Annotated in this window: 66 protein-coding genes and 1 pseudogene (1 of these 67 cut by a window edge); 14 read left to right on the top strand and 53 right to left on the bottom strand. The window is 36.1% G+C overall.

Annotation, left to right across the window (positions count from 1 at the left end; all coding sequences use genetic code 11):
- The 9 genes and pseudogenes from BTHG_RS27135 to BTHG_RS25950 form a co-directional block, all read right to left on the bottom strand.
- Nucleotides 1-311 (bottom strand): annotated as a pseudogene (locus BTHG_RS27135) (EpsG family protein); the annotation flags it as partial.
- 36 nt (nt 312-347) lie between these two features.
- Nucleotides 348-1235 (bottom strand): glycosyltransferase family 2 protein, encoded by an 888-nt coding sequence (locus tag BTHG_RS17765; protein WP_010678082.1) that lies wholly within the window; start codon nt 1233-1235, stop codon nt 348-350.
- Nucleotides 1232-2347 carry a glycosyltransferase family 1 protein gene (locus BTHG_RS17770; RefSeq protein WP_010678083.1) on the bottom strand — a complete coding sequence of 372 codons (1116 nt, stop codon included), beginning with the start codon at nt 2345-2347 and terminating at the stop codon, nt 1232-1234. Before BTHG_RS17770 ends, BTHG_RS17765 begins: the two co-directional genes overlap by 4 nt.
- Complete coding sequence (locus BTHG_RS17775; protein ID WP_010678084.1) at nt 2332-3504, bottom strand: glycosyltransferase family 4 protein; 1173 nt, start codon at nt 3502-3504, stop codon at nt 2332-2334. The genes BTHG_RS17770 and BTHG_RS17775 overlap by 16 nt, the downstream gene beginning before the upstream one ends.
- Nucleotides 3501-4379 carry a UTP--glucose-1-phosphate uridylyltransferase GalU gene (gene galU / locus BTHG_RS17780; protein WP_010678085.1) on the bottom strand — a complete coding sequence of 293 codons (879 nt, stop codon included), beginning with the start codon at nt 4377-4379 and terminating at the stop codon, nt 3501-3503. Before galU ends, BTHG_RS17775 begins: the two co-directional genes overlap by 4 nt.
- A gap of 19 nt (nt 4380-4398) precedes the next feature.
- Nucleotides 4399-6228: a polysaccharide biosynthesis protein gene (locus BTHG_RS17785; protein WP_010678086.1), complete on the bottom strand. Its 1830-nt coding sequence runs from the start codon at nt 6226-6228 to the stop codon at nt 4399-4401.
- Nucleotides 6229-6653: 425 nt separating this feature from the next.
- Entirely contained in the window at nt 6654-7319 is a 666-nt protein-coding gene (locus BTHG_RS17795) for a CpsD/CapB family tyrosine-protein kinase (protein ID WP_010678087.1), read from the bottom strand.
- A 225-nt stretch (nt 7320-7544) separates the two neighbouring features.
- Nucleotides 7545-8048, bottom strand: coding sequence for a YveK family protein (locus tag BTHG_RS25305; protein WP_010678089.1), 504 nt, complete (start codon nt 8046-8048; stop codon nt 7545-7547).
- A 178-nt stretch (nt 8049-8226) separates the two neighbouring features.
- Nucleotides 8227-8577: a helix-turn-helix domain-containing protein gene (locus tag BTHG_RS25950; protein WP_010678090.1), complete on the bottom strand. Its 351-nt coding sequence runs from the start codon at nt 8575-8577 to the stop codon at nt 8227-8229.
- A gap of 727 nt (nt 8578-9304) precedes the next feature.
- Between BTHG_RS25950 and BTHG_RS17815 the strand changes: the two genes are divergently transcribed.
- Both BTHG_RS17815 and BTHG_RS26350 read left to right on the top strand, forming a co-directional pair.
- Entirely contained in the window at nt 9305-9694 is a 390-nt protein-coding gene (locus BTHG_RS17815) for a helix-turn-helix domain-containing protein (protein WP_010678092.1), read from the top strand.
- Entirely contained in the window at nt 9684-9830 is a 147-nt protein-coding gene (locus BTHG_RS26350) for an anti-repressor SinI family protein (RefSeq protein WP_010678093.1), read from the top strand. The genes BTHG_RS17815 and BTHG_RS26350 overlap by 11 nt, the downstream gene beginning before the upstream one ends.
- A gap of 15 nt (nt 9831-9845) precedes the next feature.
- Here the strand turns inward: BTHG_RS26350 and BTHG_RS25955 are convergent, their stop codons facing one another.
- On the bottom strand, nt 9846-10454 hold the full coding sequence (locus BTHG_RS25955; RefSeq protein ID WP_010678094.1) for a ligand-gated ion channel: 609 nt from the start codon (nt 10452-10454) through the stop codon (nt 9846-9848).
- A 104-nt stretch (nt 10455-10558) separates the two neighbouring features.
- Nucleotides 10559-11194, bottom strand: a complete 636-nt coding sequence (locus tag BTHG_RS17830) for a hypothetical protein (protein ID WP_010678095.1) — start codon at nt 11192-11194, stop codon at nt 10559-10561.
- 103 nt (nt 11195-11297) lie between these two features.
- Here BTHG_RS17830 and BTHG_RS17835 point away from each other — a divergent pair, with 103 nt between their 5' ends.
- The 3 genes from BTHG_RS17835 (at nt 11298) to BTHG_RS17850 (ending at nt 12737) form a co-directional block, all read left to right on the top strand.
- Entirely contained in the window at nt 11298-11639 is a 342-nt protein-coding gene (locus BTHG_RS17835) for a YqzG/YhdC family protein (protein WP_026021879.1), read from the top strand.
- 167 nt (nt 11640-11806) lie between these two features.
- Nucleotides 11807-12268 carry a hypothetical protein gene (locus BTHG_RS17840; protein ID WP_026021880.1) on the top strand — a complete coding sequence of 154 codons (462 nt, stop codon included), beginning with the start codon at nt 11807-11809 and terminating at the stop codon, nt 12266-12268.
- Between the two features lie 112 nt (nt 12269-12380).
- Entirely contained in the window at nt 12381-12737 is a 357-nt protein-coding gene (locus BTHG_RS17850) for a DUF2512 family protein (protein WP_010678097.1), read from the top strand.
- A 158-nt stretch (nt 12738-12895) separates the two neighbouring features.
- Here BTHG_RS17850 and moaA read toward each other — a convergent pair whose 3' ends face one another.
- The 12 genes from moaA to comGA form a co-directional block, all read right to left on the bottom strand.
- Nucleotides 12896-13918, bottom strand: coding sequence for a GTP 3',8-cyclase MoaA (moaA, locus tag BTHG_RS17855; protein ID WP_010678098.1), 1023 nt, complete (start codon nt 13916-13918; stop codon nt 12896-12898).
- A 390-nt stretch (nt 13919-14308) separates the two neighbouring features.
- A complete protein-coding gene (locus tag BTHG_RS17860; protein WP_010678099.1) occupies nt 14309-14500 on the bottom strand; it encodes a YqzE family protein in 192 nt (63 codons plus the stop codon).
- A 201-nt stretch (nt 14501-14701) separates the two neighbouring features.
- Entirely contained in the window at nt 14702-15220 is a 519-nt protein-coding gene (locus BTHG_RS17865) for a shikimate kinase (protein WP_010678100.1), read from the bottom strand.
- Between the two features lie 65 nt (nt 15221-15285).
- Nucleotides 15286-15579, bottom strand: a complete 294-nt coding sequence (comGG, locus tag BTHG_RS17870) for a competence type IV pilus minor pilin ComGG (RefSeq protein WP_010678101.1) — start codon at nt 15577-15579, stop codon at nt 15286-15288.
- An 85-nt stretch (nt 15580-15664) separates the two neighbouring features.
- A complete protein-coding gene (comGF, locus tag BTHG_RS17875) occupies nt 15665-16105 on the bottom strand; it encodes a competence type IV pilus minor pilin ComGF (RefSeq protein WP_010678102.1) in 441 nt (146 codons plus the stop codon).
- A complete protein-coding gene (comGE, locus tag BTHG_RS17880; protein WP_010678103.1) occupies nt 16095-16436 on the bottom strand; it encodes a competence type IV pilus minor pilin ComGE in 342 nt (113 codons plus the stop codon). The genes comGF and comGE overlap by 11 nt, the downstream gene beginning before the upstream one ends.
- A complete protein-coding gene (comGD, locus tag BTHG_RS25960; RefSeq protein ID WP_332306439.1) occupies nt 16420-16752 on the bottom strand; it encodes a competence type IV pilus minor pilin ComGD in 333 nt (110 codons plus the stop codon). The genes comGE and comGD overlap by 17 nt, the downstream gene beginning before the upstream one ends.
- Nucleotides 16728-16871 carry a prepilin-type N-terminal cleavage/methylation domain-containing protein gene (locus tag BTHG_RS27980; RefSeq protein ID WP_083849194.1) on the bottom strand — a complete coding sequence of 48 codons (144 nt, stop codon included), beginning with the start codon at nt 16869-16871 and terminating at the stop codon, nt 16728-16730. Before BTHG_RS27980 ends, comGD begins: the two co-directional genes overlap by 25 nt.
- A complete protein-coding gene (gene comGC / locus BTHG_RS17890) occupies nt 16849-17178 on the bottom strand; it encodes a competence type IV pilus major pilin ComGC (protein WP_042342245.1) in 330 nt (109 codons plus the stop codon). Before comGC ends, BTHG_RS27980 begins: the two co-directional genes overlap by 23 nt.
- An 8-nt stretch (nt 17179-17186) precedes the next feature.
- The gene (locus BTHG_RS25965) at nt 17187-17600 is read right to left on the bottom strand and encodes a type II secretion system F family protein (protein WP_083849195.1); all 414 of its coding nucleotides are present in this window, start codon (nt 17598-17600) and stop codon (nt 17187-17189) included.
- A gap of 5 nt (nt 17601-17605) precedes the next feature.
- A complete protein-coding gene (locus BTHG_RS25970) occupies nt 17606-18229 on the bottom strand; it encodes a type II secretion system F family protein (protein ID WP_052307806.1) in 624 nt (207 codons plus the stop codon).
- The gene (comGA, locus tag BTHG_RS17900; protein WP_010678108.1) at nt 18207-19283 is read right to left on the bottom strand and encodes a competence type IV pilus ATPase ComGA; all 1077 of its coding nucleotides are present in this window, start codon (nt 19281-19283) and stop codon (nt 18207-18209) included. The genes BTHG_RS25970 and comGA overlap by 23 nt, the downstream gene beginning before the upstream one ends.
- A gap of 499 nt (nt 19284-19782) precedes the next feature.
- Between comGA and BTHG_RS17905 the strand changes: the two genes are divergently transcribed.
- Both BTHG_RS17905 and BTHG_RS17910 read left to right on the top strand, forming a co-directional pair.
- A complete protein-coding gene (locus tag BTHG_RS17905; protein WP_010678109.1) occupies nt 19783-20475 on the top strand; it encodes a helix-turn-helix transcriptional regulator in 693 nt (230 codons plus the stop codon).
- Nucleotides 20476-20637: 162 nt separating this feature from the next.
- A complete protein-coding gene (locus BTHG_RS17910) occupies nt 20638-20880 on the top strand; it encodes a DUF2626 domain-containing protein (RefSeq protein WP_010678110.1) in 243 nt (80 codons plus the stop codon).
- Between the two features lie 138 nt (nt 20881-21018).
- Here BTHG_RS17910 and BTHG_RS17915 read toward each other — a convergent pair whose 3' ends face one another.
- Nucleotides 21019-22149 carry a class I SAM-dependent methyltransferase gene (locus BTHG_RS17915; RefSeq protein ID WP_010678111.1) on the bottom strand — a complete coding sequence of 377 codons (1131 nt, stop codon included), beginning with the start codon at nt 22147-22149 and terminating at the stop codon, nt 21019-21021.
- Nucleotides 22150-22373: 224 nt separating this feature from the next.
- The gene (locus BTHG_RS17920; RefSeq protein WP_010678112.1) at nt 22374-22997 is read right to left on the bottom strand and encodes an MBL fold metallo-hydrolase; all 624 of its coding nucleotides are present in this window, start codon (nt 22995-22997) and stop codon (nt 22374-22376) included.
- Nucleotides 22998-23338: 341 nt separating this feature from the next.
- Here BTHG_RS17920 and BTHG_RS26360 point away from each other — a divergent pair, with 341 nt between their 5' ends.
- The gene (locus BTHG_RS26360) at nt 23339-23512 is read left to right on the top strand and encodes a DUF2759 domain-containing protein (RefSeq protein ID WP_010678113.1); all 174 of its coding nucleotides are present in this window, start codon (nt 23339-23341) and stop codon (nt 23510-23512) included.
- Nucleotides 23513-23560: 48 nt separating this feature from the next.
- On the opposite strand, the gene BTHG_RS17930 is transcribed toward BTHG_RS26360, so the two are convergent.
- The 11 genes from BTHG_RS17930 to rpmG form a co-directional block, all read right to left on the bottom strand.
- Complete coding sequence (locus BTHG_RS17930) at nt 23561-24688, bottom strand: YqgU-like beta propeller domain-containing protein (RefSeq protein WP_148361263.1); 1128 nt, start codon at nt 24686-24688, stop codon at nt 23561-23563.
- Nucleotides 24689-24852: 164 nt separating this feature from the next.
- Nucleotides 24853-26046, bottom strand: a complete 1194-nt coding sequence (locus BTHG_RS17935) for a M14 family metallopeptidase (RefSeq protein ID WP_010678115.1) — start codon at nt 26044-26046, stop codon at nt 24853-24855.
- Between the two features lie 101 nt (nt 26047-26147).
- On the bottom strand, nt 26148-28043 hold the full coding sequence (locus BTHG_RS25335) for an LTA synthase family protein (RefSeq protein WP_042342303.1): 1896 nt from the start codon (nt 28041-28043) through the stop codon (nt 26148-26150).
- Between the two features lie 427 nt (nt 28044-28470).
- Nucleotides 28471-29430 (bottom strand): ROK family glucokinase, encoded by a 960-nt coding sequence (locus tag BTHG_RS17945; protein WP_010678117.1) that lies wholly within the window; start codon nt 29428-29430, stop codon nt 28471-28473.
- Nucleotides 29431-29451: 21 nt separating this feature from the next.
- A complete protein-coding gene (locus BTHG_RS17950) occupies nt 29452-29664 on the bottom strand; it encodes a YqgQ family protein (RefSeq protein WP_010678118.1) in 213 nt (70 codons plus the stop codon).
- Between the two features lie 130 nt (nt 29665-29794).
- Nucleotides 29795-31264 (bottom strand): spore germination protein, encoded by a 1470-nt coding sequence (locus BTHG_RS17955; RefSeq protein WP_010678119.1) that lies wholly within the window; start codon nt 31262-31264, stop codon nt 29795-29797.
- Nucleotides 31265-32100: 836 nt separating this feature from the next.
- The gene (locus BTHG_RS17960) at nt 32101-33648 is read right to left on the bottom strand and encodes a rhomboid family protein (protein ID WP_010678120.1); all 1548 of its coding nucleotides are present in this window, start codon (nt 33646-33648) and stop codon (nt 32101-32103) included.
- Nucleotides 33649-33765: 117 nt separating this feature from the next.
- On the bottom strand, nt 33766-33945 hold the full coding sequence (locus tag BTHG_RS25340) for a hypothetical protein (protein ID WP_042342248.1): 180 nt from the start codon (nt 33943-33945) through the stop codon (nt 33766-33768).
- 43 nt (nt 33946-33988) lie between these two features.
- The gene (locus BTHG_RS17970; RefSeq protein ID WP_010678121.1) at nt 33989-34783 is read right to left on the bottom strand and encodes a DUF92 domain-containing protein; all 795 of its coding nucleotides are present in this window, start codon (nt 34781-34783) and stop codon (nt 33989-33991) included.
- Complete coding sequence (locus tag BTHG_RS17975) at nt 34776-35345, bottom strand: 5-formyltetrahydrofolate cyclo-ligase (protein ID WP_010678122.1); 570 nt, start codon at nt 35343-35345, stop codon at nt 34776-34778. Before BTHG_RS17975 ends, BTHG_RS17970 begins: the two co-directional genes overlap by 8 nt.
- Before the next feature lie 68 nt (nt 35346-35413).
- A complete protein-coding gene (gene rpmG, locus BTHG_RS17980) occupies nt 35414-35563 on the bottom strand; it encodes a 50S ribosomal protein L33 (protein ID WP_010678123.1) in 150 nt (49 codons plus the stop codon).
- Nucleotides 35564-35755: 192 nt separating this feature from the next.
- Here rpmG and BTHG_RS17985 point away from each other — a divergent pair, with 192 nt between their 5' ends.
- Nucleotides 35756-36115, top strand: coding sequence for a hypothetical protein (locus BTHG_RS17985; RefSeq protein WP_010678124.1), 360 nt, complete (start codon nt 35756-35758; stop codon nt 36113-36115).
- Complete coding sequence (locus BTHG_RS27485) at nt 36115-36618, top strand: endolytic transglycosylase MltG (RefSeq protein ID WP_010678125.1); 504 nt, start codon at nt 36115-36117, stop codon at nt 36616-36618. The genes BTHG_RS17985 and BTHG_RS27485 overlap by 1 nt, the downstream gene beginning before the upstream one ends.
- A 36-nt stretch (nt 36619-36654) precedes the next feature.
- On the opposite strand, the gene phoU is transcribed toward BTHG_RS27485, so the two are convergent.
- The 10 genes from phoU to BTHG_RS18040 form a co-directional block, all read right to left on the bottom strand.
- A complete protein-coding gene (gene phoU / locus BTHG_RS17995) occupies nt 36655-37314 on the bottom strand; it encodes a phosphate signaling complex protein PhoU (protein WP_010678126.1) in 660 nt (219 codons plus the stop codon).
- 25 nt (nt 37315-37339) lie between these two features.
- Entirely contained in the window at nt 37340-38146 is an 807-nt protein-coding gene (gene pstB / locus BTHG_RS18000) for a phosphate ABC transporter ATP-binding protein PstB (RefSeq protein WP_010678127.1), read from the bottom strand.
- A gap of 22 nt (nt 38147-38168) precedes the next feature.
- Nucleotides 38169-39053, bottom strand: a complete 885-nt coding sequence (gene pstA / locus BTHG_RS18005; protein WP_010678128.1) for a phosphate ABC transporter permease PstA — start codon at nt 39051-39053, stop codon at nt 38169-38171.
- 1 nt (nt 39054) lies between these two features.
- Nucleotides 39055-39996 carry a phosphate ABC transporter permease subunit PstC gene (gene pstC / locus BTHG_RS18010; RefSeq protein WP_010678129.1) on the bottom strand — a complete coding sequence of 314 codons (942 nt, stop codon included), beginning with the start codon at nt 39994-39996 and terminating at the stop codon, nt 39055-39057.
- 112 nt (nt 39997-40108) lie between these two features.
- Complete coding sequence (locus tag BTHG_RS18015; protein WP_010678130.1) at nt 40109-41092, bottom strand: PstS family phosphate ABC transporter substrate-binding protein; 984 nt, start codon at nt 41090-41092, stop codon at nt 40109-40111.
- A gap of 234 nt (nt 41093-41326) precedes the next feature.
- Complete coding sequence (locus BTHG_RS18020) at nt 41327-43444, bottom strand: peptidoglycan D,D-transpeptidase FtsI family protein (RefSeq protein WP_010678131.1); 2118 nt, start codon at nt 43442-43444, stop codon at nt 41327-41329.
- A gap of 150 nt (nt 43445-43594) precedes the next feature.
- Nucleotides 43595-44881: an MFS transporter gene (locus BTHG_RS18025; RefSeq protein ID WP_010678132.1), complete on the bottom strand. Its 1287-nt coding sequence runs from the start codon at nt 44879-44881 to the stop codon at nt 43595-43597.
- 330 nt (nt 44882-45211) lie between these two features.
- On the bottom strand, nt 45212-45820 hold the full coding sequence (gene sodA / locus BTHG_RS18030; RefSeq protein WP_010678133.1) for a superoxide dismutase SodA: 609 nt from the start codon (nt 45818-45820) through the stop codon (nt 45212-45214).
- A gap of 196 nt (nt 45821-46016) precedes the next feature.
- Nucleotides 46017-46499 carry a DUF456 domain-containing protein gene (locus tag BTHG_RS18035; RefSeq protein WP_010678134.1) on the bottom strand — a complete coding sequence of 161 codons (483 nt, stop codon included), beginning with the start codon at nt 46497-46499 and terminating at the stop codon, nt 46017-46019.
- A 67-nt stretch (nt 46500-46566) separates the two neighbouring features.
- Nucleotides 46567-48201 carry a Na/Pi cotransporter family protein gene (locus tag BTHG_RS18040; protein WP_010678135.1) on the bottom strand — a complete coding sequence of 545 codons (1635 nt, stop codon included), beginning with the start codon at nt 48199-48201 and terminating at the stop codon, nt 46567-46569.
- 270 nt (nt 48202-48471) lie between these two features.
- Here BTHG_RS18040 and BTHG_RS18045 point away from each other — a divergent pair, with 270 nt between their 5' ends.
- Nucleotides 48472-48798 carry a hypothetical protein gene (locus BTHG_RS18045; protein WP_010678136.1) on the top strand — a complete coding sequence of 109 codons (327 nt, stop codon included), beginning with the start codon at nt 48472-48474 and terminating at the stop codon, nt 48796-48798.
- 135 nt (nt 48799-48933) lie between these two features.
- Nucleotides 48934-50037 carry a flavodoxin-dependent (E)-4-hydroxy-3-methylbut-2-enyl-diphosphate synthase gene (gene ispG / locus BTHG_RS18050; protein WP_087947080.1) on the top strand — a complete coding sequence of 368 codons (1104 nt, stop codon included), beginning with the start codon at nt 48934-48936 and terminating at the stop codon, nt 50035-50037.
- Nucleotides 50038-50289: 252 nt separating this feature from the next.
- On the opposite strand, the gene BTHG_RS27985 is transcribed toward ispG, so the two are convergent.
- From BTHG_RS27985 to BTHG_RS18075, 5 genes are all read right to left on the bottom strand, one after another.
- Entirely contained in the window at nt 50290-50676 is a 387-nt protein-coding gene (locus tag BTHG_RS27985) for a hypothetical protein (RefSeq protein ID WP_010678138.1), read from the bottom strand.
- A gap of 127 nt (nt 50677-50803) precedes the next feature.
- Nucleotides 50804-51217: a Fur family transcriptional regulator gene (locus BTHG_RS18060; protein ID WP_010678139.1), complete on the bottom strand. Its 414-nt coding sequence runs from the start codon at nt 51215-51217 to the stop codon at nt 50804-50806.
- On the bottom strand, nt 51214-52056 hold the full coding sequence (locus tag BTHG_RS18065; RefSeq protein ID WP_010678140.1) for a metal ABC transporter permease: 843 nt from the start codon (nt 52054-52056) through the stop codon (nt 51214-51216). Before BTHG_RS18065 ends, BTHG_RS18060 begins: the two co-directional genes overlap by 4 nt.
- Before the next feature lie 4 nt (nt 52057-52060).
- The gene (locus BTHG_RS18070; protein WP_010678141.1) at nt 52061-52834 is read right to left on the bottom strand and encodes a metal ABC transporter ATP-binding protein; all 774 of its coding nucleotides are present in this window, start codon (nt 52832-52834) and stop codon (nt 52061-52063) included.
- Between the two features lie 180 nt (nt 52835-53014).
- The gene (locus BTHG_RS18075) at nt 53015-53884 is read right to left on the bottom strand and encodes a YitT family protein (RefSeq protein WP_042342258.1); all 870 of its coding nucleotides are present in this window, start codon (nt 53882-53884) and stop codon (nt 53015-53017) included.
- 91 nt (nt 53885-53975) lie between these two features.
- Here BTHG_RS18075 and BTHG_RS18080 point away from each other — a divergent pair, with 91 nt between their 5' ends.
- Nucleotides 53976-54248 carry a DUF2624 domain-containing protein gene (locus BTHG_RS18080; protein WP_232284498.1) on the top strand — a complete coding sequence of 91 codons (273 nt, stop codon included), beginning with the start codon at nt 53976-53978 and terminating at the stop codon, nt 54246-54248.
- 33 nt (nt 54249-54281) lie between these two features.
- On the opposite strand, the gene BTHG_RS18085 is transcribed toward BTHG_RS18080, so the two are convergent.
- Both BTHG_RS18085 and BTHG_RS18090 read right to left on the bottom strand, forming a co-directional pair.
- Nucleotides 54282-55175: a deoxyribonuclease IV gene (locus BTHG_RS18085; protein WP_010678144.1), complete on the bottom strand. Its 894-nt coding sequence runs from the start codon at nt 55173-55175 to the stop codon at nt 54282-54284.
- Nucleotides 55176-55235: 60 nt separating this feature from the next.
- Nucleotides 55236-56543: a DEAD/DEAH box helicase gene (locus BTHG_RS18090; protein WP_010678145.1), complete on the bottom strand. Its 1308-nt coding sequence runs from the start codon at nt 56541-56543 to the stop codon at nt 55236-55238.
- A gap of 248 nt (nt 56544-56791) precedes the next feature.
- On the opposite strand from BTHG_RS18090, the gene vrrA reads away from it, so the two are divergent.
- Nucleotides 56792-57148 carry the 5' portion of a YqfQ protein gene (gene vrrA / locus BTHG_RS25975; RefSeq protein ID WP_010678146.1) on the top strand. It continues 318 nt past the right edge of the window, so the window shows 357 of its 675 coding nt (coding positions 1-357); its start codon is at nt 56792-56794; the stop codon falls past the right edge of the window.

Raw genomic sequence — 57148 nt, forward strand, 5'->3', positions numbered from 1 at the left:
ATCATTATTTGTGGATCATCTGAAATCTTTTGTAAAAACATCTGTAAAAAAGCAAAACCAATGTCCTTTTGTTTGAGTGTGTGTTCCAGATTAAACTCATTAATGGTGTATATATGTTTATAAAAAAATGTATCACCAATATTTGATCTAAGTCCTGAAATTCCAACTAATGATAATAAAACAAGTGATGTTAACATTATATTTGGCCGAACTAGAATTGGTATTTCACCTTGAAACCTTACAGTTGCAAAAAATCTAGCCATTAAAGCAAAAGTAAATACTAAAGCAAGATTAAACCATAGAAGAGTCATTGTTTCTTTCCTTTCATTTTTGGATGACTACTTCCCTTAGATAACTGATTTAGTCTTTTGTTGAACATAAAAAGAAAGTAATATTCCAAAAGGAATGGCTAAAGTCGTAAGAAATTTACTTGGGGTCTCCTTTAGAAACGAATAATTTTTTATTAATAAATTACTAGAGACATAATGAATTGCCTGCCTAAATTTAAAAGATTGACTAACAAATGGCAATTTCATAAGTTCTTTCCTATAAAAAGCCCATCCCCTTGGATTTTTTCGATACTGACTAAGCATATTCATTGACGAACCATCTGGTAGATACTCCACGCAACATAAAACCTCATTCATGAGTAGCATTTCATAATCCCTATCAAGCTTATAATATTTATAAGCTAATCCTACGTACCTCTCATCCTCAAATATAGGGTATGGATAATTTCTTGTTAACTCTGTTCGATAAACAAGTTTTTTATCCCCTGTTACTCCAAGTTTGTGGTATAAGTTGAATAATGACGATGTTTTTAAATCTGAAGGGAGCATCGAACCGATTAATTTTCCAGTTGAATCAGAATCTAAACCAATAATTCCGCTTACCTTATCACTTCCATGTTTGTTCCAAAAAGAAAGTATTGTTTCAACAGCATTCTCCGGCATAAAGTCATCAGAATCAATGCATACATTTAACTCAGTGTCTATCAATTCGTAAGCAGTGTTATGAGCGCCATGCATACCTTGATTTTCTTGCCAATGATACCTAATTTCAATTATGTTTTCTTGTTTCCATTGTTTTACGATTTCCTCAGTATTATCTGTAGAACCATCATCAATAATTAACCAAATAAACTCCTTAGTTGTCTGCTTTATCAATGATTCATAACATGTATGCAAGCAGTATGCACGATTATATGTTGGGGTAAATATTGTCAGTTTCTTCATACAGCTGCCCCCATTTTTACATATAATTCTTGAGTTTTTTTGGCTGAATCCTTTATATCATAGCCATTTTTTATTAAGTATTCCGTGCTATTAATACGTGGTTTTACCTTTATTTTTAATTCATCTAATTTATCAATCCACATTGCTTTTTTTGTTATGGGCAAATATTCAATTAGACCTATTCCTAAATCAACTTCTGTTGTGATATTATCGGATATTACACACTTTAGCCCTGCACCCTGCGCTTCAATTAAAGTCACAGGTAAGCCTTCATATAAAGATGGAAATACTAACAAATCAAATGCTTGTAGAAGTCGATTGATGTCAGGCCTGTTCCCGAGAAAAATTACTTTGTTATTTAATTTTAGTTCTGACACTTTCCTTTCAATATCACCTTTTAATGGGCCATCTCCTACTAATACTAGTTTTGAATTCTGATGAATAGTATTGAACGTCGAAAAAAGATCCACTAGAAAAGTATGATTTTTTGGCTTTGAAAATCTGCCAACGTGCCCTAAAAGAAAACAATCTGAACTAATGTTCAGTTCTTTTCGGACTTTTTCCCTAGTTTTTAATGAAAATACAAACTTCTCACTTTCGATTCCATTGTTGATAATCGTAATTGCTTCTTTCTTTTTACTAAATAGCCACTTTCCTGCAGCATAAGAACATGCTAGAAAGTTAGTTGCGTAGCGAAATATTCCACTTCCAATCAAGGATTTATAGATGATTGAAGGTAAATTCCCCTCACTTTTTGTACTGTGACTATGCGCAATCCTAACCGGTATTCCAGCCTTACTTGCAGAACGAAGGACAAGTCCACTCATTTTATCCATATGAGAATGAACGATTTTGTAAGAGTAGTGTTCTTTGAAGAAGTGATTCAATGCTTTAACATATCCAAAATGTCCAACATCGGTTATATATGGAATTCGGTGTATTCTTCCACCTAGTTCAAGTATTTCTTTATCGAAGACCCCTTCCTTACAAGTCAGAAAGTCGAATTGAACCTTTGAGCGGTCAATATTGCGATATAAGTTCATGATGAGGGTTTCGGCTCCACCACGATTCATATTAACAACAACATGTAATACTCTTATTGGACCGCCCATTTTCTTTCCCCCTCTGCTTGCATATACCTACTATAAATCTCAATTTTCTGGTCTAAAACGGTGTCAATCCCATACTTACTCTCCATTAAGCTTCTACTCATTTTCCCAAGTCTATTTCTTACATATTCGTTGTTTGCTAATTCTTTCATCTTCGTAGAGAATCCGTCCAAGTCATCATGTTGTAATATCCATCCATTTTCGTTTGTAACAATTAGTTCCTTATGTCCTCGGTTTTCGGTAGCAATTATGGGTAATCCACATGCCATGGCTTCCATAACATTAACTGGGAGGCCCTCTCTTAAACTAGAGGCTACTGCAATATCACTTATTCTTAACAACATTTCAATGTCATCACGAAGTCCGAGAAATTCTACTTTATCTACTAATCCTAATTCATTAGCAAGTTGGCGACATTCATCTAGTAAAACTCCCTCTCCTGCAAGTAATAACATTGCGTTAGGAACATCCTCTTTAATAAGCGCAAGGGCCTTTAATAAAAATTGTTGATTTTTATTTTTATTAAATTCAGCAGCATAAAACATCATAATGTTATTTGTGTTGAAATCTTCTACTCTTCTTAGCACATTTTTCCTTATCCTATCCACTGGTTGAAACTTTTCTAGATCAACACCTACCCCATATACGTGGTCTATGGAACCAGCCTTAAATCTATGTCTTTTCGCAAGTTCATAGTCCTCGGAGTTAATCGTGATAAGACAATCAGTATAAGAAGCTAACAATCTTTCAATCGGATAATATAATAGCCAATTAACTAGTGGGGCTCCCTTACAAAAATGAAACCCATGTGCTGTGTAAATTACCTTCGTTCCACTCTTTCGTGCTTGTCGTGCGGCTAGTCGGCCAAGTACGCCTCCCATTGGTGTGTGACAATGAATGATGCTGTAGTTATTTTCATCAATTATTGCCTTCAATTCTTTGAACGCCCCAATATTCTTCACATGAAAGGGTGAACGTTGGATTGGGATATTGTATTTTTTCGAAACAAAAGGAAGTTCAAGATTGCCATTTGCGGCAATATGAACTTCCCAGCCTTGTTCTTTAAACCATTTTAAATAGGGTAAATGAAAGCTTTTGAAATGATAATCGACCGTAGCAACAAATAACACCTTCTTTTTTGTGCCTTCGACCATACTCATTTCACCAACTCTTTATTCATAATATCTTTTAGATATTCGAGAAGCTCTACTCTTAAATCCTCTCTTTTTAACGCAAATTCAAGTGTTGTTTGAATAAACCCCAACTTCTCCCCAACATCGTATCGAATACCCTCAAAATCATATGCATATACAGCTTCATATTGATTCAACCCTGAAATCGCATCGGTCAATTGAATTTCTCCACCCGCTCCCGGTTGTTGATTCTCCAGGATTTCAAAAATTCGTGGATTTAGAATATAGCGCCCCATGATAGCTAAATTTGAAGGTGCATCTTTTTGTTTTGGTTTTTCAACAAGATGATTTACACTATAAAAGCGTTCACCATGTTGATTTCCATCGACAATTCCATAACGATGAACTTCTTTTTCCGGAACTGTTTGAACTCCTAAAATGGATGCATTGTATCGCTCATATTGCTCAATCATTTGTTTTAAGCATGGTTTTTCTGCTGATACAATGTCATCACCTAGTAAGACAGCGAAAGGTTCATTTCCAATAAACTTACGGGCACACCAGATTGCATGACCTAGACCCTTTGGTTCTTTTTGACGGATATAGTGAATATCTACAAGCTTTGATGCCTTTTGTACCTCGTCTAACAACTCAAACTTTCCTTTATCAATAAGGTTTTGTTCAAGTTCAAAGGAGTGATCAAAATGATCCTCAATTGCCCGTTTTCCTTTACCTGTTACGATAATGATATCTTCAATTCCCGATTCGACTGCTTCTTCAATGATATATTGAATTGTCGGTTTATCGACAATTGGTAACATTTCTTTTGGCATTGCTTTTGTTGCTGGAAGAAATCTTGTTCCTAGTCCAGCAGCTGGTATAATTGCTTTTCTTACCTTCAATTCTCTACTCTCCTCTCCTTTAACCTGGAATGGTCAATAATCGTTTTTGAGGGAGTGGCGTTCTATTTGCCAAGCTTACAAGCTGCTCCCGGATCTCTTGCTTTGTTAAACCACTATAGGTTGAGATTATTTTTTCTATTTCTTCTATATACAGCTCAGCGGTTTTACCAACATATATATTTGGATAGACCTGCGTGTCATGCACTTCATCGTCCTTTAATAATTCTTCAAAGAGCTTCTCACCAGGTCTCATACCTGAAAACTCAATGCCTACCTCATCAACAGAATACCCTGATAGCTTAATTAAATTTTTCGCTAAATCAACAATCTTAACAGGATCACCCATATCCAGAACAAAGATTTCGCCGCCTTGTGCCAAAGCACCTGCCTGAATGACTAATCTCGATGCTTCTGGAATGGTCATAAAATATCGAACCATATCCGGATGGGTAACGGTAACAGGTCCACCTTTGGCAATTTGCCTTTTAAATAATGGGATGACACTCCCGCGGCTTCCTAACACATTTCCAAAACGAACAGCAACGAATTTCGTTTTACTTGTTCTCCCCATATTTTGAACAATCATTTCTGCTAATTTCTTTGTCGCCCCCATCACACTTGTTGGGTTTACTGCTTTATCAGTTGAAACCATTACAAATGTATGAACGCCACACCATTCAGCAGCTTCAGCTACATTTTTCGTTCCAATGATGTTGTTTTTAATGGCTTCTTCCGGATTTCGTTCCATTAGTGGTACATGCTTATGAGCTGCAGCGTGATAGACAACATCAGGCCGATATGTACTCATTACGTCCAACATTTTTTGTTTATCTTGCACATCTGCAATTTCGGTTGTTATGTCTATTTTTGAAGATTGATAGGCTTCATTTAATTCAAGTTCGATTGTATAAATGCTGTTTTCACCATGTCCAAGTAAGATAAGCTGTTTTGGATGAAACTTTGCTACCTGTCTACAAATCTCTGAACCTATTGAACCCCCTGCTCCAGTTACAAGTACAATCTTATCAGTGACATAGTCTGAAATACTCTCCGTATCAAGTTCAACAGGATGCCTTCCTAATAAATCTTCCACTTGCACATCTCTGAATTGGTTAACTGCCACCTTACCGGTAAGGAGGTCCTCAAGCATCGGAAGAATTTGTGTTTTGGCCTTCGTTTTAGCACATTCCTGAAAAATTTTATTAAGTTCTCTTTTACTTAGTGAAGGAATTGCAATGATGATATTAGCCACATTTTTTTCTCTTACTACCTCCTCGATACTTTCTATTCCTCCTAACACGGGAATGCCTAAAATATCGAGATTTTGTTTTTTCACATTATCATCTATGAATCCTATAGGTATTAGTTCAGATTCATTGTTATTTTTAATTTGTCTCACAATCATTGTGCCTGCAGCACCTGCCCCGATAATGAGTGTTCGTTTTCGATGATCGTTCTTTTTGATGTACGTGTCACGATAGATTCTCCAGCAAAATCTTGTTCCTCCAATGGATAATACGAGGAGCAACCAGGTGACAGCAAGAAAGCGAGTATAAATCTCATGATTTATAATGAATTGCATGATTGCTGCTAAAACCACCGTAGAAGTTACAGACTTTGCAATGATGACGAGTTCGCCAATACTTGCATATTCCCATGCCTTTTTATAAAGCTTAAATTGATGTGCAAATAAATGATGACTGATTAAAAATGAAAAATAAATAAAAATAGTTACGAATGTAAAAATAGAAAACCTAGCATCTACCAAATAGTGGCTAAGAAAGATACAAGATAACACAATGATTGAATCAATAAAAATAAATAATGATATTCTCTGTCGATATGTCAAATCCTCTCCCCCTTTCTTACCACTTTAATTCCTTGATTTTTCAAGCATATATTCACGTCGCTTTATAGCATTTTCTAAAATCAGTTTGATTTCCACTTTTCCTTTTTTGCTTCTTGTTTTATATATCTAATTGCTTTCTTTATAGATTTTGGAAAATGATTAATCTCTTGCAACCAGCACACTCCTTTAAAATTACTATCTTACCTATGTGATTTTTCGTAAAAAAACACATAGGTAAAATATAATTTAGAAATGGGCATCTAACCCGTCCTCACACCACACTATCGACGACTTGCGTCTAAGGTTGTTAACCCACAGCATGACCGAGTGCCTCCGATTGATAGTGGTAAGGAGACATCACCAATAACACGATTAAAAGAACATACATTTCTTAATAACGAACATTCCTTCCGTAAAAAAAGGCCTTAATTTTGTTTTTCATTTATAACAACACCGATAATCTTGGCCCTTGCTAAATCTAATTGTCTTTTCATTTCAATTGCCTTTTTCGTATCTGTTTTACCGCTTTTAACGACTAAAATCACTCCGTCACATACACTTGCTAGTATTTGGGTATCAGAAAGTTCTAGAAACGGTGGGGAATCAATTAAAACGATATTATATGTTTTGGAAGCTTTTTGTAACAAATCAAACATGGCCATTGATCCAATTAAATCAGACGAAATGGCCGGAAGAGAACCACTTGTTAACACATCTAGTCTTCCGATATCCGTATGCATCACTGTTTCATCCAAACTTAACTTTCCTCTTAATACATCTGTTAAGCCTGTTGTGTTTTCCATACTAAAAATCGAGTGAAGTGCTGGTTTTTTCAAATTTGTATCAATAAGTAAAACTCTATCCTTATTTTGAGCAAGTGAGATAGCTAAATTTGAAACGATTGTTGATTTTCCTTCTGAATGACCAGGAGAGGTAACTAATATTGTTTGATTTTTATTCACACCATTTATAAATTGCAAATTTGTTCGTATCGTCCGGAACTGCTCAGATATGATGGAATCTGGATACGAGTGGGTAGTTACTCCACTTTTTTTGATAAATTCATTTTGTTTAAAAAGATTAGGAATCAATGGTCTCACCCCTTATACTGACGACTTGCTTTTTTGACTTTTTTCTCAAGGTATTCTTTTTATTTATTTTCGATACACTTCCTAATACCGGAACACCTAAAGCTTTATTTACATCCTGAACGGTCAAAAGTGAGTTATCCAATGAATTTAGTAATAATACAATTCCTATTCCACCTATTATTCCTCCAATAATTCCTGCCATTTTTAAAGTGGAATTATCACCGTTTATCTGCTGTGGGCGTACTGTCGATTGCTCCAATATACTAATTTGAACATCATAATTTGTTTCTTTTGGTCCCTTTTTTGAAAGACAGCTGAAGTTGCATTTGCAATCGCAACCGCCCTTTCCGGATTCACATCAATAACGCTAATGTTTACCCTTTGGGACGTACCTACAACACTAGCAGAAATTTGGTTTGCCAAACTATCCGGTGATTGGTTCAAGTCAAGTTCTTCAATTACTTCTTCTAGAATCGGTGGGTCCTTGAGTACAACCAAAAGTGTTTGTATTTGTTCCGAACTCGCATGGATCATTAACCTTGTAGTATATTGGTATACGGGTGTATCATTATTTTCTGCATAATAATAACCTGCTACTGTTGATAGAATCGTAAATATTACAATAATCCACCAACGTCTCTTTAAAATTAAAAATATGTTCCGTAAGTCTATTTCCTTTTCCGTCTGTTCTATCCCATAATTAGTTGGCATTTGTAAGTTTTGTTTCACTTCATCACCTGCTTAGTTTTTATTCCACGGGCAGAGGTTCTTCATAAAGAACAAATTATGTAAAAAAATAAGCCTTTTATTTGCAATTGTTCAATTTGGAAAACAGTTACTATATCCCTATTCTAGTTCTTCATAAAGAACATGTCAATTAAATAATTGGTAATTAAGTACTATTTTTTCAATCTTGAGTGTTATAGTTTTTGATTTTTGCTATTGTATCTGCCATTGTTTTTAATTCATCAAATGAAACATTTTTGCTCTTCATCTCTTGTGATAACATGAACCAGTCCATATCCATCGCAACCATCTTGCTGGGATCTTTATTGTCCACATCAAAAAAATAAGAAATATCAACTTTATAATAGTTTGTAAGTCTTTCTAGGAATTCAACGGTTGGCTTTCGTATGCCCCTTTCAATTTTAGAAAGGTTACTGTAATTGAATTCAATTTCTTCTCCTAATTCCTTCAAGGTTTGGCCGTGTTGAAGTCGTAATGTTTTAATTTGATCTCCGATATGCCTTTTTTTCATAGATACAAAAAATCCCCTCGCATTTGAATGTGTACTTTATTGTTCTTAATAAAGTACGTAATTGAACTATAGCATGATTTGACTTTTTGAACAATAGGATTTTTTAAATATTTAATATATATGTGAAAATCCATTTAGAATTCCATTTTTTCATTATAACGAAGTATTCAAAAACACTATTAAAAAAAGGATTATCCCAAAGTGTATACGAACTGGGACATCCTTAATAAGCTGTTTAATTCCTATATGTATTTTTCTATTTTGTTTTTTGCAATATCCTCACTTTTATTTTCAGTAAAAACAAAGCTCTTGAATGTGTAAACTTCCGCGTCCATTGCTTTAAGATTTGTTAGATCTTTTTGGCATACGGGACACAACCATTTACCGAGTTTACTGGCACTATATGATAGCCTGCAGCATCTATCGCATATTTTCTTGTACATGAAATTATCACATTCCTTTTTACCTTATTGAATTCTTGATTTAGAACACAATAAAATTTGAGGTTACTAAATTCGTTCTTTAAAAAGAACTTTACCCAATTATAGCCCATTAGTACTAACTTTATAAAATCTCTAAATTCGTTGTTTTTTCTTAATAAAGAACACTTTTCTTTTAATTACTCTCTTAATCTCCTTTTTACTTATTAATTTGTAACTTTATAAAGAGTGACTCGTTCCTTATAATGAACATATCGTGTATTTTAATAATATTGGGGAGAAGGAAGATGATAGGAGAACGAATAAAGTCATTACGGAGAAAGAAACGGTATTCGATAACAGAGCTTGCTAAACGTGCTGGAGTCTCAAAGTCATATTTAAGCTACATTGAACGTGATGTTCAAAAAAATCCTTCTCTTCAGTTCTTAACTAAAATTGCCGAAACGCTTGATACAAGCATGGAATATTTATTAGGTGATGAAGAAAAGTGTACAACTTTCACTAAAGATATGTTGGATAAAGAGTGGACCGTGTTGTTGCAAAAAGCAATTGATGACGGGCTAAGTAAAGAGGATTTTCGTGAATTTCAAAACTTTGTACGATTCCGAAATTGGCAAAATGAACAGGACGACAAAGTGAAGAATTTTCCTAAAGATGGGGGATTTCATGATAGGTAAGATAAAGAACACAATGAGTCTGGATCCGGAGTGGATAAAGTTACTAATTGAAGCAAAGAACCTTGGTCTTTCAATAGATGATGTACAAGCTTTCTTCCATGGAAAACTAAATACAATGAAAAAGCGACCCATATAGGTCGCTTTTTCATCTTTAATCCGTCTTCTCCACTGCCGACAACACTAAACCCCGCTCATTTTCTTCAGCCTTATAGGTGATATTGTTTAATGTTGCGGTGCCATTGATTTTCTTATCCTTCTCGCGGAGTAGCCCCAATTTGTCTGTTACTTTTCCAATGTCTCCGTCGTTGACCGCTTCGTCTGTGTTTGTTACCGCAACTAATAAAAAGAATGCTGCGATTGTGTCTTCGTATTTATCTAAGGTTGTGCTAAGATTATCAGATTCTACGTCTTTTTTCACTATTGATAATCGAACTACTTCATTAGTTGTTTCATTAACAATGCCTTCGAGGATCATTCCGTTATTGACATCTTTTTTAAATTCACCATTTGTGACTTTTATTTCGTCAATTTTGTCGGAGTCCTTCATTTCTGCTTGTGCTTTATTCCAGTTTTTCACGAGGTCATCTGTTGTGAATCCTAGTGAGCCAAGCTCGAAAATTTGTTCCTCTACTTGTTGAATTTTTGTTTTTGCATCGTCTTTTTTATTCTCTTTATCCTTTGCTTTGTCATCACCTTTACAGCTCACAAGTAGAGACAGACTTAATAATATAGTTGCCATTAAAATAAGTCGTTTTCTCATGATTCTCCTCCTAAATACAACATTTTCACATATTGATAATATGTGCGCTAGAAGGACAAATCATTCAGCACAAAAAAAAGTGATCCAAAATGATCACTTTTTGATTACTTATATTCTTCCTTTTTACTAATCATTGTCTTCACAATAAACACTTCATCACTATTTTTTATTGTGTCCTCAATCACTTCTTCCCCTAAACCAATACCAACACCATCACCGCCATGCCTTGCGATTACAGCTAAAGTGATTGGTTTCTCAGCCTCAATTTTTATTTGATCATCTACCCACGTTGAACCCATTCCTAATTCATCATTGCTGACTACTTCCATCGGCAATGATTCCATCGTTGAAATCGCTGTCCCATCCGAAACTGAGTATGTCCAACGATCATAGGTATTCTCTTCGTCTAATTTGAAATCGAGTTTTGTAGCGGCTAACGTCATCTTTTTACTTGTGGCGGTTGCACCTTCTATGATATTTTCTTGTTTTTTACCATTCTTGTAATGCTCTACCCAAAAGTGGATCATTTTTATGTCTTCATTTTTTATCTCAAGGTCATACATTAAAAGTGTATCGAAACCGAGTGAACTTATAATTTGTGTATTTCTCTCATTTTGTTTTAAAGGACCTAGTACTCCATCCGCTTTTTGTGCTTTTCCCGCTGTATTATTTTCATTGCTGCACCCGATTAAAGCCATTATAATTAAAAACCAAATCCATTTTTTAAACGATTTTTTCATCGTACTCCCCCTCTAGCAACATAATACCATACATTTCCAAGTCGGCTGCATAAATTTTCCTTACAGAGGGAATTTCTAAAGGTAAAGTGAGGTGTTGTACGTGTTGCGTAAATTATTGATTGGATGCTGTTTTTGTTTGATCTTATTCCCTACAATTGACTACATAAACGATCCCACAAATACTGCAGCAGAATACAAAAAGCCCGAGCCGGAATATGCGAAATGGGGAAGGCTTGCAATGGAGGAAACAAAAAAACGATATCCATCTGCACAAATTGTTGATTATTTACATGTAGGAAGATATAAGAAGAATGGGATGCACATTGAACGTTTCAAGCTTTGGTTGAAGCAAGATAAACGGGAATTTGGTGTCTTTGTGAATATCACATTCGAGCCCGAAACCGAAAGAGTAAAAAACATAACGGTTGTTGAAACAGAGCGATGAAAATCATACTTAGGTCATTAGGATGAGCAAATTAACTAGCTCATCTTTTTATTTAGGAAATTTTCCCTACTTTTTACACATGAAATATTTACTTCGTACGTATCTTGTTATAAAATTGTTCTTAATAAAGAATTTATTGTTCTTTAAATTTAAACAAGGGGGTACATATGATATCAAAAAAATGTATAACAAGTATTCTGATTTTGGTTTTTGTTGTTTTACTAAATCCATATTCCGCACTTGCCTCTGGAGACAGAGATACATATAGTTCAAACAATACCTTTTTGCTTGGATTTTCGCTTTCTGATATTTTTTCTTTCTTTGGCAATGACAATAAACAATATACGTCTACTAATATAAACTACAAAGACTATTGGAAGAATGATCAATATTCCTATACCGGTGGCAAAGACAAGGACCATAATTGGGACGATTACTGGAAAAAGGATAAAGAGAAGGACAAAGATCGAAATGATGATAAGAACCATGGAGATAAAGGTGGTTGGAATGATTGGTGCGATTGGTGGAAATCGTGGAAGTGGTGTCCTTGGCATGACCATGATAAAGACCCATGGGATGGAGAGTATAAAGATTCTTGGAACATTTGGAAGGACTATTTTTGTCGATAAAGTAAGCCTCATTTTATGAATGGGGTTATTTTTTGTTGAATGAAATTTTTAAGGCCAAACACATATATTTTTTACTATTGCTAAAAATACCAGTTAAAGGAGGTGTAATGCTATGACTGGATTTATTATGAAGATTATTTTATTACCTTTAGTTGTAGCAATCTGTTCTGGTATTTTTGATAGTGTTGATTATGTTTCTTGGTATCAACCAATCGCGGTTGGAATCGTTTTAGCCATTGTTGGCCACTTAATGGAAGTTATGATGCTGAAAAGAAATACAACGGTAATGACTGATATTGCTGATTTCATTACTGCAGCAATTCTTGTATATTTTGTCTCTTTATTTTTAAATGGTGCAAGAGTAACATTATGGGGCGCAATTTTAACAGCTCTCGTTATTACACTAGTTGAAATTCCTGTCCACCGTTGGTTAGTACGTTCAGGAAGAGCAGAAAAATCAACTGCATGATTCTAAGAAAAGCGTAGGCCGCTCGTCAATCGGCACAAGCATAAGGAATGCTTAACAGTAGGAATTTTTTTCCTGAATAAGCAATTGGCTTATGACCTTGAACCGACAGCGCCTAGAGCTGAAAAAATAGAGGTGCTACTTATGCACCTCTTTTCCTTTTATCCACCGATATATGACATTTCAATTTTCTTGCGTTTTTTCGCAGTTTCCTCTGTTCGTTCGTCTGAGTAGCGATCTCGTCTAGACTGCCAAATAGAAGTAAGAGCCTCATCAATTTCATGTCCAGATGCACCTGAACGCATTAAAGCTTTTAAATCATGGCCAGCTGTTGCAAATAAGCAAGTATACAATTTACCATCTGCCGAAATTCTTGCTCTTGTACAGCTTGAGCAGAAGGATTCCGTAACAGATGAGATAAACCCAATTTCGACATCAGTACCAACATAACGGTATCTTTTCGCTACTTCTCCGAAATATTCAGCGTCTACTGGTTCCAACGGCATCTCACTGTTGATTAGATCGTGTATTGCTTTTTTTGAAACAACTTGATTAAAATTCCAGCCATTTGTTGTTCCAACATCCATAAATTCAATAAAACGAAGGGTAATCCCTTTATCTTTAAAAAATCGAGCCATCGGTAAAATTTGTGAATCATTCTTTCCTTTTTGAACAACCATATTCATTTTCACTTGAAGACCAGCTTCTAGTGCAGCTTCAATTCCTGCTAATACAGGCTTAACACCAACAGAGCGACCATTTATCCCTTTAAAAACATCATTATCAATTGCATCCAGGCTTATATTTACACGCTGAAGGCCCGCTTCTTTTAACTGCTTAGCATATTTCGGTAAAAATATCCCGTTTGTTGTGAGGGCAATGTCTTCAATACCTTCTATATGTGTTAATCGCTCAACAAGCTCATGTATATTTTTTCTTACTAAAGGTTCTCCACCTGTTAACCGGATCTTTTGCACACCTAGTTTGACAAAGCTTCTTGTCAATGTTTCTAATTCTGAAAAGGATAATAGTTCTCCTTGTTTTAAGAATTGATAATCATCCCCAAAGATTTCTTTAGGCATACAATAAGAGCAACGGAAATTGCATTGATCTGTGACAGAAATGCGCAAATCACGTAGAGGTCGATTCAACTGATCAACAATTTTTTCTTTTTTCGTAGTCATTTAACCTGTCACTCCTACATTTAAATGAACTTCAAAAGAGAGGATGAAGAAGACCGATTAATTCAAGTGACGCGGCTTTGAGTCTCGGAGAAGCAAGCCAACACAGAAATTCGGTGCATCCTATTTATCGCACTTTTTGAACATCATCTTATAAGTACCTACTACTCTATCATACTAATAAATTCTTGTGAATAGAAACGACATAGTGTCAAAAATGTTTTAAAAATACGTCGTTATTGGGGGGCCATTAGTTAGTGGCTTGGCAGAAGGATTAATTGGAAGTACTCTATGTATTTGGGGAATATGGAGATCCTAATCATCGTCACTATACTCTCCATATATGGCTTATGGTTTTATGTATAAGAAAAAGAGAGCTGACAAAACGGATTGTCAGCTCTCTCCTTTCTTGTTCTTTTTAAACATGAGCGACACAGCAAGCGGCATAATTCCAAACCACCGATTTGTTAATGGTTCTTGTTCTTCCTTACGCTGCTGCTTTGTCGCCTTACGAACTTCCTTTGGCTGGTCTATAAACTTGACAAACTGTTGGGTTACAAATTTCACATAATCATTTGTAGACATAATAACACCTACCTTTAATCAAATGCGTCTTAACGTATATGTGCCCAGATATTTTCGAACCTGCTCAAAAATTACGTTTGAAAAAACTGTGGCATTCGCCAAAGGCTCTACCTTTATTCAGTCTATTTTGAAACATCCCGCTTACTAAACACACTTGTTTGTATTTTAAGTAGGAGCCTCTGCTGAATAAAGTTATGCTTCTTAGTTATTATTTCCACCTTTTTGCGTGTGTAACCACGAAAGTATGTCCGTAACAACTTCCGCCAGATTTTTTTCAGTTGTATCAAGTTTATAATGTGCTTCATTGTAAAAAGGCATTCGCTCATTATACAACTTAATTGTATTTTCCTTTTTTTCGGTATCAAATAAAGGTCTTGCGGGATCAATTTGAACACGTTCAAAAATTTTCTCGATGTCACAATATAAGAAAATGACGTGTCCATTCTCCAGCATCCATTGACGATTTTCCTCTTGAATGACAATTCCACCACCGGTTGTAATCACAATATCACTTGTTGGTATTTCCTTTAAATAAGACCGTTCGTATTCTCGAAACGTTTGCTCACCATTTTCAGAAAAAATATCTGCAATCCTTTTTCCAACTTTTTCTTCAATAAATTGGTCTGTATCAATAACTGGTAAATGTAAGGCTTCGCCTAATTTCGCCCCAATTGTTGTTTTACCCGCTCCCATAAATCCTGTTAAATAAATGGCTTTCATCTCTCTACACCCCTAATCCCCGACTGCAAGTTTTCTAAATTATATCAAAAACGCCCCTGTTTGTCTTAACGTAATTCAATCCAAGATTGAATCTCCTTCGTTTCGTAATCGTACACAAATCGCGCATTATATTTTCGATGTTCATTTGTCATACAAGAAAGGACTACTTGTGATGTAGTTGGGCTTAGCGGTGAAACGGAATATGTTATAGTTCCATTAGGATAGCTGAGGGAGCCCGTTAAGGCTACATTTCCTGCTTCTTTTTCTACTATTGCTCGCACGCCCTCTATGCCAAGCTGCATTAGGTTCTCTAATACGACTATTTCTTCTGTCTCCTTTGAAAATGCTTTTTCTGTCATATACGCATTCACTTGAAACGTAAATACAAGAAAAATAAAAAAGAAATGGCAAGTGTTACGGGCAGGATAAATCCTTGTTGATTTTTCATATTTCCTTAACCTCCACAGTTGTAAAGGCAGAAATCATGGCTTGATAGATTTTCCCATCAACGGTTATAACTGAGATTAAAAAACCGTTCGTCTTTGTTTCAAACGTTACATCCGTAATCTGTTGAAGTAATACTTCATGACCTTTTTTATTAACCCTTCTTCTTATTTTGTCTGTATATTTTTCAAAACTTACTAAATCACCTGCAGCATTATAAAAGGAGACCCCCTCGTTCTTAGAAACCGATATTTGATTTGCCTCACGAATCTCCATTTTCATTTGTTGGATTAAAATCTGCCATTCCAGCTTATTGAACTGTTCGCTATTATCCCGAAAGACCACGCTCAGGAATGGTGTAATAAACGAAAGGATGACAAGCAGGACCGAAAAGGTTACCAACATCTCAACAAAAGTAAAACCCTTTTCATTACTCACCATTTATATATCCACATCTTTCATATGTTTTTGTTAGCTTGTCCTGCCATGAAACACAAAGCTGCCATCCCTGAAGACCTTCATTATATGTTTTGGAAAACTGATAGGTAACCCCGTTTTTTACTGTACTCCCTAAATTTGAAGCTTCCCCGTTAAATTCTTTTTGCAGTTCTTCAGTCAGCAATTGATTTCCCATATTACGTAAGTCAATGTTTCGCCGTTCTGTCATAATAAACATGAACTGAGGTAGCAGTGTAGCACAAAGCATAAGCCAAATAGAGACAGAAAGGAGCATCTCGACCATCGTAAATCCACGCTTATCTTTTACTAACATAAAACCTTCCCTTTCCTAATAAAAACGTAACCACATAGGTGCTACCCTTATATTTAAACAGAATCTCTCCAGCACGTTGGACGTTCCCATTACTTGTAAATACTAGGTTTGACCCAAGTGTTGTAAGTTTAATTTGAATCTCCGGGTCAATTTTCCGATGTAAGATCACCTCATTCGAGTCCCCCCTACTTACTCGATAAAAGGATCCATTTACACTGAATAAGATTTTGGTCGCTTCACTGTGGCTTATCGCATATTGCTGACTAAAAAAGATATCATTTTGGAGTTGCTCTAGAAATTGATCGATTTTTTTGATTCATGTAGAGGTCTTAACTGTATTAAACTAATTGAGGAAATCATGATGATAATCGATAGGACAAGTAAGGCTTCAATTAAGGTAAATCCTTTTTCATCAACTCGACGTAGGTTCTTCATGATCAATTTTGCCTTCAGAATCCATTATAATTGTGTCACCATTTGGACAGGCAGGGATTGTATCATTTTTAAAATATCCGCCAGTCTTTAACTGATCCAATGAAGTAACCCTATTGTGACCATCTTCTAATTCATAAGCCTGAACTTGTGCTTCGACCATTTTAATCAGCGCTTCACAGCCCTTACCCTTTATGACCGTGTTATGCTTCGTAACGTTTGGAACCGTTATTAACAATAGAATCGAAACTACTAGTAAAACGACTAACATTTCTACAAGGGTGAACCCCTTTTGATTCTTCAATTTCATCGTCCTTTCTATATTCCATTTAATAATTGAAACATTGGAACCATAATAGCGCCGTACATCATCACAATGATGATTCCTATGATGGTAAAAAGAATAGGTTGAACAATGGCTAATAGTCTTGTTACTTTTTCCTCGACTTTTTCCATGACATATTGGCTATAGTGCTGGAGCTCACTTGCTAAATTGCCGTTTGTTTGGCCATGGGAAATAATCATTGCTAAGTCTGCCTCGTAATACTCTCTTACTCTTAAAATTTCATCAAAACGATTACCAGCTCGTAATAACTGTTTCATTTCCTTTGCTTCCTCTCGAAAAAAAGGAGAGTGACGCTGCTGTTCAAACATAGTTAAGGCTTGGAAAATGGACAACCCGCCTTTTAACAAGTTGCTAAGCTGCACGGAAAAGAAATGCGAATTAAACATAATCGTTACTTTTTTAAAATGGGAATCTTTAATAGTAGCTTCATTTTTTCAACAGGAGTGAGCTTTTGAAAATGAAGAAAGTAGTACGCGAGGCTGATAATTGTTAGAAAAGCAACACTGAGGAACAGATACCGGTTTAGTTCAGGGAGCCTTAGTAAAATTTTTGAAATCAACGTTTGTTCATAGCTCATGGAGGTAAATAAACTTTCAAATTGAGGTAAAAGAATTTTTTCAATCATAGTAAACATGAAACCAACAAACAACAATAGGGCAAGCGGATAACGGATTAGTTTTTTTCCTTTTTCGAAATGACTGATCTTTTTCTGGAGCATCCAACTACCTTCACGAAGCGCAAAAGAGATATCACCATGTTGTTCTGCGAAATATAAATAACCAAGAATATCTTTATGAAATCCAACCTTAGAAAAGGCAGTATATAAAGATTCGCCTTGTTTACAGCTTTTGAGAATTTCTTCAATATCCTGACTGTGTTTTTTCGGCAACTGGAATAAAAGGAATTGGGATGCTTGTTCAAACGAATACCCTTGATCAAGAAGATTACTGATTCTACTTAGATACAGCGATTGCTCCTTTAACGTCCAATTCTTATTTCTTTCCCTTGTCATCATGTACAACCCATCTTTCCAGTGCATCCGGATATAAATAGCCTAGAGCAATCCCTTTTTTAATTACATCCCTTAATCGTTCGTAGCGATACTCAGCCTTGTCTCCCCTTGCTTCCTTCATCACTTCCGTTAGGGCATGTCCATTTAAAAGTTCGTATACCCCTACTCTTCTTACCTTTCGATGCTTTTTACAGAGAGGTGTACATTTCCCTGCACAATATGGACATTTAAGGTCAACTAGCCTTTGTGCAGCGATAGCGATTAATGTTTGTTCAATTTCCTGTAAAGACACATCAAATTCTAAAAGCCGATAAATCGCACCCTTTGTATCTCTCGTATGCATAGTTGTAAGTACTAAGTGACCTGTGAGGGCAGCTCGAACAGCAATTTTAGCAGTCTCGGAATCCCTTATTTCCCCCACCATGATAATATCTGGATCATGTCGTAAAATTGCCTTTAAGCCATGTGAATACGTAATTCCGGCTTTTTCGTTCACCTGAACCTGTAAAACATCTTCACTTCTTTTTTCGATTGGATCTTCTAACGTAATGATATTTCGGTTAAAAAGTTTTTTCGTTGCATGAAGTAAGGAATAAAGGGTTGTTGTTTTACCAGACCCTGTGGGACCTGTAAAAATAATTAATCCGTGTGAGTGCTTTAAAAGTGAAAGCAATTTAGTGGTCATGTTCGGAAAAAGCGATAGATTTGCAAGAGAATAAGTAGGTGTCTCAGGTAGGATACGTATGACTAGACTTTCGTTGTAGGGTGTGGGCAGTGTTGACAAGCGAAGGTTAATGGTGATGCCTTTGAGATTTAATGTGATTGCGCCGTTCTGTGGTCGTCTCCTTTCTCCAATATCCATTCCAGCAAGGAATTTATAATGGGATATCAAGCGTTCGCAAACATCTTTGGGAATGGTTTGCTTATTGAATAAATCACTATCGAGTCGGTATTGAATCATAGCATCATTGATTTTAGGAACAAAATGAATATCAGATGCACTAAGTGACCAGGCATCTTCAATCAGTTGATCACCAAGTTGTTCAATTTCACTCAAATAATTCACTCCTTTTTAGATGATGTTCAAAAAGTGCGTTAAATATGATGCATCGAATTTCTATGTTGGTTGGCTTCTCACTCTTCACGTATTAACTACATACGCTCGGTGCTCAAAGCTGCGCAACTTTAAACTTATCGGACCTCTTCATCCTCCTTTTTGAACCCTTATATTTTGTTTTTTCTCTTGCAGGTAACATATTTCAACAAATATCTACAAAGTCCTTCTTTTTTGCAAAAAATATTTGTGAACTTTTTTTGAACATAAAAATACAACCCTATTAGAGGTTGTATTTTTAAAAGCGTTTAAAGATTTTATTCTAACATTAGGAGGAATCAATACAATATATGTGTCATTCAGGTGAAATATGCTAATCATTCTTTTAAAAAAATATTTTGTATATTTGTGAACTTTCTTTTTCAAGTGATATAAATCACTTATTGATAGTACTTACCTGTACTATAATTGAAGTATCATGAGGGTTCTAGGAGTGAATACTGTGGAACAAACACTGAAAATAACAAACGTTTTAGCAGATCCAACACGTTATTATATTTATCAATACATTATTAAACGAAATGAAGATGTTACCGTACAAGAAATCGCAGAAGAATTCGAAATTCATCCGAATGTGGCGAGACTTCACTTAACGAAGCTTGAAGATGTGAATATGCTCGTTTCAGAAGCAAAGAAAACAGGAAAGGGTGGAAGACCTAGTCGTCTTTATCGACTATCCAATGATCATATTCAAATTAATTTTCCGTTCCGCGACTATCAATTGCTTTCAAAAATTGCGATTGAAACGATGGCTTCACTAGGTGAAGTAGGAAAAAAAGCACTTGAATTAACAGGTAGACGTTTTGGGGAAGAATTAGTGAACCATCAAATTCCTGTTTCCATTCATGAACTAACCTTCAACCAAAAGCTAGAAATTTTAAAGAAGGCATCCACCGTTGCGGGTTTTTATCCAGATTTAGACCATAATAAAGATAAGACAAAAATCTTTTTAAAGATTAACAACTGTCCTTTTAAAGAAATTGCACAAGAGAATTTTGAAGCTGTTTGTGGAATGCATCATGCCTTTCTAAGAGGGATGTTTGACTTGCTTTTTGACGATGTGGTGCTTGAAGAGTCCGAAAACATCATTCTTGGATGTAATTCTTGTAGTTATCACGCTTTTGTTACAAAGTAAGGTTTACTTTTATGTAATCGTTACATTATAATAATAAAAGTGATGTTTAACTTTATTTAACCCTTTGTTGAATAAAGTTAAAGACTCAGGCGGATGCCATGATTTTCAAAAGGACATACGCCAGGGCTCATTTGATCATGTTTAAGGAGGGGAAATATACATATGGAACGTATGTACCGTGTTTTAGGTTTTTGGACAGGTATCTTTGCAGTAATGTTCTTCGTTGGTGGTATGGATGTTCTAGCACTAATTTTCTTTGCACAAACCGGATTTTTCGTCCTTTTAAGCTATCTAAAATTGTCTGAAAGAATGTATATTTACGTGTTTGGCGCATATTTAACTGTTTTCTTCTGTGCCTTCTCGTACTACACCACATTTATGATGCCACTTGGTGGAGGTCACTAAAAAAAGCGATGGAAACATCGCTTTTTTTTTTTGCGTGATTAACGACACTTTGACGTATTTACGTCCAGATTTCGTATTTCATTTACAGTATTCCACTCTTCTATGAAATCGAAAGTCGCACCAGAGTCTTCACATTGTTTAGTACATTCTGCTGATCAATGTTAAAACTTTCTCCCACTTTATATTTACATCTTTTTGCTGAATCACAACATGGAATGCAGTACTCATTCCACCATCCATAATGAGGGAACGAATCGCTCGATTTTGTTTGCTTTTTTCCGAAAATGGATTGGTATCAACGTTTTCCTGCAAAAATGAAAGAATACCCGCTGCTAATAGGAATTCATCCTGCCTTAATTTCTTCACAAATTCAAGTCCAATCTTAGAGCCATGTGAGATGAGCGTGTCAAAATGAATATGTGTTGTAAGGTCCATTTCTCCTGGTCGTTCGAGTGAATTATTCATTAGTTGATGCTTGTAGTATCCTCGAAGACTCCCCTTCCTTCTTCCAGGCTCCTGCCATTCTTCATTTGTATATCCATAATCAACCGTGAACAAAACCGCATTTCCAACGAATTGGTTTATTTCGTTTAGGTAGGAGAGCATTTGAAGTGGAACTTCAAATCTCTGTTCATCCGTAAGCTTTATGTGATTACTCGTTAAATAGCCAATTATTTTTTCGTCGCTAAGGGGTGAGAGTACTTCGGTAAGTTGTTTGTCCTTATTAATTGTAATTTTCACTTCAAACAGTTTGCCTTTTTTCTTCTCAATTACACGAACGGGAAACGCGTCAAATAATTCATTTGAGAACAGGATTCCACCATAAACTGAGAGATCTTTTTTTACTTCGTCCAGACTTTCGTACTGGATTACCTTTTTACCTATTGGAAGAAGCTCTTGTTGTAGTTGACGGTGAAATGGACTTGTTTCAATGATGAGATAAGTTATTTTTTCATATGTATCATAAAAGGTATCTTTCAATTCATCTAGGACAGCTTTCGCGAATCTACCGTTTCCTCCACCAATTTCACAGATAAATGGTGGGATTTTTTCAAGTGAAATAAGTTTATGAAAGATTGTAGCAAACAATTTTCCAAAGACATCAGAAATATTACTACTTGTGATGAAATCTCCTTCTTTTCCTACCTTTTCTTTATCCTTCATATAGTAGCCTTTTTCTTCATGGTAAAGGACGAGATTCATGTACTGTTCATATGTAATTTCTTTATTTGGAGATGACTGGATTGCCTCATTTAGTATGTCTAGCATAAGCTCACCTTTTTACTATTTTTCACCATTGACACAGTGTTTATATTATTATATTGTAAGTTTAGTAGCTTACAATATCCCTCCCATTATACGGATATATAAGTCTTGGCATAGCCAAGTATTCTAAAGCATTAGGAAGAATTCTTAGTGCTAAAACATCCCCCAGAAAAGGTCTAACTCTTATGAGCTAGGCCTTTTCTGTGTTTACATACATCAAAATCCGTTTAAAAAGGATTTGTTTCCATTTCGGCTTCAATTGTTGTCTCGGGTCCATGTCCCGATAAGACCATTGTTTCTTCTGGTAATGTGAGTAGTTTTTGGTGAATGCTGCTAAGCAGTTGTTCATGACTTCCACCTGGTAGATCTGTTCTGCCAATACTTCCTTGGAATAAGGCATCCCCTGAAAAAACGATACCTAATTCTTTACAATAATACGAAACACTTCCTGGCGAATGCCCCGGAGTAACGAATAGCTCAAACGTAAAGGATTCAATCGAAAAAGCTCCTTCTCTAGGGAGAATGTTTGGATTTACTTTTGATGTAATGACTTGCCCTGGAATAAAAAAGGCTGAACCATTTAAATTTGCGTCACTTAGCCAATTCTTCTCTTGTTCATGAATAAATACAGGAATATCCCAATTAGCGAGAACATCGTCTATTGCACCTATGTGATCAAAATGTGCATGTGTTAATAAAATTGCAACCGGTGTTAGCCCTTGTTTCCTAATCATTGTATTTAATTTTTGACCATCCCAACCTGGATCGAAAATGACACATTCCTTATTCGAATTTGCCAGTATGTATGCATTTGTTTGTAAAGGTCCTAGCGGAACTCTCTGCCATTTCATCATTTTTACCTCCGTTCCTTTATCATCTCTCATTTATTGTACACTATCGTACGAAAACGAAAAAGTAATTAACGAAAGCATCAGCTTCTACCAAAAAGGGGAATTGTCTTGAAAGTGTCACTTTTTCCTCCTCGACAAATACGAATAAAACGATTAGAATATAGAGTGAATCTATCTATTTCTTTACATAAAGGGTTTTCAAGCCTTTAGAGACAACATTTTTGTTAATTTAATTAATGGGATGTTGTAAATTTTCATGCTATGGGGAAAATAGTAATGAATGTTTAAAGTAAAGGCGCAATTTTAAATGAAACATTGATTATAGCAAGGGGGTAAGTCACATGGGTCTAATGATTATCTTTTCATTAATTGTAATTTTAGCTGCTTTTGGTATTATTCGTTCTTTACGTGATAAAAACCTTTTAGCCTTATTATTCTCAACAGGAATCTTTTTAGTATTAGGCTGGTTCACAATCATGACAATCTGGAAACATGGTTTCCCAACTGCTCACTAATATGAATCGTTAAAAAACCATCGGGCACCCGATGGTTTTTTTATACCTTTAAAAGATGACAAGTTCTGTGATACTCTTTGTCCTCATATCAATCACTTTTTCAAATTGGAACCCATATAAACATAAAAATCCGTTTGGAGAAAAATTAAGGGGCTGATCATCCACTTTTTCAAGAATGATCTCTTCCTTCCCAGTACTTAAGTCGTAAGAAACCAATTCAAATTTCTCTCCGTACGTATCAAATGCACCTGTTGAATATGGTTTAAACGAATAGAATTTCCGTTGTTGACTCACATAATCCGCCGATGGAATGTACCACTTCGAATAGTCGCTCAAAAGTGGCATCTTATACTCGTACAGCTTTTTGTTTCTTTCAGGATGATAAAAGCCAACTTTCGCAAGGGCGTCTTCACCTTGAATTAATTCATATGTGACAAGTAGATTCTTGTATGCAGCAAACGAAATGATGTTCTCAAATAGCAGTCCCTCTGTCTTCGTATCTAAATGGTACGAATAAAGTGGTGCAAAATAATCTAGCTCATTTTGGTCCCATTTTAAATAGGAAATTGTATTTGTATCAAGCCATTGAATAAACGGCTGGAAAACCTCAAATTTCGTAGTTTTTTCAGCTGAGATATCAAGCAAATGAGTTTGAAACGACCAATCCTCTAAAAATGATGTCACAAAGACTTGATTCGTATTATAAGGATTCCAGCTATAAAACAAATCAAAGGAATTAACTTCCCATTCGAACTGTATATTTCCCTCTTTGTCAACAGCCGTCAATTTCGCCAAATTTTGCGAATCCGATGTATGTATTAAAAACATAGAGTGGTCTTCATTTGCTTTCATAGTCAGAACCGGTGCTGAAGTGTTCATGAATAACTCTTTTTCACCTGTAAACAAATGATATCTGTAAATTTTTGAAACTCCACCCTCATCTACAACATAGAGTATGCTCTCATCATCGTACCATTCGCCCACTATATTGAAATCCTGACCGCGAATATCAAGGGGCTGCACATGCTGATTTTCTCCAAAGAACTTAGTTGGCACAGGGCCTTTTGCAACATTCTTATTACTACTCCTTGGCGCATCAGTTATCTCAAACGGTTGATGAGAATTACAGCCAACTAGTAGGACAAGAAACATGAAAAAGAAAATTGATTTTCTCACCAACTCGATAATCACCTCTTGAAATAAAATAATATAACCGTAAAAATAAAAAAGAAGTTTACTTTCTTATCTTTCCCTTAACAGATAATACGATTATGCACGTTTAAAAGTTTCAAAGCAAGCAAAAAAACTGGCCAAAAAGCCAGCTTTTTTGGACAGCGTTTTCACATGTACAAGGAAACTAAAAAGGCTCCTAATGTTTCCTGATATATTTCATCAAATTGCGAAAGCGGCAATGGATTTACCCCTTCACCTAATTCAAACGTATAACCTGGTCTTCTCCATTCCTGAATAAACCAATCTTTAAAACCAGCATGGCTATCTACATAGCGAACAGGTTCATAGCCCGTAACTCTTGAAAATTCGTTCACAAGTGTTTTTGCCTCTGGTGGTTCAAATCCTTCATAGCCCCAATAGATGACCTCTCCTTGCGTGTGGAAGGCTACTACATGGGCGAAATCAGAAGATCTTGTCAAGTTTTCAATCGCTAGTACTTCTGGCTCTGTTAAAGGTCCATCCCCAGGGTAATCTCGCGGTGCAGGTTCCTTAGGTTCTTTCCGTTCCTTTTCAATTTCCCAGTTTGCGGGAAATTGATTATTTAAATCGATACCCCGAATATTTGCTTTCCAGTCCTTAAACTCAAGACTTCCTCTGTTTATTTTTACAACTTCCTGATTATAAGGTTCCTGTTCAGGAGGTCCATTTAAAACTAAATCGACGCCATCCGGATTGACCATAGGTACGATTGAGAGAAGTGTTTCTAAATAGAACGGTTGTATATAAAATCCTCTTATCGGTGCCGCATTGGTTAACGCAAGTAAATACTCATTTATAAATGTCATAATGACATTCGTTGTAATCCATTCATTCGCATGGAACGATCCATTCCAATGAACTTTTTTAGCACCTCTCCCAATTCGTATTTCAAGTAGGTCTTTTCCCAATACACTTTTACCAATGGAACGAGTTTGAAGAAAAGGGTATATTGTTTGTAACGTTTCTATATCCTTCTTCATTTCTGCAAAATCATACTTTTGATTTCCATTTACGATTGGTTGAACAACTCTCTCTGGTATAAAAATTATTTGACCAACCTGTAAATTTTCTGCTTCTATTCCTGGATTAACTAAAAACAAGGCATCTGCCAGAAGGGAACGGGATTTCGCCAACTTCCATATGGTATCTTCAGAAACAATTTTATATTGATTTAAAATAAAGCCTGGTATATTCACTGTTGCTCCAACCTGTAAATGATTGATAGTTACATGTGAATTAGAGTCAATTAGTAAATGCGTAGGGATTGCAAACAGTTGGCTGTAATACCAAAGCGTGTCTCCTGGACGGACAGTGACCTTCACTAAAAAACCTCCTTTTTGCTATCTCCTACTATTTTATGAAGGTATGGATGTACTTCATGACATTTGAAAAGCCTTGACCATATTAGATCAAGGCTTACTTGTTATTTCTTAAACTCCTCCGGAACTGGTTCACTATACGACGTTCCGTTATAGAAGCGCAGTAGATCACCATATACAATTTCATCTGAGTAATCTAATTCGAGTCCTGCTTCTTCCATAAATGGTTCACAGAAGCTACTTTCCGTTTCTTCACCTGTTTCTTTTTCGTAGCAGGTATTTTTCGTGTAGACATATTTTTCTGTGATAAAGCTTCCATCTCTTAGGACAACAAAAGGAGTTCTTTCTGTTGAAAATAAATCACTGCCGAAATGGACGTCATTCCTTATATCCATTCCCAAAAGACGTAGTATGGTTGGCTTCAAGTCAATTTGACCGGATACAGTGGAAATGACTTGTGGATCTTTATCTGTCACTCCTGGAATGTGAATAATTAATGGGACCTTTTGTAATTCGATTGAATCAAATGGTGTAATTTCCTCTTTTCCTAGAAATTGAGCCATCGCCTTATTATGATTCTCAGAAATCCCATAATGATCCCCATAAAGGATAAAGATTGTATTTTCATACATTCCTTCTTCTTTCAGCCTCTCGATAAAATGCTTAATGGCTTCATCCATATAGCGAACAGTTGGGAAATAACGGTTTAATGTTCTTGAATTTGAATTAAATTCATTTACCATTCGATCTTCTTCTTCAAGTTCAAATGGGAAATGGTTTGTTAAGGTTATGAACTTTGAATAAAACGGCTGTGGCTGAGATTTTAATAAGTCAACTGACTGTTCAAAGAAATCTTTATCTTTTAAGCCCCACCCAATTGAATTTTCTTCTGTTACATTATAACTTTCAACATCAAAGAATTTGTCATACCCTAAAGAATCATACATGATGTCACGATTCCAGAAGGTCTTATTATTCGCATGAAAGACTGATGAAAAATATCCATAGTTCTTGATAAATTCAGGTGTTGCTGTGAATTCATTGGTAGCATGTGTAAAAAATACAGCTCCACGCCCAAGCGGATACAATGAATTTTCAAGCAAGAACTCTGAATCCGATGTCTTCCCTTGACCTGTTTGATGATAAAAATTGTCAAAGTAATAGCTTTCATTGATAAAATCATTCAAGAATGGCGTAATTTCTTCTCCATCAATGGTCTCATTAATGACGAAGTTTTGTAGTGACTCCATTGAAATAATAACGACATTTTTTCCTTCGGCAATTCCAAATTTCTCACTTGGTTCCTTTTGGTTCGCTTTTAAGTAGTTTTCAATTTCAATAAATGAACTGCTGTCGGCTAAAGCTCTTTGTGCGGAAGACTTTGATTGGAGGACAATATCATAAATTTGGTAGTTATATGTCCCAATATTTTTCACTAACATTTCACGGTCGAATGTTCTTGTCAACAACTGTGGTCTCTGCGCTTCTGCCAATCCAAGATTAAAAAAGAACACGGCGGCCACTAAGATAAAATAGGATCTTCTTTCCTTCTTTGTAATGACTTCGGCCACGGTAAAGCTTGGTTTGTATTTATTTATCAAAATTAAAACAACTACATCGATGAACAAAAGCGGGTCCGTGAACTTTAAGTTTCCCGTAATACTGGTTCCTAAATCCCCCATATTACTTGTTTGAAAAAGAACTGGGAGAGTTAAAAAATCGTTAAAGAATCTGTAAAATACAACATTAGCAAACAATACAAACGAAGATATAAAACTAGCAAATATAATAAATTTATTTCGATGTTTATCCTTAATAAAAAAGGAAATACCAAAGAACAACAATAAAAAACTCAATGGATTTATCAGTAGAATAAACTCTTGCATCAAGTTTTCTATTTTAATATCAAAGCTAGTTTTATATACGATATATGTTTTTATCCAAAGCATGAATGCAGCTAATAAAATAAACCTTGATTTGGATAAGGTTGATGACTTAATCACCAAAAATACCTCCTTGTTTTCAAAACCGCGGAGCAATAGTTAAATTCCATTTTTAGGTAGTTAAAAAAACCTATTCATAATCTTAATACTTTTTTTACCAAAAATCAATCATCTATAAAACCTAATTTATAGAATAATATTGATGTACATTATGTATATACATATAAGACGTAGAGTTGACGATAAAGTTTCATAGTAATTAAAAGTAATAATCTTTTAAATTTTCTAACAAAAATGTAAAAAAAGAGACTTCACTGTTGAAATCTCTTTTTTCTATTACTTTTGCAGGAGGAAATTCCTCTTGCAAAGGGGTCATTTTTACACTTATTGATGTAATTTTTTTATTTGGACTTATTTACCGCAATGGTTTGAACCAATTTATATAGATAATTGTCTGTTTTTTATCTACTGTTTCCGCACTTTGTTACAGCTTTGTTTTCGCAAGATATGCTGCACCAATTACACCTGCATCGTTTCCTAATCTGGCAATGGCAATTTCAGCAGCCTCAGCCACCCTTGGAAATGCAAAGCGTTCAAACTGTTTTCTTAGTGGCAGCAATAATTGATCACCTGCTTTTGAAACCCCGCCTCCGATAACGATTTTTTCAGGGTTTAGCCCATTTGCCACATGACTTAACGCTAAGCCAAGATGATATGTTACATTGTCAATAACTTCTTGTGCCAACTTATCCCCTTTTTCGGCTGCCTCAAAAACATCCTTTGAGGTGATATCATTCGTTTTTTCAAATTTTGTACGAAGGATGCTAGAGTCGTTCCCTCCTTGAATGGCCTCCTTTGCCAAGCGAGCAATGCCAGTAGCTGATGCAATTGTTTCAATACAGCCTGTTTTACCACAACCACATAAAGCACCACCCTCAGGTATGGAAGTGATATGACCAATCTCTCCACCTGCACCATTCGCACCGCGAATAACATCACCATTTGCAATTAAACCTCCACCTACTCCAGTTCCTAGTGTAACACAGAGCAGGTTCTTCGCTCCTTCACCGGCACCCTTCCACATTTCACCGATAGCCGCTACATTTGCGTCATTATCTACAACTGCAGGTAAACCTATATTAGACTCAAGGTCGGCTTTTAGAGGATACATTTCTCTCCAACCTAAATTTGTTGCTTTATAAACAACACCTTCTTCAAAATTTACAGGGCCTGGTGCCCCCATCCCCACTCCTACAAATTGTTCTTTTGTATACTTTAATTCAGTTATTTTAGCATTAATGGCTTCCGCAATGTCCGGAATAATTTTATCTCCAGATTTATCGGTTGGAATTTCCCATTTAGTGACTATATCCCCTGCTTGAGTTATAAATGCAAGTTTGACTGTTGTTCCACCTAAATCAATACCAATTAATAAGTTTTCCATATGTATATTCCATTCCTTTGTTTATTTGTTTTTCTTTTTCTTTTCCATTTCCCTTACAATTTCTTGGCGGAGTAAAAAGATTGCTGATTGATAGTCCTTCGTTTCTATAAGCTGTGAATTGTATAGTTCTTGTACTTCAGCCTCCATTAATTCAAGATCAGCAATTCGCTCACCAACATAAATAATCGTGCCAAACTTTTTTAGAAATTGTTGAATATCATAAATTGTTTTCACATTTTCACCTTCTGAAATTCTTTACAACAATAATTCTAGCTTATTCAAAAATAGTGGAACACGCAAGTCTTTCGTATAAAAGTCTAAAAAAATGTAAAAAGAGTGCTCACTAACTGAACACTCTTGACATTTATTTATCCGGATCCTGCGGATTTAAGATTTTAGGTCGCCATCTTTTCATCGGAATGGGTGCACGGAATATGACATCCTTTAGTCCTTTGGAGTAAAAAGGAATGAACGGCCATAAATACGGAACATTAAACGACTTCATTCGCGCTAAATAAATAATCCATAATGTGATTCCCCCAACAAATCCGATTACCCCAAAAATGCTCGTCGTTAATAATAAAAATAATCGAGCTAAGCGGTTTGCAAGACTCATCTCATAACTTGGTGTTGAGAAGGTCCCAATGGCTGCGATGGCTAAATACAAAATTACCTCATTTGTAAATAAGCCAACTTCTACAGCTACTTGTCCAATTAACATCGCGGCAACAAGTCCTAAGGCTGTTGCCAAGGCAGTCGGGGTATGAATGGCTGCCATTCGCAATAGATCGATCCCAATTTCAATTAAAAAGAACTGCAGAATAAGTGGTAGTCTACCATCTTCATTCGGGCCAATAAATTTAAAACCATCTGGCAAAAGATCAGGATGAACAGCAAATAAATACCAAAGTGGTAATAAAAAGAGAGATGACCATACTCCAATATAGCGAACTAAGCGTAGATACATCCCTGCTACCGGGCTGTTTCGATATTCCTCAGCATGCTGCATATGATGCCAAAACGTCGTTGGTGTAATGAGAACACTTGGTGAACCATCAACCATAATAATAATATGTCCCTCATATAAATGAGCAGCTGCTGTATCAGGTCTTTCAGTGTATCGAACGACTGGGTATGGATTCCAATGTCGACCTGAAATGTATTCCTCGATTGTCTTTTCACCCATTGGTAAGCCATCTGTATCAATCTTTGATATGGCATCCTTTACTTCTTTAACATGGTCTGGGCTTGCAATGTCTTCGATATAAGAAACTACTATATCTGTTTTTGAACGTCTCCCAACCTGTAAATATTCCATACGGAGAGATCTATCACGAACTCTTCTTCTCGTTAAGGCTGTATTAAAAACAATTGTTTCAACATAGCCATCCCTTGAACCTCTTACAACTCTTTCTGTATCAGGCTCTTCAGGTCCTCGAACAGGATAGGTTCTAGCATCGATTAAAATTATTTTTTCAAGCCCATCAATGACAAGCGCGGTTGGGCCTGCAAGTACCATGTCGACAACCTTATCAAGGTCATCTACACTCTCAACTTCTACATAAGGGATATAGGTTTTAAGAAGTTTTTCTAATGGATCTATTTTAAAAATACTTTCATCCTGTTTTGCGAGAAATTTCTGCAATAGATGTAAAACATCATCCTTTATAAGACCGTCAACTAAAAACATGGACATCTCTTTACCAGCGTATTCTACGTCAAGTTGGATGACATCAAAGCTTTTATCTACACCAAGAGCATCTTTTAAATAGTCGACATTTTCTCTTAAATTGGTTGAGACCGGATGTTTCGGCTTTTCTTGTTCATTTCCCATGAGTTTCACTCCAATCACGTACAAAGACAACTCTTTACCTTTATAAGGTCACTAATCCATCTTTGACGTAAAAATGGAAAAACATACTTTTACAGGAAAAATAAAGAAAATTACCTCATCTTAAGTAGATTGGTTGTGAAGTTGAAAAGCCGAATTCATAAGGTCAATATCAAGCTAAATCGCATATGTTTGACAATATAATGACACAGAGATACGCAGGAGGTTTAGCATCCCCTGCGTTGTTCTCACTTAATGACCAGTACTTCACCTCTTTAGTTTATGAGGCCAATCAGCAATAGAAATAGTATGTTAAGCGGAGACTTTCCCGTTAAATCAAAAATGAAGCTCTTTTTGGTGGAAATAAGGGGGTGTTTTCCGATTACGCAATGCAAAATCCCCCGTTTTTGAATTTTTCGAGTCAATAGGCGGAATATCTCTGTTTATTTAAGCGCTTTTTAGTAATAATTACGAATTAAGAGGAATGTATCCGTTTATTTTTTAGCCGAGTGCTCAACCTAAGCCCCAAAATGATAAGTGCTCACCTTATTGATCCTATTGAAGGGAACAGAAACTTTCCATCTTCCCAAGATAAGGATAATTCATTACATAACTGGCACGTTTTTGACAAGGCTTTAATCACATATTTACTAGTGTGAACAATAGCTATTGGCAATGTATAAAATCTATGTTGCATCTGTTGTTATTTTCGAGAGTACACTTTAGTAATCCATATCATAACAATAAAAAAAGCAAGCGATAAATAGGCTTGCTAAAACACTTGTACTATTATTTATTTACCTCAGAACCGAACACTTAGCCTCATCTGAGACACTTTTCTATAATGGTGAGTTTTCCATTGAATCTATTTCATCTATGATTTCTTGATAATTTTCATTGTCCGGGTCTAGTTTAATCGCTTGTTCTGCAGCTGATTTAGCCTTTTCAAAATCTAATAGTTGTATATAGACAAGGGCAAGGTTATAGTGAGCTTCTGAAATATCAGGTGCTTTTTCCGTCACGACTTCAAGATGATCTCTTGCATCCTCAAACTTACCAAGCTTGATTTCAGTATATGATAAATAAAAATAAACCTCAGGCGATTCCACACCATTTTCTTCTGCTTTTTTGAGCACTTCATAGGCCTTATTCGTTTCGTTTGATTGAATAAGTTCCTGTGCAGTTTGCACGACAAATTGTGAGTTATCGGAATGTGGCTGAATCACATATCCGATATAAAGAAGCGCACCAACTGTCGCGAGTGTAACCACAAGGCCACCCAATCGTTTTGCGTAATCTTTTCTTTTTGGCAAATGGACAATGCTTGCTGCTAAAAATCCACCAACTAAACCTCCAATATGACCTGAATTATCAATTCCAGGTATCATAAAACCTAAAACTAAGTTTATGATAATAATCCCAATCACATTTGGACCCATTGTCCTAAAGAATAAAGATGGATAAGCAGTCCCAAAAAACAATAATGCGCCAAAGCATCCAAAAATAGCCCCTGATGCCCCTGCTGATATATTTGCATTAAAGACAAAGCTCGCAAGACTTCCTAAAAATCCTGCAAACACATAAATCATTAGAAACCTGCTCTTACCGTATAGCCGCTCTACCTCTGTCCCTAGATAATATAAGGCAAAGGTGTTCATAAGGAGATGAATGAAACCAATATGCAAGATCATTGGAGTGAAAAAACGCCACCATTCACCGTTTAAAATCCGAAAATTTTCTTTTGCTCCATACTTTAGCAAGGTTTCGGTATTTGTACTTCCACCATACAATTCTAAAACAGCAAACATGATTAATTGAATGGCAATGAGAATATATGTAAAAAATGGTTTCCCATTTTGGAAAATTTGCTTTTCACTTGATATCCGTTGATTTGCAAATGAAATAACATCAAGCTTTAACTTCTCAATGGTGCCAAGATCAATATATACGGAATCGTTTATTTCAAATTCGGTATGAACGAACCTAGATACTTCTTGCAGACCAATATCATTATGTTCTGAATCAATTAATACAGTATGTAAGGTAGTGAGACCTTTTGCTCCTGCAACGAGTGGTTTTTCGATTCTAAATGACCAATCATCGACAGGTGGGTATGTCGTTATATAAATAGTCAGGGCATCGAGTTTACGGGCATATAGACGTTTTCGTAATTGCTCTAATCGCCCAGCGGTAACTTCCATATCCCGTTGCATCCAATTGCTCCAATCCAAATCATGACGTAGGATGCGGATAATTCTTGGCTTGTTCTTCTCTGTTGTTTCCAACCATATTTCATTGTTTGATTTAGATAATTGAAGAATCCGATAGCCGCCATCTGCCTGCAGCTTTTGAATCATTTTCCAATAAAGATAATCCTGCTTGAACACCAAATCCCCCCTTCCAATGGGTATACTTTATTATAAACGTTTTTCTATGACCGTTACCAAACTTTCTGATTCAAAAATTGAAAAAACCCGTTGAAATGAATTCAACAGGTTTTATCTTTAACGGAAAACTGTGTGTATCATTTTATTGCGAATAAACGGGACTTTCATCGATGTACTGATAAAAACTCTTCGAATCGCAGCGTTACCGAAAATGCGATTAAAAATGCGATAACGATACCTATAGATTGCATAGATTCCACCAAAAAGTAAAGCCATTCGGGTCAAGAAGCTTACCATTTTTAATCCCTCCTAGTTATACTTTTTGATTATCCAAGTTATTTTATCCTTCTAAAAGAGATAGGAAAAAAGTCCCAATTCCAGACGCCAATAGGATAGATAAAAAATTCACAACATCATTGTTGCAAAAACGTATGCCTTTTGAATAAGTTGTTTCCTTTAAACAGTGAACACTTTTTTCGGTCTCGATTCCGCAGACCCCACATTTATAAGCAACTTGAAAGGTTGCTCCAATAATGGTATCAATTAGATTGCCACAGAAACCTACTATTGTAAGTCCTACAAATAGAATAACTGAGATCTCTGGCCAAACTAAAAATGAAATGAAACTAATTAACAAAGATCCTAAGAAACCTGCCATTGTCCCTAATACTGAAACAGCTCCAGATGTTCCCGCATCCACACGTTTCATACTTGTAAGTAAAATGGGCTTTCTTTTACTAAGTGTTCCTATTTCTGATGCCCACGTATCAGCATTTGCAGCCGCGATGGAGCCAACAAAAAAGAGTAGCCAAAAATTCAAGCCAGTCCAAGCATACATTAGCCCAGTTAACGTAGCGACTCCACCGTTCGCAATGACCTGAACAATATCTCGTTGTTCTCCTTTTGCGACTTTATTTTGGAGATTATCTTTATTTCCGGCCTTACATTTACTCCATAAACTTGAGCTTGCAAAAAAGACACCTAATAAAAGTAAGCCACGAAAACCATAGCCAATTGACACCGCACTACCCACAATAATAGTCCCAATGGCACCACTAAAGGATAATGATTTTAGCTTATAACCCAAAACCGCTACAACTATTGAAGCAAGGATTTGGATAAAAAGACTAATCATGAGTTTTTATGACCTTCGTATTTGTCACGATTTTCTGGACAGGAATATCGAACGATTCAACGGGAATTTCATCAATAAGTTGCACAGGAAAAGCCATAGAAAGAGTAACTCCTTTATATTCGGATAAATATCTGTCATAATACCCACCACCATGGCCCAGTCGGTATCCATTTGGAACAAAGCTTAGGCCAGGAACTAATAGGAGATCCAGTTCATTATGTAAAACCTCTGTTGTTTGTGCTTCAATTGGTTCTTTTAAGCCATAGTAGACCACTTCTAGTTGTGAAAATGATGTGATTTCACGAAACGTCATTGTTTTCGTCTTTGAATCACATTTCGGTACAGCGACCTTTTTCTTTACTTCCCATGCTTTTTCAATCAAATACTTTGTGTTGACCTCATATTCGCCTGAAATAGTAATTCCAATCGTATTTGCATCCTTCCACTCAGATAAAGAAAGAACTTGTTCCGTAATTTGCAATGACCATTTTTCTAGTGTACCTTTATCAATCGAACGTAAAGTTTCCTTCATCTCTTTTCTCATATCCTGTTTAGTTATCAACTCATTCGCCCCCCTCATTGCTAATCATTTATATTATAAAAAAAACAGCAGGAAATTGCTTCCTACTGTTACTTTGTTTCACGGTGTAGAGTAACCTTTTTAAGTCTTGGACAATATTTCTTAAGCTCAAGACGGTCAGGGTTGTTACGCTTATTTTTAGTTGTAATATAATTACGATCACCAGTTTCAGTGCAAGCTAAAGTGATTTTAACACGCATGTTCATTCCCTCCAAACATATAAAGCTTTAATCAGACTTTCCTATCATACCATTTTACTTCTTAAAATTCCAGTCCTATTTTTTAAAGAAAATAATTTCCAAACATTATACCAAAATATAATTATTCATGTGACATAATGTTGTCCATGTTATCAAGTTACGATAAGATAAGTAGTGGAATGGAGTGAAGGTATGGAATACGCAATTATAATTTTATTAGCTCTAGCAGTCCTACTTCTAATTATATCATTTTATGGTAAGGACCGACTTAAAATGGTACAAGAAGAAATAGATCAACTTTCGCTATCGATGATACAGGAAACGTATCTTTTGAAGAAAAAAATAAAAGTGCTTGAAGAAGAACTGCTTACAAATGATATCAATTATGAAATGGGACCACCCCAAACGAGTGCCATGTCCTTATCAAATTCTTCAATTTTATCCTTATATGATAAAGGCTTTAGCTATGAGGAAATCGGAAGAAAAACAAATGTACCAGTTGAAGAAGTGCGACTTATCTTGGAACAAGCAAAGAAAATGGGGCTTATCTAATGGATAAATATTTATTACGAGGAATTTCAATCGGCATTATCGTTTCAACTATTGTATTTGGGTCGATGTACTATTCCGGTAACGAAAAGACTCCAATTAACGAAAAACAAGTCGACCAATTTCTTCAGCAAGAAGGCTTTAAAAAGATTTCGATAGAAGAATATAACAAACTTCAAGAAAAACAGGACAAAGTTCCACCCGTAAAAAAGGAAAATAACCAGCCTAGTCAACCAACTGTACCTCCTAAAGAGGATATAACAGAAAAAACGGAATCACCAAAAGAGGAAAAACCCCCAAAAATTATATATGTCTTAACGATTGATACGGGGATGTATAGTAGTGAAATTGCGGATGCTCTCGCAAAAGCAAAAATCATAGCAGATGCAGATGAATTTAATCAATATTTAGTTGAGCATGATTTAAATACAGCCATCCAAATTGGTACATATGAAGTAACAAATGAAATGAGTATTGAGGAAATTGCAAATATTATCACAAAGTAAAAACTCAAGCCACGCGTAATGGGCTTGAGTTTTTTCTTATGCATTTAAATCAACATTTTTACCTTTTACCATGAAAATGATATGTTCAGACATATTTGTTGTATGATCTGCTATCCGTTCGATGTTACGGCAAACAAAGAATAACTGAGAAATTTGATTCATAGAATTTGGTTTACTCGGCATTAATTCAAGGAGTTCTTTGATGATTTTACCATATAATTCATCAACCTCGTCGTCTGCTTTGGCCGTTTCAATTGCTAATTCTATATCTTTTTCGATATAGGCTTTAATTACATTATTTAACATGTTTAAAGCCATATTAGCCATTTTAGGAGTATCCACGATTGGCTTAATTAGTTGGCCGTCTCCGATATGGATAACGGATTTTGCGATATTAACAGCAAGATCCCCAATTCGTTCAACATCGTTTGAAATTTTTAAACCTGCGATGATAGTACGTAAATCGGATGCTACTGGTTGTTGTTGAGCAATCAATTGAATGATTAAGTTATTGACTTGTTCTTCAAGTTCATTAATTTTTTGATCCTCTTTGATGATTTGCTCAGCCATTTCGATATTTTGTTCAGCAAGTGATTGAACTGATTTTTCAACAGCTGTTTTTGAAAGGTTTACCATTTCAACTAGTAATTCTTTTAGACGGTCTAAATCTTTATCCAATGTAGTGCGTATTGCCATGCTCTACTCCCCCTCTTATTGTTTTTTATCCAAAACGTCCTGTGATATAGTCTTCTGTACGCTTATCAGATGGGTTAGAGAACATTTTATCAGTTTTTGCGTATTCGATGACTTCTCCACTTAGGAAAAATGCTGTTCGATCAGATATTCTTGCTGCTTGTTGCATGTTATGAGTAACGATAATGATACTAAAGTTTTTCTTAAGCTCTTGAACAAGTTCCTCAATCTTTAAAGTTGAAATGGGATCAAGTGCAGATGTCGGCTCATCCATTAAAATGACATCAGGTTCAATGGCCAAACATCTAGCAATACAAATTCTTTGTTGTTGACCACCTGAAAGGCCATATGCATTTTCGTGGAGTCGGTCTTTTACCTCATCCCAAATAGCTGCCCCACGTAAACTTTTTTCTACTATTTCATCTAATACTTTTTTGTTTCGAATCCCGTGAATACGAGGACCATATGCAATATTGTCATAAATGGATTTTGGAAATGGATTCGGTTTTTGGAACACCATCCCTACTCGTGTTCTGAGCTCCTCTTCTTTATACGTTTTATCGAAAATGTTCTTTCCTCTATATAAAATCTCACCTGAAATACGAACGATTGGAACTAGTTCAACCATCCGATTTAAAGTTTTAATATAGGTTGATTTTCCACATCCTGATGGTCCAATAATAGCTGTTACTTCATTTTCATAGATTGGAAAATTAATATTTTTTAAAGCATGGTCTTCCCCATACCATAGATTTAAATCCTTTGTATCGTAGACAATATTTTTATCTGTTTGATCTATATTTAGGTTGTTTTTCGTTTCGACTTGTAATGTCATTGTTAGAGTACTCCCCTTTAGATTAGAATCTTCTCTGAAATTTGTTTCGGATTATGATTGCAATTGAATTCATTAAAAATAATATGACTAATAGGACAACAATTGTTGCAGCAGCAAGATTTGCATATTCTGCTACAAGTGCTGAATCTAGGGTCCAATAATAAATTTGCATTGGCAATACAGTGAACTTGTCAAAAATGCTATCAGGAAATGGAATCAATAGTGCCGGTATTCCGATAACAACAAGTGGAGCTGTTTCTCCAATTGCTCTTGAAAGTGCTAATATAACTCCGGTTAAAATTCCAGGTAATGAAGCAGGTAATACGACATTTTTAATTGTCTGCCACTTCGTAGCTCCCATTCCGTATGAAGCCTCACGTAAGAATCCGGGAACTGCACGAATAGCCTCTTGACTCGCAACGACCACAATCGGAAGAACTAATAACGACATCGTAAGTCCACCCGCTAAAACAATATTCCCTAAACCAAGGCCACGAACAAAAACGGTAAGTCCTAAAATACCAAATACAATAGAAGGTACACCCGCAAGGTTTGAAATATTCGTTTGAATAAAGCGTTGGAGACGTCCTTTTTTTGCATATTCTTCAAGATAGATTGCTGTACCGACTCCAAGAAATAGGGTAATTGGTGCAACAACAATCATTAACCAAAGGGTTCCTAGGATTGCACCCATAATCCCAGCGTTTTCAGCGACAGTTGATAATTTACTTGCTAAAAATTGAAGATCTATCCACCCAAGACTTTGCGAGATAACACGATAAAAAAGGATTAATAGAATCACTAAACTGAATAAAATTGAAATTAGAAATATGTTTTTTGCTATTTTATTTGTAAGTAGACGTGTGTTTAATTTTTTTTGCACCTGGGCTGTATTTACATATTTCATTTTAATATTCCTCCTTAAACTTGCGAGAAATATATTGTGCAAGTAGGTTCATAACTAATGTGAATACGAATAGTGTAATAGCTACGGCATATAAACTATAATATAAAGTTGATCCAGCAGGTGCATCACCACTATTAACTTCAACAATATAAGAAGTCATTGTTTGCATAGATTGGGTAATATCAAATGTAAAGTTCTTTGAACTTCCACTCGCAATCGTAACAATCATCGTTTCTCCGATTGCCCTAGAGATACCAAGAACAAAAGAAGCAATAATTCCAGACATTGCAGCAGGAATAACAACCTTCCATGTTACTTCAAGTTTAGTCGAACCTAAGCCAAGTGCGCCTTCTCTCATGGAATTTGGCACAGAACTCATGGCATCCTCAGAAAGAGATGCAACCATTGGAATAATCATAATTCCCATTACGATACCTGGACTAAGGATATTGGTTGGTTCAAGACCAGGAAAAATAGATCGTAAAAGAGGTGTCACGAACGTTAAAGCAAAGAAACCATATACAATCGTCGGAATTCCTGCAAGGATTTCAAGAATAGGTTTTAAAATTCTTCTCACTCGGTCTGAAGCATATTCACTTAAATAGATAGCAGCCATCAAACCGACAGGAATTGCGACTAGCATTGCTATAGCCGATGAAATAATCGTTCCTGTTAATAGAGGTAATACCCCAAATTCGGCATTATCGCCAAGGGGTTTTAATACGGTACCGCTAAAGAAGTCAAGAAACGGTACGCGTTTAAAGAATTCGAATGTTTCAAATAGAAGAGTAAAGACGATACCAATCGTCGTTAAAATAGAAATAATTGCAATTAAGAGCAAGCCTTTTGGAATGACTTTTTCAATTAATCTGTTAAAACTTTTATTGTTTTTGTTTTGAGCAATCATCTCACGCACATTTAAAGCTTTAGAACCATCCTTCATGATAAACTCCCTTCAAACGATGTCATCATTTTTTCAAGACCAAATTTTTATCTATCTATTTTTTTAAGCCTGAAGATGAGAGCAAATTTGCTCTCATCTTCTTAAAGATTTTTTATTTTAAAGCTTCTAATTCTTCAACTGCTTTTTGTAGTTCGTCTTCTGGAAGTGGTGCGAATCCAGTTTCTGATGCTACATCAGCTGCATTTTTCATTGTGTAGATTGCATAGTCTAATACTTGTGGCTTTTCTTTTGCCATATTGACATTTAGGTACGTAAATACTGGTCTTGTGAATGGACCGTATTCGCCATCTTCACTGATTGTATCTAGGTTAGGTTCAACAGCACCATTACCAAAGTCAATCTTTACAATTTTTACTTTATCTGTGTTATTTACTGCATAACCATATCCGAAGAATGCAATTGCATTCTTATCTTTTGAAACTAAATCTACTAATGTTGAATATTCTTGTTGAAGATTTGCTTCAGCCACTAAATCTTGTTCTTCTAAAATATTTTCCCAGAAGAATTCATACGTACCATGGTTTTCGTTAGGACCGTATGTTTTAATTGGCTCATTTGGAAAATCAGAACGAACATCTGACCAATTTTTCTTACCAGCACTTGCTAAGAAAATATCAATTACTTCTTGTTGTGTAAGTTCATCTACCCAATCGTTTTCAGGGTTAACAACGAATGTTAAGCCATCAAGCGCAACTTTTAACTCTTTCACTTCAATGCCAAGATCCTTAGCAGTAGTTGCTTCCTCGTCTTTAATTTGGCGTGAAGCATCATTAAAGTCTGTTCCGCCTTCTTCAACTAAAAACTTTTTGAATCCAGCACTTGTTCCAGCGCGACTTACTTCTACTGATACATTTTCTTGTTCATTTAACATATAATTTTCTGCCATTTTCGACATGAAAGGAAATACTGTTCCAGATCCATCAATCACTACGCTGCCTTCTAATTCTTCAGCACTTGCGTTTTCACTGCCTGTCTCTGTATCATTTTCATTCGTATTGCTTTCATTTCCACATGCAGCTAATACTAGCATTGTGATTGTAATCATTGCTAAACTTAAGAACTTCAAGCGTTTCATTCCTTAATTCCCCCTAAGAGTGAGTTTGTTTTGCTTTGTCTTACATGATTAGAATAATCATATTCTATTAATCTCGTATGAATTGAATGTAAAGGTTTTGTAAATTCGATAAAAGTGAAGAATTTTGTCGAATTAATTCTCGTTATTAAACAGAATGGCTGTTTCTCTCATACGTTGTTGCTTTTTACATATAGAAAAAAGCCTAACGAAGTTTCGTTAGGCTTTGCTTACTTATTATTCAGTTCCCTGTGCCTCATCCTCATTCGCAGGTGTTTCTTGTTCCTGTTCAGTCGTTTGATCAGGTTGATTTTGTGGCTGGGTTGCTCTCTTTTCTTTCAGTTCAAAATATTTGTCTAATATCTCTGCCCCAACTTTTAGGTTCATTGAATGTGAAGTATTTCCGTAATATGCGTAAGGTATTACTACAGCAAAAGCTACCTCAGGGTTGTCAAATGGTGCATAACCGACAAGTGTACTATTAACTGCTTCTACACCATTTATGAAGGATTGAGCAGAACCTGTTTTTCCTGCTGGATTATATGGTTTCCCTGCAAATGCGCTGCGTGCTGTCCCTCTTGATCCTTGAAAAACTAATTTAAAACCTTGCTGAACTCTTTCAATATATTTTTTCTCTATATCTAGTTTGTTCATGACGGTTGGTTCAAATGGTTTCTGAATCGGACCTAACTCTTTTTCGTCCATCGTCGGTTGATGAATTTCTCTGACAATCTTAGGTTGCATTCTATACCCGCCATTTGCAATTGTTGACACATACTGAGCCAATTGTAAAGTTGTATAGGTGTCATATTGTCCAATCGCTAAGTCCATTAGAAGACCAGGCGTTAGTTCTGCACCTGGGTATCCTGTCGCTTCCCCTGGTAGGTCAATTCCCGTCTTCACACCTAAACCAAACTGACCGAAAGAGTTTCTTACAGTACGAAATGCATCGGTATCAATGGAAATTGGTTGACCATAAACATAATGTCCACCGGCTAATTCAAGGAATAACTTAAACATATATACGTTTGAAGACATTTCAAGTGCTTTAAGGTCATTAGTTGGACCTAAGTTTTTCCAAGAACCCTTTGGTGAACCTTTTCCGATTACCATTGGTGAATCGTAGTACATAGAACCAATATCAATAACACCAGCATTATAACCCGTTAACATGGTGGCACCCTTGACAGAAGATCCCATTTCAAAGGCTGCATTCATTGTTCCTAGCGCATAATCCTGGAATCCCATTTTGCCGTCTTTCCCTCTTGTATAGACCTTTCCAGCCATACTTAAAATTTCACCAGTATTGGGGTTCATCATGACGACAAAGGCGCGGTCCATATATTGTGTGCCTCTCATTTGTTTATGGGCTAGCATCTGCTCTTCAATGATTTTTTCGACCGCCTGTTGAAGCTCCATATCGATAGTTAAAACAAGGTCACTACCTCTTTGTCCTTCCGAAATCATAATCGTTTCTTGGACAGCATTCCCTTTAATGACATTTTTCACTTTTGCCTTTTGGCCATGTAAGACAGATTCATATTGCTCCTCTAAATAACTCAATCCTACTCGGTCATTACGGTTGTAGCCACGAGCTAAATAATAATCAAGTTTTTCGCTTGGAAGTCCTTCATCCGTGTCAGAAATTCTGCCAAGAATTGATTTAAGCGTGAAATCATATTTATAATCACGAATCCAATCGGTTGTCGTGTTTACACCTGGCAAATGCTCAAGGTTTTCACTCACTACAGCATATTCCTCTGGTGTCACATTCTCATTTTTAACAATTTGAGGAACAAGTGCATAGCCTTTTGTCATTTCACGAAAAATTGCTGCTACTTCAAGATCCTCTTTTGTGATTTGTTTAAGGTCTTCTTCCGTTATCCGTTCAATTTGGAGTTTATAAATATCCTTGCTTGATAAATCTCCGTCTTCCATTTTCTTTATTTCCTGTTTTGTTACCTTGGCTTCTGCCGCTTCAGGATACTTTAGCATCCAAAAGTCTTTCAAATCACGTTCTGTTACTTTGTCCGTTTTCATTTGAATTAACTTCGCAAGTTCTTTTGCAACTTCTACTACATCTTCCTGCTTTGTTCCTTGAGCACGCGTATATGTAATCGCGTTTAATGCTTTATTATCTACGATGACATTTCCATTTTTGTCGTAAATCTTTCCACGCGGAACAGGAAGATTCACAATTTTATCTTCCGTTTTGTCTACTTCTTTTTGAAACTTTTCACCATGTACAATTTGAACAACCCCGAGTCGTAGAATGAGAGCTGAAAAAAGTAAAAAGACAGCAAAAAATAACATATTTAGACGAAATGGCACATGTGATTTTTTCTTTTTGATCATGAACACCAACTACCCTTTATTTTTTTGACCTATTACTACTTTTATCTATTGGCTAATTACGTATGAATAAAAAAACACCTAGCCAGGCTAGGTGCCTTTACTCTCTATTGTAAAAGAAACTCAAACTTTTTTCCATTATTAAATAATGGGTTATGCTGTGGATCCACCTTCGCCCTCAATTAACTTTCGATTTGCAGCAGATTTAGTTTGAACTGGTCCAGATGCATTTTGAATTTCGACTTGCCTGATTGGAAAATACAATAGAATATGTCCCGCTCCGACGACCGCAAGCAAGATGGGAATGCTTTGCTTTTCATCAAAAAATATGACAGCAATTAAAAACAATACAATCGATAGAATCCTTCCAAGGTTTAAGAAGATCTCCCTGACAACTACATATTCAATTCTCATTTCTTTTGCGTTCCATCCCTTACCTATAACATCATAAGTTAATGAATTATATGGTACAAGTAAAATAGGGTATGCTGCGCCAATGATAACACCATATAAAATCAGCCTTGCATAGGTTACCTCAAAAAGAATCGCAAATATTGCAAAATAAATCAGCAAACCACCAATAAGTATTGCCTTTTTGCGCATTTTCTTTTTGATTAACCTCGTTGCTAGAAAATAAAACAAAAAGGAGACGGCTGAATTAATTAAACCAAACTTTCCTAAAGCCAACTCACTTTTAGTTGCAACGAAAACAAATACGGAAATAACAAATACAAATGTCCCTTCACGGATTCCTTGGAAAAAATGTGCATGTAAGATATTCTTCCAGTTCGAATTATATTTGCGTTCAGCTAGAATTCGTCCAAAAACAAAATCCCCTTCGGCACTCCGCCTTTTTAAGAAAAAGCTAAGCACAACTGCGCCTGAAAATAATCCTAAAGATATTCCGAAAATGACAGTGTAGCCAGTAAAGCTTTCCATTGAAGAAATAATAAGTCCAGCTGCAATGGGTCCAATCATTCCCGCAAATGAACCAAGCAATCCTAAAAAGCCGTTAAAAAAATCGCGCGTTTCAGGCTCCGTGATTTCAAAGGTTAAAACATTAAACGCTAGCCAATAAAAACCATAACCTATCCCAAGCAATGCCCCTAAAAGGAGTAGATATTGTGAGGCACTTTCGCCAATCCATAAAACCGTGATATAAAAAATGGCTAAGAATGAAACTCCAAGCCTCAGTACGATTACTCTATCAATTTTTTTGGCCCATCTTCCTGCAAGAATAAAGGTTAATGGCTGTAAGACGACGACGGCTAAATTATATAAGCCTAAATCCTTAAAATCGCCTGACTGCTTCCATAAGTACACATTTACAAATGTGTTTGATAAGGCAATACTTAGTGCATACAATCCACCTATGATAAGTAACAAAATCAAATCCTTGTGTATGGGTACATCACCGAGTACCTTGTTAAAACGAAACATTTGCTGACTCCCCTTTACTATCTACACTCATTATTGTGCGATAAAAAAAAGGAGATATACAAAGAAAAGTGCAAGCGCCTTGAAAGAGGAACATCGACTAACAACTGCCACGTCCTGTGGCAAACGTCGATATCAGCACGTCTTGTACAAGTCCGAAAAGCATAAGACAAGCGCTGACAGAAGGTGCAATTTACACTCCGAAGCGGTTGACTTATGACCGAGCCTATGGCGCCTGGAGCTAAACACAAAGAAAAGCGGAGGGTGCCAACAAATAAGAAAAAAGCCAGTGGACACATCCACTGGCCTTTAATCAAATACACATTTGCGTAATTATTTTGCAGAGTTATAACGGTTTGCTACTTCTTCCCAATTTACTACATTAAAGAATGCAGAAATATAATCAGGACGACGGTTTTGATAGTTGAGGTAGTAAGCGTGCTCCCAAACATCAAGACCAAGAACTGGAGTTTTACCTTCCATTAATGGAGAGTCTTGGTTTGGAGTGCTTGTTACTTCAAGCTCACCGTTGTTAACAACTAACCAAGCCCAACCAGAACCGAAACGAGTTGTTGCTGCTTTTGTGAACTGGTCTTTGAATGCTTCAAAGCTTCCGAATTTGCTGTTGATTGCATCAGCTAATTCACCAGTTGGCTCACCGCCACCGTTTGGAGAAAGAATTGTCCAGAAAAGGCTGTGGTTAGCATGTCCACCACCATTGTTTCTTACTGCAGTGCGAATATCTTCTGGAACAGCATCAAGATTAGAAATTAGCTCTTCTACTGATTTGCTTTCTAGATCTGCCTTACCAGCAATTGCATTGTTTACATTCGTAACGTAAGTATTGTGGTGCTTAGTGTGGTGAATGTTCATTGTTTCCTTATCAATGTGTGGTTCTAAAGCATCATAAGCATAAGGTAATTGTGGTAATTCGTATGCCATTGTTTTATTCCTCCTTAAATATGTACATAATGTTGAACCTTTTGAAAACGTTTCGTCTTCAGTAGTCCTCACTTGTTAGATTACCAAAATAAGTATAATCTTTCAAATAAAAAGCACTACTTATTCACTACATCTTTTTCATACATAATGATTATCACCAGATTTAAAGTTCCCTTTCCACAATGAAATTATTCAATTAAAAAACAACAATTAAAAAATAGATAATCATGATGGCTTGAATCATTCCTTTTGCTAGAACACCACTTAGAAAACCGATTAAAGAACCTACACCACTTTTAAATGAATCTTTAAGATTCTTTTTATGTACTAGTAATTCAGCTAAAAATGCTCCTACAAATGGACCAATGATAATTCCAAAAATCGGAATTATAAAGGGGCCAATAAGAAGTCCAATCGTACTTCCCCAAACAGCTGCTTTGCTTCCACCGTATTTTTTCACGCCAAGTAAATTAGTTGCGTAATCCACCCCAAGCAATAATAGTAGAAACAATCCTTCAATCACCCAGAACACAATCGTTAATGAATCAAAACCTTCAAAGAATCCATAAACTAAAAAACCTGCTGCAATAAAGAGCACACTTGGAATAATTGGATAGACAAGCCCAACAAACGCAATCACAAATAATACAATAATAATCGCCCACATAAGAAATCCCACACTATTGGCCTCCTTTTAAAAAAGATACAAGGCATACATTTGCCTTGTATCTTTTGGTTTAAGAATATTAAAGATGTCTTTCTCCTAAAACTGCTTCTGCAATATTTACAGCATGGTCACCAATTCGCTCTAAATTACTTATAATGTCCACGAAAACAATACCTGCTTGTCCCGAACATTTACCTTCAGTTAACCGAAGAATATGCTTCTTTCTTAATGAACGCTCCATCGAATCGATTTTTTCCTCTTGTTTAACAACATCTATCGCAACAGTACGATCATTATTTTGAAGACATTGTATTGCTTCACTTACTGTATAGGTTGTTAATTTAAACATTTCATTTAAATCTTCCATTGCACCCTCGGTTAACTTAACTTTATTTGAAATTTGGTAGTCAACCAATTCTACTACGTTTTCGAAGTGATCCCCAATTCTTTCAATGTCACGACAAGTATTAACTAACGTAGAGTGCAACCCAGATTCCTGCGCTGAAAGCGACCTAGTTGAAATTTTGACTAAGTAGTCAGTAATTTTTTTATCGAGATTATTGATAGCATCTTCGATTTGAAGTGCATTATCCGCAAATTTTTGCGATTTTTCATTTAAATACGTATTCGTTTCCTCAAGACCTTTAACTGCGAATTCTCCCATTCGTACAACTTCTTCCCTTGCCTGTCCTAATGCAATCGAAGGGGACTGTTGTATAAAAACAGGATCTAAATGTTTCGCTTTGTATTCAATGATTGATTCTTCACCTGGAATTAACTTCGTAACAATGAATGCTAAGGCTGCAATGAACGGGAACTGAATAATTGTATTTGTCACATTAAATGTACCGTGTGCAAATGCAATTGTCATTTCTGGATTAAGATTTAATACATCTTGTAAAAAGATAATAAACTTCGTAAATGGTACAAGTAAAATCATGAATATGGTTGTTCCGATGATATTAAAGAGTACGTGCGTTAAAGCAGCTCTTTTCGCCGCAACCGATGCCCCGATAGAAGCTAAAACAGCAGTAATTGTTGTCCCGATGTTATCACCAAACAATACCGGTAATGCTGCATTAATATCTAACAAACCTTCACCAAATAATCCTTGCAAGATACCAATCGTGGCACTTGAGCTTTGGACGATTACAGTAAATGCCGTACCAATTACAACACCCAAAATGGGGTTTGAACTCATATTTACAGTTAAATCATGAAACGCTTCAAGAGTACGGAGAGGCTTCATTCCATCTCCCATTAGCTCCAATCCTAAGAAAAGAGCACCAAAGCCGAACACAATTTGTCCAAAGTTATGAATTCTTTTATTTTTAAAGAAAAATAATAGGATTGCTCCAAGTGCTATAATCGGTAGTGCGTAATCGGAAATTTTAATACCAATGATAAAAGCAGTAATCGTTGTCCCTATATTTGCTCCCATTATAACGCCGATTGCTTGTCTTAGCGTCATAAACCCTGCACTAACCAATCCTACTACTATTACTGTAGTTCCTGAACTACTTTGGATTAAACAAGTTACAAAAACACCGGCGAGAACACCCATAAATGGGTTGGTTGTAAACTTATCTAAAATATCCCGTAGTTTATCTCCAGCAGACTTTTGCAGTCCATCCCCCATATATTTGATACCAAATAGGAAGATACCTAGTCCACCTATAAACTGAAATATCATACTTTGTACATCTAATTCCACAATGCCAACTCCTATATTTTTGATATTGTAAGCAAACCCATAAAAAATAGTACCCTAGTCTTTTTTTATGTAAAGGTAATATTAAGTAAATTTACAAACCTGTAACATTAAGAATCCTATTTACTCTCGTACGCCTATTTTTAACTCAACCAGTCAAAATATGTATTTCTAGTTTCCCTATTAAATTGTTGTCTCTTTTCTATTAACTTTAGGAATATATGGGCAGGACAAGCATATTCTGTAGTAAGTAGACTTACTGGAGGGCTTGAGATGAAGCGTTTTTTTGGATTTCTAGCGATTGTATTTATTTTGTATATTATTTATTACGATGTAAGTGTTGGAACACTACCAGTAGTAAAAAATAAAACAGTATCAGCCGAAGAAGTGATTGTTAAAACTCCAATTCATCCATATAAGGAAATGAAGGTAACGGCCGGTGACACTTTACTATCAATAGTTGAAGAATTGAATGAAGGGAAGCAGATCACATCCATCGAATCTGTCATTAAGGATTTCGAGGAACTTAACCCTAAAAGCAAAGCCGAGCTTCTACAAATTGGTAAAACGTATAAATTCCCATTATATACAAATGAATAAGGGTATTTTCTTGTCAATTTATTATTTCAACTGTAAAATAGGCAAGTAATGATCCTTTAGACTAGATATTTTTTTAATAAAGGATTACCCTTATATAAGTGACAAATGATTATAAAGCTTTAACTTAAAGGAGCGATATTCGTGAGTGAAATCATCCATCGTACTAAAACACGTCCTGTAAAGGTAGGGAATTTAACGATTGGTGGTAACAATGAAGTAGTTATTCAAAGTATGACCACTACAAAGACACATGATGTTGAAGCAACCGTTGCAGAAATCAAACGCCTTGAAGAAGCAGGTTGTCAAATTGTTCGCGTAGCATGTCCTGATGAGCGTGCAGCAAATGCAATTCCAGAAATCAAAAAGAGAATTTCAATTCCACTTGTAGTTGATATACATTTTGATTATAAATTAGCATTAAAAGCGATTGAGGGCGGAGCCGACAAAATTCGGATTAACCCTGGTAATATTGGTCGTAAAGAAAAGGTGGAAGCTGTTGTAAAGGCAGCGAAGGAAAAAGGAATTCCAATTCGTATCGGTGTAAACGCTGGTTCTTTAGAGAAACGTATCCTTGATAAGTACGGATATCCAACAGCGGACGGTATGGTTGAGAGTGCATTGCATCATATTAAAATATTAGAAGACCTTGATTTCCACGATATTATCGTGTCAATGAAGGCATCTAGTGTACCACTTGCAATTGAAGCTTACGAAAAAGCCGCTCAGGCGTTCGATTACCCACTACACTTAGGGATTACTGAATCTGGAACACTTTTCTCTGGAACAGTTAAAAGTGCGGCTGGTTTAGGTGCTATTTTAAGTAAGGGAATCGGAAATACGTTACGTATTTCACTAAGCGCAGACCCTGTCGAGGAAGTAAAAGTTGCTAGAGAATTATTAAAGTCATTTGGCTTAGCGGCTAATGCTGCAACATTAATTTCTTGCCCTACATGCGGACGTATTGAAATTGACTTAATCAAAATTGCAAATGAAGTTGAAGAGTATATTTCAACAATTAAAGCACCAATAAAGGTTTCAGTATTAGGCTGTGCGGTAAACGGTCCTGGTGAGGCTCGTGAGGCTGATATCGGTATTGCAGGTGCACGAGGAGAAGGCCTACTATTCCGTCACGGTAAAACTGTACGTAAAGTACCTGAAGAAACCATGGTAGAAGAATTGAAAAAAGAAATTGACAAGCTTGCTGAAGAATATTACGCAAAACAAGCTGCTGAAAAATAGAAAAGCGCCTTGCAAGAGGAACATCGACTAACTACTGCCACGTCCTGTGGCAAACGTCGTTGTCAGCACATCCTGTGCAAGTCCAACAAGCATAAGAATAGCCGGTGAGAAGGATGCCTTATATCCTTATTGACGGGATTAGCTTATGACATCGAGGGGCTGAGGGTGCTTGCGTTAGAAACAACAAAGATAAAAATAAGCCCGGCACACGAAAGTGTCGGGCTTATTTTATATTTCATATGGTTTTACTTGTTAAAAGAATGGGAGGATAAAGATGCCTACGATAATCGATACAGCACCAATCCCGATTGCCCATGCTCCTAAACCAGTTGCTCCACGTCGACGTGCGATAAAACCAATGATAATACCTGCTGCTCCTAATAATACAGGCATTACAAATAAGGAAATGATTGATAAAGCAAGAGCAAGCCAGCCTAAGCCTGCACCACCTGCTCTATCTTGAGTGTTATCCCCTACATAGTTCGCCTCACGCTTTGTGGTTCCATAATTGATTGGAGCGGCAACCTCTGCTGCCGTTTCCTCATTATAGCTTGAGTCAGCATTTGCACCTAAGTTTGGATCAACGTATTCAAACTCATCGTCGCGAATCTTTCTTACGTTAGTATCTTCATTTGCCATGCTTATCCCTCGCTTTCCTTATGGGTAAGGAGCATTTATAGTATGAGTTAAGGAAGAGGGAAATATGATTGTTAATCATTAACTATAGAACCAGTATAAATTCTAACATAAATTGCGTTGCGACTATTTACTCTCTACAATCCGGGCATGATCCATAAATTTCGAATTTATGGCCAGTAATATCATATCCCGATAAATTATCGATCATTTTATCCATCGGGCAGGATTCAATCTCTTTTGTTTTTCCACATTCTAAGCAAATAAAATGATGGTGGTGATGACTTCCACCACAAGTAAATCGGAAATGTTTTTCACCTGAAAGCTCCGTCATCTCCAGAATATTTAGTTCCACAAATAGTGAAAGGTTTCTGTAAATCGTATCAAAGCTTAGTCCCGGATAGTTTCCCTTTAATCTGTCCAAAACATCCTTGGCTGTTAAATATTTATCAGAAGTAGAAAATAGTTCAAGCATTTCTTGCCTTTTTCCTGTATGTTTAAACCCTTTTTCTTTCATTAACTGCATTGCTTCAGATACATTCATACTGCTCTTCCTTTCCACCATTTTTTCCAACTTATTGCACCTAAAAGAATAATGATTGCTAATACAACGATGGTTCCTCCAGAAGCCAAGTCAAGATAATATGAAAGCACTAATCCAAAAATGACTGCAAGTTCTCCAAATACAACAGAGAGGATAATGGTTTGTTTAAACCCTTTTGATATCCGAATAGCTGCCGCAACCGGTAATGTCATTAAAGATGACACCAATAAAATGCCGACAATTCTCATCGATGCTGCTATTACTAATGCAACAGTAACAATAAAGATAAAGTGAATGGTTTTCGAATTTATCCCTGAAACAGCTGCATGCTCTTCATCAAATGATAAAAGAAATAGTTCCTTGTATAGAAACACAACAATCAAAATAACAAGCACGGAAATTCCGAGGATGGTCCATAAATCAGACCGGCTTATCGCACTCACACTACCAAATAAATAATTAAATAAATCTGTATTAAAGCCGTCAGCAAGAGAAATAAAAATAACTCCTAAACCAATCCCACCTGATAAAATAATTGGAATTGCCAGCTCTTGATAATGCTTATACACCGTTCTTAACCGTTCAATAAAAAGAGAACCGGCGACTGAAAATGTCATTCCCATGTAAATTGGATTAATTGGCGTTGATAAGCCCAACTTTTTTTCCAGTAAGAGACTTGCAGCTATTCCTGCTAATGTAACATGACTTAATGCGTCAGCGATGAGTGAGAGTCTCCTAACCACAATAAAAACCCCTAGTAAAGGTCCTATAAATCCAATCAGCAAACCACTTAGGAATGCATTCTGTAAAAATTCATATTGAAAAATGTCTACTAGCATTGTTTCACCTTCCATGGCTATGATCATGGGTAATTACTTGGAGCGAATGTCCATAAAATTGGGATAAATCTGGGTCTGCAAACATGTCAAATTCTTTCGCACTTCCATGGAAATGCAGATGTTTATTCAAACACGCAACATGTGACACTTTATCCGAAATGGTCCCTACGTCATGAGTAACTAAAATCAGTGTAATTCCCTTTTTTTTATTTATATCTTCAAGCATATTGTAAAAAGTTTGGACTGTTTGTGCATCAACACCCACTGTCGGTTCATCAAGGATGAGGAGATCTGGTTCGCTAACAAGAGATCTTGCGATAAAGACACGTTGTTGTTGACCTCCAGAAAGCTCTCCAATGTTCCGATATAAAAACTTTTCCATACCAACAGATTGAAGAGCTTCGATTACTTTTTTCTTATGTTCATGCTTAAAAAAACGAAATAATCCTAGCTTTGCTGTCAGTCCGCTAGAAACAACTTCAAAAACAGTGGCCGGAAATCCTGAGTTAAAACTATTAGCTTTTTGGGAAACAAAACCGATTCTAGTCCAGTCTTTAAACTTCGAAATCGGTGTCCCAAATAATTCGATGGATCCTTTCTGAAGTTTTACAAGTCCAAGAATACTTTTTAAAAGAGTTGTTTTCCCAGAACCATTAGGGCCCACAATAGCCAAGAACGAGCCGCTAGGGACAACTAAGTGAATATTTTCTAATACGGTTTGATTGTCATATCGATAGGAAAGGTCCTTTATGGTTAATACCGAATTTGTTTTTTTCAAGTAATCACCTTATTTACAGTTTATTTCGCCCTTATTAAGAATCATTACGATTTATACTTTATGAAGTATACAGGATGATTTTCATAAAGTAAAGAAATTGATAATGACAAAAAAAGACTAACCCATTTTTGAAAGGAACTGTTTGTTAACAGAACTTTTTAAAAAAGGGCTAATCCTTTATTAGTGGACAGCTGATTTGAAGCGGCCACCTCTTACTTCATGCGTGTCCATAATCGTAATAAACGCATTTGGATCAATCTCCTGAATAATACCTTTAAGTTTAGTTACCTCAAGTCTTGTCACAACTACATACACAACTTCCTTTTCTTCGTCTGTATATCCACCTCTACCTTTCAGTTTCGTTGTACCACGACCAAGGCGATGTAAGATAGCATCAGAAATCTCATCAAACTGATCAGAAACGACAATTGCAGCCTTTGTTTCGTCTAAGCCCTCCACCACCGCATCTATTGTTTTAAAGGCAATATAATAGGCTAACACGGAATACATTGCTGACTCAATACCAAATACAAAACCAGCAACTGCAAAAATAAAGATATTGATAAACATTACAAATTCCCCAACAGAGAACGGTAATTTTTTTGTTAAAATGATGGATAAAATTTCAGTTCCATCCATCGATCCACCATTGCGAATTACAATCCCTACCCCTGTACCAAGAAGAAGACCTCCAAATACAGCTGCAAGAATTGGTTCAATATCAAACGGTTGTATATAGTGAAGCAAGGTTTCGATTATCGCCAGTGCAACAATACCTAAAATTGAAGACCACATAAAGGTTTTGCCAATTTGCTTATAGCCAGAATACATAAATGGTAGATTAAAGACCACGACAAGAAACCCAAATGTAATATAACTTGGTGTTAAATAATCAACAATTAAGGATATACCAATAATTCCACCATCAATAATTTTGTTTGGAATTAAGAAAAGTTCAATGGAGGTTGCAGCTAAACCTGCACCAATCATAATCATGACAACTCTTAGCACTCTATGGAAAACGCTTTCCTTCTTGTGCACTCTGTTCATCCCATCACTCCAATTCGAAATGAATTACCTTTTTTTATAGATTGTTTTATGCACACACCAACTCATGATGAAATAGACTAACGAGAGGAAGGTGAAGATTCTAACAATGAATATTTATCAACAAATCATTAACCAAAAATTAAAAACGTTAACACCAGATGACCTAATGAAATACGGGAAGCAATACGATATATATGTATCCAAACAACAAGCTACAAATGTTTTAAAATTAATTCGGAAAAACAAAAATATTAATATTTTTAATCCAGATGAAAAAAATCAACTTTTAAGGGAGATTGCCCGTGTTACTAGTCCTGAGGTCGCAAGAAAACTAAACCAATTATTTATCAAATTCACCAGTTGAAAAAAGCTGTCAATACTAGACAGCTTTTTCAATTTATTGATTGATAATTTTCTCTAATAAGCCTTCGTCAAATGATTTCCCGCGAATCATCTCAATTTCAAACTTATATGGAGCTTTCTTATTGTTTTTATCCTCACCGACATATGGTGTTTCAAGGATTTTAGGGACACTTTCAAGAGAAGGATGATGGACGATATACTTGATGGCATCAAACCCTATTTTTCCAAAGCCAATATTTTCATGGCGATCTTTACTTGCCCCTTTTTCATTTTTACTGTCATTTATATGAAGGACTTTAATACGATCTATACCAATTAATTTGTCGAATTGGTTTAATACCCCGTCAAAGTCATTCACAATGTCATAACCAGCATCGTGGGTGTGACATGTATCAAAGCAAACGGATAGGTTCTCATTATGTGTGACTCCATCAATAATTTGAGCAATTTCTTCGAATGAACGTCCACATTCAGAGCCCTTTCCTGCCATCGTTTCTAACGCAATCTGTACGCTGTGATCCTTTGTCAGAACCTCGTTTAAGCCCTCAATAATCTTCTTGATTCCAGCTTCAGGACCTGCACCTACATGTGCTCCTGGGTGTAAGACAATTTGTTTTGCTCCGAGAGCTTCTGTTCTCTCAATTTCTGAACGTAAGAAGTTTACACCTAGTTCGAAAGTAGCAGGGTTAGAGGTGTTACCGATGTTAATAATATATGGAGCATGAACAACTATTTCATCAATCCCGTTTTCTTTCATATGAGCTTGTCCAGCTTCAATATTTAAATCTTCTATTTTTTTACGTCTCGTATTTTGTGGTGCTCCTGTATAGATCATAAATGTGTTTGCACCATATGATACTGCTTCTTCACTTGCAGCAAGAAGCATTTTTTTCCCACTCATTGAAACATGTGAGCCTATTTTAAGCATGCTAAACCACTCCAATCTCCCTTACCCTATTTCATACAACTATTTTACCATAAATATTGCTTATTTTCTCTTCAAACGTTTTTGACGTTTTTTAATTTCTTCCATTTCTTTATTCATTTTTTTCTTATAACCTGGCTTCACTTTCTTAGGCTTTCTAACTTTGCTTTGTGCAAGTTTATCCACTTCATCAACTTGTTTTTTGCGAGCTTTCCGTTTATTTCGTTCACCAATATTGACCCATTCATCTTTTTCAAGGTCCATATTTACGAAAGTTACTCCCATCTTTTCAAGCCTTACGATTGCATCTTCATTTGCTGGTTCATAAATAGTTGCAGCAATCCCTGAAAAACCCGCTCTTGCAGTTCTACCAACCCTATGAATATAAAAATCAAGATCATTAGGCAGTTCATAATTAATGACATGACTTACACCTTCAATGTCAATACCTCGTGCAGCCAAATCAGTTGCAACAACATATTGGAATTCTAATGAATTAATTTGTTTCATCACCTTTTTACGTTCACGTGGAGGAAGGTCGCCGTGGATTCTTCCCACTTTCATCCCTTTAGCGATTAGGCCATCAGCTACTTCATCAGCCATTTTTTTCGTGTTTGTAAAAACAATTGCCAAGTATGGATTATACACTTCTAACATCGACTGAAGAAGGTTTAGCTTATTCCGATGTCGCAGTGGAACTAGTATATGTTCTACCTTTGCAGCTGTAGCCTGTTCTGGAGCTACATGTGTGTATCTTGGGTTTTCCATATATTTTTTTAAAAATGGTTTTAACTTTTCAGGTATGGTGGCAGAAAATACTAAAATTTGAAGGTCTTCTATCATCCTTGATGCGATTTGATCCACATCCTCAATGAATCCCATTTCAAGCATTAGGTCTGCTTCATCTACCACTATTTTACTAGCAGTATAAACCTGAAGAGCCTGCTCTTTCACTAAATCATGAATTCTACCAGGAGTTCCAACAACAATATGTGGCTGTGTTTTTAGTTTTTCAATTGCTCGTGCTTTATCAGTTCCACCTACAAATAATTTTGCAGTAATTGGACTTTCCTCGCTAAATTTAATGATTTTCCCAACCTCTTGATGGATTTGCGTAGCAAGCTCTCTTGTTGGAGCAGTTATTACTGCTTGTACCTCTTGTCTTGTCGGGTCAATTTTATCAATAATTGGCAATAAATAAGCATGTGTTTTACCAGTCCCTGTTTGTGATTGACCAATTGCATTTTCTCCTCGCTGAATGCTGGGTATTAATCTTTCTTGAATTTCAGTCGGTTTTGTAAAGTTAATTTCACGTAAAGCCTCTAATATAAACGGCTGAAACTTAAAATTTTCAAAATTTCGTACTGTCATAACGATCCCTCATTTATCTAAATATAAATTTATTATGTATAGAATGCGCACCTCTAATTTGAATTATAAATATGTATTATTTATAACCTAACAATTTATTATAAAGGAAAGCGAGTAAAAATACCAACCAGCCCATTTACCTGATTTGTTAAACATTTATACCACCCTCCGCATATCCTTAAAATAAGGTATTATCACGATACTCATTCTTCTACTTATTTTAGGTATTTGGAAAGGAGGAGAAGTAAATGTTTTTTCCACGACAACCAATGAATCAAATGAGGCCACAGTCCATGTATCCGCAACAATTTGGTTTCCGTCCACCAGGAATGTACGGTGGTATGCAAGGTAGAGCTGGCCTGGGGGGTATGCAGGGTATACAGGGTAGAGCTGGCCTGGGGGGCATGCAGGGTATGCAGGGTAGAGCTGGCCTAGGGGGTATGCAGGGTATGCAGGGTAGAGCTGGCCTGGGGGGTATGCAGGGTAAATCTGGCCTAGGTGGCCTGTTAAAACGACTAATTCCTGGCATGGGGCAGTCAAACCCGATGCAAGGAATGGGAGGCATGCCTGGAATCTTCAATCCTTCACAAGGGGTGAACACAAGC

This window comes from Bacillus timonensis (assembly GCF_000285535.1).
Taxonomy (GTDB): Bacteria; Bacillota; Bacilli; order Bacillales; family Bacillaceae_L; genus Ferdinandcohnia; species Ferdinandcohnia timonensis.

Bases quoted from the DNA above. Each gene is read 5' to 3' on its own strand.
- BTHG_RS17765 (WP_010678082.1), bottom strand. From the start codon at position 1,235: ATGAAGAAACTGACAATATTTACCCCAACATATAATCGTGCATACTGC.
- BTHG_RS17770 (WP_010678083.1), bottom strand. From the start codon at position 2,347: ATGGGCGGTCCAATAAGAGTATTACATGTTGTTGTTAATATGAATCGT.
- BTHG_RS17775 (WP_010678084.1), bottom strand. From the start codon at position 3,504: ATGAGTATGGTCGAAGGCACAAAAAAGAAGGTGTTATTTGTTGCTACG.
- BTHG_RS25950 (WP_010678090.1), bottom strand. From the start codon at position 8,577: ATGAAAAAAAGGCATATCGGAGATCAAATTAAAACATTACGACTTCAA.
- BTHG_RS17815 (WP_010678092.1), top strand. From the start codon at position 9,305: ATGATAGGAGAACGAATAAAGTCATTACGGAGAAAGAAACGGTATTCG.
- BTHG_RS26350 (WP_010678093.1), top strand. From the start codon at position 9,684: ATGATAGGTAAGATAAAGAACACAATGAGTCTGGATCCGGAGTGGATA.
- BTHG_RS25955 (WP_010678094.1), bottom strand. From the start codon at position 10,454: ATGAGAAAACGACTTATTTTAATGGCAACTATATTATTAAGTCTGTCT.
- BTHG_RS17830 (WP_010678095.1), bottom strand. From the start codon at position 11,194: ATGAAAAAATCGTTTAAAAAATGGATTTGGTTTTTAATTATAATGGCT.
- BTHG_RS17840 (WP_026021880.1), top strand. From the start codon at position 11,807: ATGATATCAAAAAAATGTATAACAAGTATTCTGATTTTGGTTTTTGTT.
- BTHG_RS17850 (WP_010678097.1), top strand. From the start codon at position 12,381: ATGACTGGATTTATTATGAAGATTATTTTATTACCTTTAGTTGTAGCA.
- moaA (WP_010678098.1), bottom strand. From the start codon at position 13,918: ATGACTACGAAAAAAGAAAAAATTGTTGATCAGTTGAATCGACCTCTA.
- BTHG_RS17860 (WP_010678099.1), bottom strand. From the start codon at position 14,500: ATGTCTACAAATGATTATGTGAAATTTGTAACCCAACAGTTTGTCAAG.
- BTHG_RS17865 (WP_010678100.1), bottom strand. From the start codon at position 15,220: ATGAAAGCCATTTATTTAACAGGATTTATGGGAGCGGGTAAAACAACA.
- comGG (WP_010678101.1), bottom strand. From the start codon at position 15,579: ATGACAGAAAAAGCATTTTCAAAGGAGACAGAAGAAATAGTCGTATTA.
- comGF (WP_010678102.1), bottom strand. From the start codon at position 16,105: ATGGTGAGTAATGAAAAGGGTTTTACTTTTGTTGAGATGTTGGTAACC.
- comGE (WP_010678103.1), bottom strand. From the start codon at position 16,436: ATGTTAGTAAAAGATAAGCGTGGATTTACGATGGTCGAGATGCTCCTT.
- BTHG_RS27980 (WP_083849194.1), bottom strand. From the start codon at position 16,871: ATGAAGAACCTACGTCGAGTTGATGAAAAAGGATTTACCTTAATTGAA.
- comGC (WP_042342245.1), bottom strand. From the start codon at position 17,178: ATGAAATTGAAGAATCAAAAGGGGTTCACCCTTGTAGAAATGTTAGTC.
- BTHG_RS25965 (WP_083849195.1), bottom strand. From the start codon at position 17,600: ATGTTTAATTCGCATTTCTTTTCCGTGCAGCTTAGCAACTTGTTAAAA.
- BTHG_RS25970 (WP_052307806.1), bottom strand. From the start codon at position 18,229: ATGATGACAAGGGAAAGAAATAAGAATTGGACGTTAAAGGAGCAATCG.
- BTHG_RS17910 (WP_010678110.1), top strand. From the start codon at position 20,638: ATGGAACGTATGTACCGTGTTTTAGGTTTTTGGACAGGTATCTTTGCA.
- BTHG_RS17915 (WP_010678111.1), bottom strand. From the start codon at position 22,149: ATGCTAGACATACTAAATGAGGCAATCCAGTCATCTCCAAATAAAGAA.
- BTHG_RS17920 (WP_010678112.1), bottom strand. From the start codon at position 22,997: ATGAAATGGCAGAGAGTTCCGCTAGGACCTTTACAAACAAATGCATAC.
- BTHG_RS26360 (WP_010678113.1), top strand. From the start codon at position 23,339: ATGGGTCTAATGATTATCTTTTCATTAATTGTAATTTTAGCTGCTTTT.
- BTHG_RS17945 (WP_010678117.1), bottom strand. From the start codon at position 29,430: ATGGAAAACTTATTAATTGGTATTGATTTAGGTGGAACAACAGTCAAA.
- BTHG_RS17955 (WP_010678119.1), bottom strand. From the start codon at position 31,264: ATGGGAAATGAACAAGAAAAGCCGAAACATCCGGTCTCAACCAATTTA.
- BTHG_RS25340 (WP_042342248.1), bottom strand. From the start codon at position 33,945: ATGGTAAGCTTCTTGACCCGAATGGCTTTACTTTTTGGTGGAATCTAT.
- BTHG_RS17970 (WP_010678121.1), bottom strand. From the start codon at position 34,783: ATGATTAGTCTTTTTATCCAAATCCTTGCTTCAATAGTTGTAGCGGTT.
- rpmG (WP_010678123.1), bottom strand. From the start codon at position 35,563: ATGCGTGTTAAAATCACTTTAGCTTGCACTGAAACTGGTGATCGTAAT.
- BTHG_RS17985 (WP_010678124.1), top strand. From the start codon at position 35,756: ATGGAATACGCAATTATAATTTTATTAGCTCTAGCAGTCCTACTTCTA.
- BTHG_RS27485 (WP_010678125.1), top strand. From the start codon at position 36,115: ATGGATAAATATTTATTACGAGGAATTTCAATCGGCATTATCGTTTCA.
- phoU (WP_010678126.1), bottom strand. From the start codon at position 37,314: ATGGCAATACGCACTACATTGGATAAAGATTTAGACCGTCTAAAAGAA.
- pstB (WP_010678127.1), bottom strand. From the start codon at position 38,146: ATGACATTACAAGTCGAAACGAAAAACAACCTAAATATAGATCAAACA.
- pstA (WP_010678128.1), bottom strand. From the start codon at position 39,053: ATGAAATATGTAAATACAGCCCAGGTGCAAAAAAAATTAAACACACGT.
- pstC (WP_010678129.1), bottom strand. From the start codon at position 39,996: ATGAAGGATGGTTCTAAAGCTTTAAATGTGCGTGAGATGATTGCTCAA.
- BTHG_RS18015 (WP_010678130.1), bottom strand. From the start codon at position 41,092: ATGAAACGCTTGAAGTTCTTAAGTTTAGCAATGATTACAATCACAATG.
- BTHG_RS18020 (WP_010678131.1), bottom strand. From the start codon at position 43,444: ATGATCAAAAAGAAAAAATCACATGTGCCATTTCGTCTAAATATGTTA.
- BTHG_RS18025 (WP_010678132.1), bottom strand. From the start codon at position 44,881: ATGTTTCGTTTTAACAAGGTACTCGGTGATGTACCCATACACAAGGAT.
- sodA (WP_010678133.1), bottom strand. From the start codon at position 45,820: ATGGCATACGAATTACCACAATTACCTTATGCTTATGATGCTTTAGAA.
- BTHG_RS18045 (WP_010678136.1), top strand. From the start codon at position 48,472: ATGAAGCGTTTTTTTGGATTTCTAGCGATTGTATTTATTTTGTATATT.
- BTHG_RS27985 (WP_010678138.1), bottom strand. From the start codon at position 50,676: ATGGCAAATGAAGATACTAACGTAAGAAAGATTCGCGACGATGAGTTT.
- BTHG_RS18060 (WP_010678139.1), bottom strand. From the start codon at position 51,217: ATGAATGTATCTGAAGCAATGCAGTTAATGAAAGAAAAAGGGTTTAAA.
- BTHG_RS18065 (WP_010678140.1), bottom strand. From the start codon at position 52,056: ATGCTAGTAGACATTTTTCAATATGAATTTTTACAGAATGCATTCCTA.
- BTHG_RS18075 (WP_042342258.1), bottom strand. From the start codon at position 53,884: ATGAACAGAGTGCACAAGAAGGAAAGCGTTTTCCATAGAGTGCTAAGA.
- BTHG_RS18085 (WP_010678144.1), bottom strand. From the start codon at position 55,175: ATGCTTAAAATAGGCTCACATGTTTCAATGAGTGGGAAAAAAATGCTT.
- BTHG_RS18090 (WP_010678145.1), bottom strand. From the start codon at position 56,543: ATGACAGTACGAAATTTTGAAAATTTTAAGTTTCAGCCGTTTATATTA.